The following is a 57671-nucleotide window of genomic DNA, read 5'->3' on the forward strand; positions in this document are numbered from 1 at the left end:
GCATTGAGTATGGCGATATGCAATTAATTGCAGAATCTTACGACTTAATGCGCAACTTCTTGAAAATGAGTGTAGAAGAAATTGCTGCAGTATTTAAAGAGTGGAGCGAAGGTGAACTAGACAGCTACCTAATTGATATTACAGCTGACATCTTGACAAAGTATGATCCAGAAACAGAGAAACCGATGGTCGATGTTATCCTTGACCGTGCTGGTAATAAAGGAACTGGTAAATGGACTTCACAAAGTGCGCTTGACTTGGGTGTTCCACTTCCTTTAATTACAGAATCTGTATTTGCCCGTTTCATTTCCGCATTGAAATCTGAGCGTGTAGCTGCAAGTCAGATTTTGCCTTCAGTAGAAGAGCAACCTGCAGTTGATAAAGCAGAATTTCTGGAGAGCATTCGTCAAGCTTTGTATTTCAGCAAAATCATGAGCTACGCACAAGGTTTTTCACAAATGCGTTTTGCAAGTGAGGAAAATGACTGGAATCTGCAATATGGCGAAATCGCTAAAATTTGGCGTGCAGGTTGTATTATTCGTGCCCGTTTCCTTCAAAATATTACAGATGCATATAATAAAAACCCTGAATTAAACAACTTGTTGCTAGATGAATATTTCACTGACATCACGAAAGAGTACAACAAATCTGTTCGTAAAGTTGTTGCAACGGCAGTTACAGCAGGTATTCCGGTACCGACTCTCTCATCTGCAATTGCTTATTTTGATTCTTATCGTGCAGAAACACTTCCTGCTAATATTATTCAAGCACAACGTGACTATTTCGGTGCCCACACATACGAACGTACTGATAAATCAGGCGCTTATCACTTCGAATGGGATCAAGAAATAGAAGTTCCACAAGACTAATCATTGCCCTCAAAACAGCGGATGGCATCAGCCGTCCGCTGTTTTTTTGAATGTTTATGATTCTGATACGAATTTCATTGGAAATGTGTTAGAATGAAAACAGAATTTAATTACAAACGTATAATATTTATTGAGATGAAAAGGGAGACTTCTATGGAGAAAAAAGAGAACCAACGTATTTTGATCATTGAAGACGAAAAGAATCTGGCCCGTTTTATTGAATTGGAATTAAAGCACGAAGGTTATGAAACCGAAATTTGCTACAATGGCCGTACAGGCTTGGAAGCTGCTTTAGATTCAGATTGGGATTTGATTCTTTTAGATTTAATGTTACCGGAATTAAACGGTATTGAAGTATGCCGCCGTCTACGACCGATTAAAAATGTTCCAATTATTATTATGACTGCGCGCGATTCAGTTATTGACCGTGTATCAGGTCTTGATCATGGGGCAGATGACTATATTGTCAAGCCATTCGCAATCGAAGAGTTATTGGCTCGTATTCGGGCTTTGTTGCGTCGTATCGACATTGAAGAAGAACAACGTAAGGTAAAACAGACAACAGTCTCTTACCGCGATTTAGTTATCGAAAAAGAAAATCGTATTGTTAAGCGCGGTGAAGAGCAGATTGAGCTTACAAAGCGTGAATACGAGCTGTTGTTAATCTTGATGGAAAATATTAATGTCGTTTTATCCCGTCAAGTGCTCCTCAACAAAGTTTGGGGTTACAAGTCTGAAGTTGAAACAAACGTTGTCGATGTCTATATCCGTTATTTACGTAATAAAATAGACGTTGCAGGAAAAGATAGCTACATCCAGACAGTTCGTGGTACAGGTTACGTAATGCGCTCTTCGAACTAGAATAAATAGGTGACTTATATGCCGAACAGAAGAAAAATTAGCCCCAAATCCATTCGCTGGAAATGGGGTTTTCGCTTAACAATTGCTTTTGCTTTAATTTTTTTATTGGTCCCTTCCATTCTTTTGAGTGGATTCAGAAGCCGCTTATATGAACAAGAAAAGCGTGATGCACAAGCTTTTGTTACTGAAATGTCCGATACGTTTGGGCAAATAGAAACACGTTTAACCCGTGATAATGTGGAAAGTTTAATTGAAAAAATCTCTGTCTCTACAAACTCACGTGGTGTAGTGAAGGTGGGGAATGTCCCTTATTTAGAAGAGTTGACAGATAAGGGTATTGTCATCCGGATATTTAATGGCGACGGGGATTTGCTGTATCAATCAAGACAGAATAATTCTGTCTTTAACAGAAATTCTGGTTATTATTTTGAAGAAACCAAATTCAACGGCCGTGAAGGGTTTGTTGGGGGGGACACTATTGTCAGTCCAACAAATTCAGTTTTAAGAGGATATGTGCAGGTTTTTTTCCGTTTGTATGATTTTCATGAATTGATGGCATCGGTTAATAAACTCGTTTTTCTGATTATTTTAATCGGAATTGTAGTGTCCATTATATTAGGATACGGTTTTGCACAATTGTTTTTCCGTCCCATTAAACAAATGGCGGATACAATGTACGAAATCACAGAAGACAATTTATCCGAAACAAGACTGAGTGTAAACAAATCTCGCCAAGAAGACGAATTGACCGATTTATCCATTCAAATAAACACCTTATTGGACAAAATGGGGAAATATGTCACCCAGCAAAAACAGTTCGTGGAAGATGTTTCGCATGAACTGCGGACACCGACTGCGATAGTGGAAGGGCATTTGAAGTTGCTTAATCGATGGGGCAAGGATGATCCGCAAGTATTGGATGAATCGCTGAAAGCTTCATTGAATGAAATTACGCGGATGAAAACTTTGGTACAGGAAATGCTTGATCTATCAAGGGCTGAACAAGTACAAGATCACTACCAAAATGAAACGACACAAGTCCGTGATGTGGTCACCCAAATTTTCCATAATTTTGAAATCCTTTATCCGGATTTTAATTTCTTTCTTGACGATGACCTGAGCGAAGAACGAACTGTAAAAATTTATCGAAATCATTTGGAGCAAATATTGGTAATTCTGTTGGATAATGCTGTTAAGTATTCAACGAATCGAAAAGAAATACATATTTCCATTTCAGAAACCTTAATGAAAATTCAAATCGCTATTCAAGATTTCGGTGAGGGAATGTCGCAAGAAGACCAACAGAAAGTTTTTAATCGGTTTTATCGTATCGATAAGGCGCGTTCGCGTGAAAAAGGCGGGCATGGTTTAGGATTGTCGATTGCGAAAGAACTTTTAGAGGGATATAAAGGGGATATTTCAGTGGAAAGTGCTTTAGGCCACGGTACTGTTTTTCGCATTCAACTTCCTTTTATCGAAACTTCTAAAAGAGAACGCAATACAATTGAACGGGAATATTAAAAAAAGCCATTTCTCTGATGAGAAATGGCTTTTTGTCAATAATTTTCTATTTGCGTTGCTGTTTTCCGGCGTTTCTACCTGTATTCTTTTTGCTATACTGTTGAGAAGCAGACAAAGTTTTAGCAGGTTTTACTGCTGGCTTTGCTACCGGTTTAGCTGTTTTAATTGGACGTTTAATGGGATTTTTTTCCATTTCAGCGGCAACTTCAGCTTTGATACGAGGTTTAATCAATTGATTTTGCAAGTAGGTTTGGGCAACTGCAAAGATACCACCTGCTAACCAGTAGAGAGCAAGACCTGCTGGAGATGACCATGAGAAGAATAAAATCATCAATGGACTCATGAACATCATGGATTTCATTTGTGCTTGTTGCTCTTCCGGCATACCTTGCATGGAAATACGGCTTTGGAAATAATAGGAAACACCGGCAAGAATAGCTAGCATAGGACTTGGATTTCCTAAATTAATACCCAAGAAAGTGCTCTCGGCAATTTGAGGTGTCAAATTAACCGCTTGGTACATCGCAGTAAAAACAGGCATTTGGATTAAGATTGGTAAACAACCTACACCACCGGTCATGCTGATGTTATTTTCCTTGTAGAGCATCATCATTTCTTGAGAGACTTCTGCTTTTTCCTCTTGTGTCGTTGCTTCTTTTTGACGGCGTTGGATGTCTTCCAATTCCGGCTTGATGTACTTCATTTTTTCTTGTTGTATCATGGACTTCTTCATTTGACTGAAGTTAAGTGGCATAATCAAGACACGAACGATGATTGTTATGGCGATAATAGCTAGGCCATAATTTCCACCCAACAATTCTGCAAGCCATACAATCGCATTTCCTGTAGGCACTACTAAGTAATCATAAATGAACCCAGTAGGATTTTTATTTTCATCGTATTGCATACAACCGGTTAACAGTGTAACCAATGCAAGCATTTGCGCTGAAAACAAGATTTTTTTGCTTATTTTCATATCAACATTCCTTTTTTTTAATTTCAATCGCTTTTAACTATAACTTACAGAAGGGTTAATTTCAATGCTCACCAAGAAAATTGAGGAAATCTCAATAGTTACTTAATAAATAACCTTAAATGAGGTGAAATCCGGCAAATCTAATTTTTCGTTAACAATCAGCGAATCTATGCTTGAAAAAGGGGGTTTTTCTTTTTCCAGTAGCTTAATAAAATGATCAATATTTTCTTGCGAGCCGGTTGCTTGAATAAATACTGAACCGTCCATTTCATTTTTTACGGTTCCGTACACATCGAGTCTATCTGCTAGTGCTTTAGTATTATATCGGAATCCTACACCTTGAACACGGCCTCGTACATTAATTGTCACCTTTTTCATGACCATAGCTCCTTTCAAAGCAAAAAATTTCCTTCGTGCTACCAAGTTTGATATATTTTCAGTGTACTCATTATTACTGTTGTCGTCAATTTTGTCTATTCGAAAGAGGGTTGCTTATGTATCAGGTATATATGATGAAAGGTGAATACGAACCATGGTGGTTTTTCCAGGATTGGAAATCTTTGGTCGTTTTTGAAGCGTCCTTTTTATCATTTGAAGAAGCACTAAAATTATATGAAGAAAAAAGTGCTGAATTGTCTGCTCGTTACCCGTTCAAAAAATCAAAACATAATTATCTAACAGCCTTTTGGTCGGAAGAGGATTCCGTTTATTGTGAATCTTGTGAAGACGATATCCAAATATATTATGGGTTATTATTGTTGGAAAATGAGAATGTGATTGAAACAGAAAACAGCAAGGCGACTATTTAGTCGCTTGCTGTTTTCTGTTTCCTTATAAGTAAGTCTAAATATTAGGTTATAATAGTGTTATAATATGAAGCAGCATAAGAGATTTTTATCAGAAAAGAGTGAATCGTGTGGCAAGACCTAAAACAACAAAGTCGAAAACAAATAGACGTAAGAAAAAAACGAATGGACTCTCCCATGAATTAATTGGTTTATTGTTCGTTTTTGCGGCGGTCCTGGGATTAAGTCACCTGGGGTTCATGGGGATATTATTTGCCAATTTCTTCCGCTTCTTTTTTGGGGAAATATATCAAATCCCACTTTCTTTATTTGGTATATATGGGTTGTACCTCTTAATAATGGGGAGAGAACCACGTTTGAAAAAGAATTTTGTTTATTCAGGCATAATATTATTACTGGCCTTTATGATTATCCTTCATGCCAGAACCTTTCAGCATGTCATGGATACGGAAGGTTCCATCTTTCAGGTCACCTTGATGCGGTTTTTGGCTGACATGCGTGCCGGTACAATTTCCGGCATTATGGGTGGTGGAATGGTTGGTGCAACATTCTATTCAGCAAGTCATTTCTTATTCGCGCAATGGGGAACTTATGCAGTGGCGGCCTTATTAATATTCTTGGGGCTGTGTATCTTATTTGGATTTACTATGAAGGATGTAATGGATCGGGTCAGGCTTGTGGCCACGACAGTTGGAGGCTTTTTACAACAAGTCACGCGACCGATCACAGCGATGTTTAAATCTGGCGTAAACACATTGAAAGAAAGTTTGGAAACAAGCGAAGAAGGAAAAGCGGTGATTGTCGAGAGTCATGCGAAACAAAGTTATCCAGAAGATGAGGCTCCTATTGAAACGGTAAAAAATGATTGGTTAAGCAAAGCTAAAAATAGAATTAAGAAACCGATGGAAGAAGAAGGGCAAACACAAACATCTGATATTGGGGATAAAGCGGAAAATGTTCAATTGACAATCGATAGTTATCAAAGTGATGATGATTTGGCTAAATACATGGAGAGTAAGAAAGTGCAGCCTAAACAAGGAAAGGCTGAACCAATCGCCGAAAATCCATCAGAAAATGAAGAAGATGATAATGAAGGAATACTGGACTTTGAAATTGAGGCTGAGGCGGAAAATCGGGATTATCATTTGCCACCGGTAACGTTGTTGAAGGATTTGCCTCCAGTAGACCAATCGAGTGAATATTCAATTATCGAGAAAAATGTCAAAAAGTTAGAGGATACATTTGCTAGTTTCGGGGTGGATGCCAAAGTTCGCAAAGCTAATTTGGGCCCAGCAGTCACAAAGTATGAGATTCAACCAGCCGTAGGGGTTAAAGTGAGTAAAATTGTAAATTTGGCAGATGACTTAGCGCTGGCTTTGGCAGCGAAAGATATCCGTATAGAAGCTCCTATTCCTGGTAAATCCTTTATTGGAATTGAGGTTCCAAACAGTGAGGTCAGTACAGTATCGTTTCGTAGTGTGATTGAACGGAACCATAACAATGATAAACTTTTGGAAGTTCCGCTTGGACGAGATATTTCGGGAGCCGTTCAATATGCTGATTTAACGAAAATGCCTCACTTGTTGATTGCTGGCGCTACAGGTAGTGGGAAGTCTGTCAGTATCAATGGTATTATTGTCAGCATTTTAATGAAAGCAAAACCGAATGAAGTCAAAATGATGATGATCGATCCCAAAAAAGTTGAACTGAACGTTTACAATGGCATCCCTCATTTACTGACACCGGTTGTTACGAATCCTAGAAAAGCGGCCCAAGCGCTGCACAAAGTAGTGGCTGAGATGGAGCGCCGGTATGAATTGTTTGCTGGTACAGGCATGAGAAATATAGATGGCTACAATGAATTGATTCTTGATTACAATGTTGAAAAAGGGGAGAACAATCCGACCTTGCCTTATATTGTGGTTATCGTAGATGAGTTAGCTGACTTGATGATGGTAGCGAGTAATGAGGTCGAGGACGCTATCACACGTTTGGCACAAATGGCAAGGGCAGCCGGCATTCATATGATTTTGGCAACCCAAAGACCGAGTGTGGATGTCATTACCGGTATCATCAAAGCCAACGTTCCGTCGCGGATAGCATTTGCTGTTTCAAGCTCCATTGATTCCCGTACTATATTAGACGGGGCTGGAGCCGAAAAACTGTTGGGCCGTGGTGATATGCTTTACCGTCCGATGGGTGAAAATAAGCCCAAACGCGTCCAAGGTGCTTATTTATCGGATTCGGAAGTAGAAAACATTGTTACTTTTGTGAAAGAGCAACAAGAACCAAACTATTCCGAAGAAATGATGAAATTAGATGCAGCCCCGGTCCAATCTGATGAACCGGAAGATGAGTTTTTCCAACCTGCTTTAGAATTCATTATTGAAGAAGATGCAGCCAGCATTTCTAAGTTACAACGTAAATTCCGAATTGGGTACAACCGGGCTGCACGCATTATCGATGATATGGAAGCGCGTGGTTATGTAGGACCAGCCGACGGTAGCAAACCAAGGAAGGTTAACATTACTTTGGAAATGTTGGGTGAAAGTTCGGAAATTGAAAGTGATTTTTAAAGGTAAGAGTTTACATTCCGAAGGTTACCGCTCCATAAATGAAATTTAGATGAAATTTGTTACTCATATATTTCCTTAATTTCAAAACTATGATATTGTTGACTTAAGCGAGACATGTACTTGCAAAAATCGAGTGAATTCACTCAAAATGGAGGGTTTACATTGAATAAGAAAAAATTGGTAAGCTTATTGACTTTGGGTTTAAGTGCAAGTGTCCTATTGGCTGCATGTGGCAGTGAAGGCGAAGAAGCATCATCAGGAGTAGATGAAGGTGCTAGCTCGGTTGAATCAACAGATGGTGCATCATCAAACGACGATTTTTCAGTTGCGATGGTAACTGACATGGGTGGCGTGGATGACAAATCCTTCAACCAAAGTGCATGGGAAGGTTTAACTGCTTGGGGTGAAGAAAACGGTAAAGAAAAAGGCGTTGACGGATATGAATATATTCAATCTGAAAACGAATCAGACTTTATCACAAACATCACTACTGGCGTTAACAACGGTTTTGACGTTATTTTCGGTGTAGGCTATCTTTTGAAAGATGCCGTGCAAGAATCAGCAAATAATTACCCAGATACATACTTCGCGATTATTGACGATGTAATCGAGGGAGAAAATACAACGTCTGTAACATTTGCAGACAACGAAGCAGCATTCTTGGCGGGTGTCGCAGCTGCTAAATCAACTAAGACAAACCATGTAGGATTTGTCGGCGGTATGGAAGGCGTTGTTATCGACCGTTTCCACGCTGGGTTCCTTGCAGGGGTTGAATACGTAAATCCAGAAATTGAAGTAACTGTTCAATATGTTGGTAGCTTTGCAGATGCTGCTCAAGCTAAATCAATTGCAAACGGTATGTACTCAAATGGCGCAGACATCATTTACCAAGCAGCTGGAAACGCAGGTAACGGGGTTTTTGCTGAAGCACGTGATATCGTAACTGCAGATCCAAGCCGTGAAATTTATGTTATCGGTGTTGACCGCGACCAACAAGAAGAAGGTAAAGTTCAAGTTGATGGTGAAGAACGTGAATTGACTTTGACTTCTACTGTTAAAGGTGTAGGTGTTGCTGCTCATGAAATCGCAACATTGGCTATGAACGGTGAATTCCCAGCGAACCAAACAAAAGTATTGGGTCTAGCTGAAGCAGGTGTTAGCTTGACTGACGGTGTGTTGTCTGAAGAAGCTTTAACAGCAGTCCGTGAAGCAGAACAAAAAGTTATCAACGGAGAAATTGAAGTACCTGAAAAACCTGAATAATTGTTTTCAGGCAAACATACGAACGTTAGAGGGTTTGGGCAAAGTCTCAACCCTCTTTTTCTAATGTTCTGGTAAAAATTATCATTAATTTCTTAGGAGGTTCTGTATGGTTTGCGATAAAGAGTTACAGTATAATAAAGTAACTGTAATTAATTAAGTTACTTAAAAAGGAGGAAGACGCATGGTTGAGGAAAACTACGTGATCGAAATGATCAATGTTACGAAAGCTTTTGGAAATTTCAAAGCCAACGACAACATCAATCTCAAAGTCAAAAAAGGTGAAATCCATGCTCTCTTGGGTGAAAATGGAGCAGGAAAATCCACGTTGATGAATATCCTCTCCGGCTTATTGCAACCGACAAGTGGGATTATCAAAGTGAATGGCAAAGAAGAAAAAATTTCTTCACCATCTGTGGCCGATAAAATCGGAATCGGAATGGTCCATCAACATTTTATGTTAGTCAAAGACTTCACAGTCACAGAGAACATTATTCTTGGCAAGGAAACAACACGATTTGGTATTTTGAATAAAAAAGAAGCTGCACACACGATAAAGGAATTATCTGAAAAATATCATTTATATGTTGATCCAACCGCCAAAGTGGCAGACATTTCTGTGGGAATGGAGCAACGGATAGAAATTTTAAAAACACTCTACCGCGGGGCAGACATTCTTATTTTTGATGAACCAACAGCGGTGTTAACACCACAGGAAATTGAGGAATTAATGTCTATCATGAGAGGTTTAGCTGCCGAAGGTAAATCAATCATCTTAATCACTCACAAGTTAGATGAAATTAAACAAGTTGCTGACCGCGTTACGGTTATCCGTAAAGGTAAGAGTATCGACACTGTAGATGTTGCAAATACGTCCAAACAGGAAATGGCAGATATGATGGTAGGACGCTCTGTTATCTTTAAAACAGACAAAACTGCACCAAATCCACAAGAAACAGTCTTGGAAGTAACCAATCTAACCGTTAAAGAAAGTCGCGGTTTGGAAGCAGTTCGTGGCCTAAACCTAACTGTTAGAGCAGGAGAGGTTGTTGGGATTGCAGGGATTGATGGAAATGGCCAATCAGAATTAATTCAAGCTATTACAGGCCTAAGTAAGGTTGAAAGTGGAACAATTAAATTAAACGGCAAAGAAATTACGAATTTGCAGCCAAGGAAGATTACAGAAACCGGCGTCGGTCACATACCAGAAGACCGCCAACGTCATGGTTTAATCTTGCCGATGACGCTCTCAGAAAACATTGCACTACAAAGTTACTATCATGAACCATTTAGCCATAATTATTTCTTGAATGAGAACGAAATGGATGCTTATGCCATTCGTTTAATCCAGGAGTTTGACGTTCGTACTCAGAGCGAGAAATCTACTGCTGGTTCTTTATCTGGTGGTAACCAACAAAAAGCGATTATTGCTCGCGAAATTGATCGTGATCCGAGTTTGTTGATTGCAGCACAGCCGACCCGTGGATTGGACGTAGGTGCCATTGAATTTATTCATAAGCGTTTGGTTAACCACCGTGATGAAGGCAATGCTGTAATTTTGATGAGTTTTGAATTGGATGAAATATTAAATGTTTCCGACCGTATTGTGGTAATGTACGAAGGGAATATCGTAGCAGAAGTTACTCCATCCGAAACAAGTGAACAAGAGCTAGGTTTGTTAATGACGGGTAGTTCTCTTGAGAAAGCACGGGAAGAATTGGGACATAAACAACCGGAAGGGGGAATCGGACATGAGTAATTTATACACGAATAAAAGATTCCAGACTTTAGCAATTCCATTGCTTTCTGTTGTACTGGGAGTCATCGTGGGAGCTATTTTAATGTTAGCATTTGGGTATGATCCAGTCGCTGGATATGTCGCTATGTTCCGTGGAGCAGTGTCCAACCCGTTCTATATTGGTCAAACACTTCGAATGGCAGCGCCTCTGATTGTAATTGGTTTGGGTTTTGCTGTCGCAAATACGGCTGGATTCTTTAATATTGGGCTTTCAGGGCAGGTACTGATGGGGTGGTTTGCATCTATCTTGGTTGCACAAACATTCCCCGGGTTACCCAAGCTAATTCTATTGCCACTTGCAGTTATTGCCGGAATGATTGCCGGAGCAATTTGGGCTGGTATTGCTGGATTCTTGCGTGCTTACTTTGACACGAGTGAAGTCATTGTAACAATTATGTTGAATCATACTTCTTATCACATTGTGAATCACATCATTCGTACTTACATGGTAGAAGTCGGAGATTCAACTGAAAGAATTGTGGAAAATGCAAGTATGCGTATTCCGTTTTTAACAAGTATTACTAATAATTCGACCCTTCATATGGGTATTTTCATTGCAATCGTTATGGTGTTTATCGTATCGGTATTCATTAATAGAACGACATTCGGATTTGAATTACGTTCGGTCGGTTTGAATGCAGATGCGGCGGAATACTCAGGTATGAATGCAAAGAAAAATATTGTAATGGCGATGTTGATGAGTGGAGCTTTAGCTGGTTTAGGTGGAACAATGGAAGGTCTTGGAAATTTCCAAAACATCTTTGTTCAAGGTGGTATTCCCCAAATTGGTTTCGACGGAATGGGAGTAGCGTTATTGGGTTCGAGTAATCCAATTGGTATTCTTTTCTCTGCTTTACTATTTAGTGTCATGAAGACTGGTGGAACAACAATGCCATTGGCTGCGGGAACACCAAACGAAATCGTTGATATTGTTATTGCCTTGATCATTTTCTTTGTTGGGGCAAATTACATAATCCGCTTATTGCTTTCCAAACTTCAAAAGACTGAAAAGAAAGAGGTGGCGTAGATGGATATCATTGGCATTTTAACACTTGTCGTTTCGAACACATTAGTATATTCTGCACCACTTATTTTTGCCGGTCTAGGTGGAACCTTCTCTGAACGTAGTGGGATCGTTAACGTTGGTATTGAAGGGATTATGGTAATGGGAGCTTTTTCATCCATTGTCTTTAACCTCTCATATGCGGGTACTTTTGGTACTGCTACACCTTGGATAGGCTTATTGGTCGGTGGGATCGTAGGAGTTCTGTTTTCTTTGATCCATGCTTTGGCAACCGTTAATTTACGCGCTGACCACATCATTTCAGGTACGGTTCTTAATCTACTTGCTCCTGCTTTGGCACTTTTCTTGACGAAAGTTCTCTATGATGGTCGTGGCCAAACTGACTTTATCGTACGTAACTTTGGAAAAACAAGTTTCCCAATTTTGAAAGATATTCCAGTCATCGGACGTATCTTCTTTACTAACACGTTGAGTGTTGCATATTTGGGTATATTTGTAGCTTTTATTAGCTACTTCGTTATTTTCCGTACATCGTTTGGTTTGCGTTTACGCTCTGTTGGTGAGCATCCACAAGCTGCAGATACATTGGGAATCAATGTATACATGATGCGTTATGCGGGTGTCATGATTTCTGGTCTGATGGGTGGTATCGGTGGTGCGGTTGTTGCACAATCAATCTCTTTAAACTTCTCACATGCAACGATTGCTGGACAAGGATTTATAGCAATGGCAGCGATGATTTTTGGTAAATGGAATCCAATTGGTGTTATGGGTGCCGCTCTATTCTTTGGGTTCTCTCAAAGTTTGAGTGTTATCGGGAACTACATTCCAGTCATCAAAGACATTCCGAACGTTTTCTTGTTCGTATTGCCTTATGTGTTAACGATTGTTGTGTTAGTTGGCTTTATTGGAAAATCAAAAGGCCCGGCAGCAAACGGGACAACATATATCAAAACAAAATAAGTCTGAATAACGAAAAAATGTCCCGGAAACGGGGCGTTTTTTCGTTATTCAGGATTTTTCAAGTTTGTAAAAGCACTTAAATTAGAGTATAGTTTTCTTATATTGTGTAAATCGAGGAAGTGAAGTGAACATATGGACTTACAATTAGCAAAAGGTGTAGGAGCCTATATCCAATCTACAAACAAATTTAAAACAATATTAATCGAATACAAATTCAGGGCTAACTATAACCCAGCAACAGCAACGGCCCGCACGCTCTTAAAAAATGTACTGGTTACAAATTCAAAGAAATACCCATCACAAAAAGCGCTGGATAATCAGATGTCGTGGTTATATGGGGCTTCATTAAGCTCTTCTTCGCAACGTTATGGCACCCAGCATGTTCTTTCATTCCGACTTAAAATTGTTAATGATCGTTATATTGGTGGAGATGAAACTTTACTGGAAGAAGGCGTTGCTTTTTTACAAGAAATTATTTTCAACCCAAATGTTGAAAACGCTACTTTTCATGAACCGACCTTTAACCGAGAAAAAATTAATTTAGCACATTATTTCAACTCACTGGAAGATGACAAAGGCAAGTTTGCTAATATCAAACTAAATGAAACGTTATTTGAAGGTACTGACCAAGCCTACCTTGGGATGGGTTCAGAAGAATTCTTGGAAATGAATACAAGCGAATCCATTTACCAAACTTACCAAAATATGTTGAAAAATGATTCAGTTGATATTTATGTGTCCGGTGATGTCGATAACGAAAGAATTGTCAAAGCAATTAACAATCAAACGCTAACCGACCGGGATCCCTTGCCGATTGGACCATTCTTCGATTTAGACCTGCGTCCGGAAATTGCTAAAGTAGAACATTATTCTGATGTCACTCAAGGAAAACTGCTTTTTGGTTTCAAGTCGCCCGCTCACTATGGTAATGCTGAATATTACGCAGGCATGGTATTTAACGGCCTTTTCGGTGGTTTCCCACATTCTAAGCTATTCCAAAATGTGAGAGAAAAAGAAAGTTTGGCTTATTCTGCTTCAAGTTATTTGGACTATATTCGAGGTACAATGGTCGTTTCAACAGGTATCGCTTTTGAGAAAAAAGACCAGGTAGAAAAAATTGTATTGGCACAGCTTGAAGATATGCAAGCTGGTGATTTTTCTGATGATTTGATAAACCAGACTAAAAATATGCTTATCAATCAATACAAACAAAACGACGACAGTCAAGCGGCAGCATTAAGCAAAATATACTCCAACCAACTTCTCACTGGAAAAAACATTTCTGATGATGAATGGTTACAAGCGGTAAATGAGGTAACGCATGAAGACATTGTTAATATTGCAAAACAAATGAAATTACAAGCCATATTCTTTTTGAAAGGGGAGGAACAGGAAAATGTATAAAGTTAAATATCCTCTTTTAGATGAAACTGTTTATCAAGAAAAACTAGCGAATGGGTTACAAGTCATCCTTATTCCAAAATCCGGATTTGCCAAAACTTACGGCATCATGACGACGAATTTTGGTTCCATTGATAATCACTTTGTACCCTTGCAATCCGATTCAGAATTGTTAGTGCCAGATGGCGTTGCTCATTTTCTGGAACACAAGCTTTTTGAAGGCGATGATCATGATGCATTTGATGATTTCGCTAAATTAGGTTCATCCGCCAATGCATTCACATCATTCACACGGACAAGTTATTTATTTTCGGCCACAAGCATGGTAAAAGAAAATGTGGAAACTTTATTGGATTTTGTTCAGGATCCCCATTTTACTGTAGAAGGAACAGAAAAAGAAAAGGGGATTATTGCACAAGAAATCCAGATGTACGAAGACAATCCGGACTGGCGTTTGTTTTATGGACTATTAAAAAATATGTATCCCAAACATCCTCTTTCTATTGATATTGCTGGAACAACGGATAGTATCCAGGCCATTACACCTGAGATTTTACAATCTTGTTATGATACTTTCTACCATCCGTCAAATATGAATCTTGTTATTATTGGTAATTTCCCGGTTGAGGAAACGATGGCGGTTATTAAATCCAATCAAGACATGAAAAAGTTTCCGGATGAAGAACATATTATCCGCTTTATGCCCTCTGAGACAGTCGCTGATATTAAGCCGCATGGCGAAATGGAAATGGATGTTAAACGACCAAAAGTGATATTGGGTGTCAAGGGATTGAATAATCAAGTCAGCGGGAATGAAGCAGATAACTATTATTTGAAAGGTTCCTTATTAATGGAATTACTTTTTGGTAGAGGATCTGACAATTTTAATCTTCTTTATGATGAAGGTATTCTGGATGATAGTTTTGGCTATAATTTTAATATTGATCGTAGTTTCAATTTTATGGCTATGGAAGTTGACACAAATGAACCAGAAAAAGTTTTAAAAGCCTGGAAAGACATTTTGTTGAACTGGAAAAAAGATTCTGGTTTTAACGTTGAAAATTTTGAACTATTAAAACGTGCTTTCATAGGCGAACAGTTACAGGCATTTAATTCATTGGAGTATATTTCGAACCAGTATGGCTATTTATATTTCAATGGAATCGAGATGTTCAACCGTATCGAACGTCTTGAAGCTCTAACTTTAGCTGATTTATCCAATTTTGCTGAACATTATATTAAAGACCAAGTTATGAGTACCTTTATCATTAAGCCGAAGAAAGGGAAATAAGCATGAAGATTGCACTAGTTACTGGAGCCTCTGGCGATATTGGCTTCAGTATATGTCAGTCATTGGCAGCAGATGGTTGGTCTTTGTACTTACATTATCACTCCAATAAACAAAAAGTTATCCAGTTATTAAAAGAATTGGAGCAATCTTTTCCAAAGCAAGAGTTTTTTCTTGTTCAAGCAGATTTGAGTGACGCTACTGCTGTGTCAGCATTAAAGAATCAATTGTTTTCCTTGAATGCACTTGTTTTTGCACATGGCACAACAGAATTTGGCTTACTGCGTGACTTGACGCCGGAAAGCATGGATTATTTGTGGAACATGCATGTTAAGGTTCCTATTTTAATTGCGCAAGCGGTCCAAGAAAAAATTCATAGAACTGAAAACGGGCGGATTGTCTTTATAAGTTCCATCTATGGGGAAATGGGTAGCAGCAATGAGGTTTTTTATAGCACAGTGAAAGGCGCCCAAATTGCTTTTGTTAAAGCGTACAGCAAAGAAGTTGCGAGCTGGGGGCTTACAGTAAATGCAGTAAGCCCCGGTGCCATTAATACCCAGATGAATAGTCACTATTCTGGGGATGAGCTTTTAGACTTGAAGAGTGAAATTCCTATGGGGCGGCTTGGAGAAGCATCGGAAATAAGTTTTTGGGTGCAACAGTTACTCAAACCAGAGAGTGCTTATATGACTGGTCAAACCCTTACGGTTAGTGGTGGCTGGCTAAAATAGCAAGATATTTTTCCCTGAAAGTAATTATGATATAATTACTTCAAAGTGAGAATAGGTGGTGTCGGGAATGGATGAACCAACTCATGTCGGAAATCGCTTGAAGCAAGCACGGAAAAAAAAGGGTTATACTTTAGACGATATGCAACAGCTGACTAAGATCCAAAAACGCTATTTAATTGCTATTGAAGAAAACAGATTGGAAGATCTTCCAGGTGAATTCTTTGTCAGCAATTTTATTCGCCAATATGCTGATGTTGTAGGTATAACTTTGAATGACGAAATAGGCAGGGGATATTCCTATCAGGATTTGCAGGAACCAAAAGAAAGGTCCCTTCCTACGCGTTCGGAACTGAAACGCTCTTCACGCGAAAAAAAATTCATTTATAGTAATGATGCCAAAAATAGTTTGCCAACCTTTTTATTAGTACTGATGTTCTTATTTATTTTAGGTTCTATTTGGTTTTATACCTTTTATATGAAAGGGAATGGGGCTGATTCTAATGATGTGCCTTCATCCCAATCTCAGCAAGTGGCTCAATCTTCTGCTGAAAGTTCAGAAAGCGTTGAGAGTAGCGAAGAAGTGGAAGTTCCTCAAGCGGGAACGGTTATTACAGCATCCACCGAAGAAGCAGATTCACCGACCTATATAATAACAGGATTGGACTTACCAAATACGCTCGCAATCGAAGTTAATAACACTGGAAGCTCTTGGGTATCTGTCACTACTGATGGAAATAATTCTATTTTCGAAGGAACAATTCCTGGTGGAACGACTCAAACGGAAGAATTAGCAGAGGGAGTAAATCAAATTATTATCCGAGTAGGTTACTTACCTTCTACTACGATTAAATTCGGAGATACTTCTGTTACCTTGCCGGATGATTACCAAACAAATCAAACACAAACACTCATTTTTAATCTTGAGTAGTTAAGTAGTAAGGAGATTTTTATTTTGAATTTACCAAACAAACTAACCGTCTTACGAATATTTATGATTCCATTATTTATCGTATTGATGGTAGCTCCCCTGGATTGGGGAATGATTTCAATCTGGGGATCAACTTTCACGACTGCAGAATTAATTGGGACCATCGTTTTTGCAGTTGCCAGTTTCACGGACTGGTTGGATGGTTATATTGCACGCAGAGACAACATTGTCACTAACTTTGGTAAATTTGCAGATCCATTAGCAGATAAAATGCTGGTAGCCACTGCATTTATTGTTTTAGTGGAAAAAGGATTGGCACCAGCCTGGGTTGTGGCTATTATCATCTGTAGAGAACTAGCAGTAACAGGATTACGTTTGTTGTTGGTAACCGGAGGAGAAGTTATGGCAGCAGCGTGGCCAGGGAAAATTAAAACCGCGACACAAATGTTGGCGATAATTTTACTTTTTCTGGATAATCTTCCATTTGAAGGGTTAGGTATTCCTTTTGCTTCAATTATGTTATACCTATGCCTCCTGTTCACGATTTACTCTGGTGTCGATTACTTCATCAAAAACAAAGAAATATTTGCCGACTCATTCAATAATTAATCAAGTTATCAAAAGAAAACAATTTATAAAATTGTTTTCTTTTTTTAAATTGAAATTCAATTTTTTTGCTTATATATGTATAGGAGGGGTACTATGATTGCAGAAATCATTTCTGTGGGAACTGAATTACTATTAGGACAGATCGTCAATACCGATGCTGCTTATTTAGCGAAAAATTTAGCGGATTTAGGAATTAATGCTTATTTTCAAACGGTTGTAGGGGATAACGTCAATCGCCTTAAAGAGGCAATCACAATTGCGGAAGGAAGGAGTGAACTCCTTATTTTTACGGGTGGCTTAGGACCGACCCAGGATGATGTGACGAAAGAAACGGTAGCATACCATCTGCAAGAAAATCTCATTTTGGATGACACGGCACTCGCAAATATCAAATCCTATTTCGAACTTTCAGGTCGTAAGATGACAGAAAATAATCGAAAACAGGCGCTTTATTTTGAAAATGGAATTGGTTTCCCTAATCGCAATGGACACGCACTAGGGACGTTCATAGAGAAGGGGGAGCATTTATATCTCCTGGTGCCTGGACCGCCGAAGGAATTAACCTTGATGTTTGACAATGAAATACTCCCTTTTCTTGAAAAGTATTTAGGCGGAAGCAGACAATCGCTTGTATCCAAAACCTTAAGATTTTACGGCATTGGTGAGTCGGAATTGGTGACTAAACTTGATTATCATATAAAAAGTCAAACCAACCCAACGGTAGCTCCCTATGCTGGCGATTATGAGGTAACGTTGCGTTTAACGGCTAGTGGAACAGATGAAAATTCATGTGTGGCTTTATTATCTGAAAAAACAAAAGAAATTTTGGAGATAGTAGGCGATTACTATTATGGTGAGGGTCATAATAACAGTCTGGTCAAAACGGTAGGGAATTTACTGAAAGAGCAACACAAAACGATTAGTGCTGCTGAAAGCTTAACTGGGGGATTATTCCAATCGACTTTAGTGTCGATACCCAATTCGAGTGATTATTTTATGGGTGGCATGGTGACATATCACGAGTCCGTTAAAAGGGAAGTCCTGGGTGTGCCAGCAGCAATCGTTCAAGAACATGGTGTTGTCAGTGAGGCTTGTGCAATGGCGATGGCTGATCGTTGTCGCGAAATATTTCAAACGGATATTGCTATTTCTTTTACCGGAGTGGCCGGTCCGGAAGCTTTAGAAGGAGAACCTGCTGGTACTGTTTGGATCGGGTTAAGCCAAAAAGGTAAAAATACAAAAGCGCTAAAATATCGCTTTATGCATAACCGCACCGGGAACCGCGAACGGAGCGTCATGCAGGGTCTGGATTTAATAAGACGTTCGCTACTCGAATAACAAAAGCGAACGTTTGTTCACTTTTATCTTGCTTTTTTAAGGTAAGTGTTATAAAATTACTATGCTAATGAAGTTAAACGAAATAAACCTTTTGGAGGCTATATAATGGCAAATAACAATGAAAATAGACAAAAAGCTTTAGATGAAGCAATGAAAAAAATAGAACGTACATATGGTAAAGGCTCTATCATGAAAATGGGTGACAAAGTAGAAACAGAAATCTCCACAGTTCCAAGTGGTTCTGTAGCTTTGGATATTGCATTAGGGGTTGGCGGTTACCCTCGCGGACGAATCATTGAAATTTACGGACCAGAGTCTTCAGGTAAAACAACTGTAGCCCTCCATGCCATTGCTGAAGCACAAAAAAAAGGTGGCGTTGCTGCATTTATCGATGCTGAGCACGCATTAGATCCAAAATACGCTCGTGCAATTGGCGTTAACGTGGATGAGTTGCTCTTGTCACAACCTGACACAGGGGAACAAGGTTTGGAAATTGCCGATGCATTAATTTCTTCTGGAGCAATCGATATTGTGGTTATTGACTCGGTTGCTGCGTTAGTTCCACGAGCTGAAATCGAAGGCGAGATGGGAGATTCCCATATGGGGCTACAAGCGCGTTTAATGTCCCAAGCATTACGTAAATTATCGGGTTCAATCAATAAGACAAAAACAATCGCTATTTTTATCAACCAAATCCGTGAAAAAATCGGTATTATGTTTGGAAACCCTGAAACAACACCGGGTGGTCGTGCCCTGAAATTCTACTCCACTATCCGTTTAGAAGTTCGTCGTGCTGAGCAAATTAAATCGGGTACGGATGTCATTGGGAACCGTACCAAAATAAAAGTCGTTAAGAATAAGGTTGCGCCACCATTTAAGGTCGCAGAAGTCGATATTATGTACGGACAAGGTATCTCCAGTGTTGGGGAAGTAGTCGATATTGCTTCTGAGCATGATATCATCAATAAGAGTGGTTCTTGGTACTCTTATAAAGATGAACGAATTGGGCAAGGCCGTGAAAATGCTAAGAATTTCTTGATTGAAAACCCTCAAATGTTAGAGGAAATCGATCGCAAGGTTCGTGCCATCTATGGTATTGGAGATGCCCTTCCTGAAGATGCTGAAACTAAAGAAGTAACAGAACTCCTGGAAGATTAATAAAAATTTCCTTCCTGACATGTATGATATGGGCTCCTACTTTTAATAGTAGGGGTCTTTTTCGTTCATAAACTAGCTGCAGAGGGATAATTTTATTGACAGTAGCGGTTACAAAGTTTAGAATTGAATTATATGTTTCTTTAAATAGGATGCATATATTAAAAAATATTTTTAATTTTTAACGACAAATTGAATAGATACGGAGGTGAAACGATGGAATGGATGTACGTTGCCTTCGCTGCTATCATAGCCTTAATTTTAGGTGTCGTTATCGGGTATACATATCGGAAATCGAGTCATGAAAAGGAAATCGCTGGCGCGAATAACACAGCTACGGCAATCTTGGAGAATGCTGAAAGAGAAGCGGAAAACAAGAAAAAGGAAGCTATGTTAGAAGCGAAGGAAGAGGGCCAAAAATATCGTTCCGCTATCGAAGCAGAATTGCGCGATAGAAGAAACGAGCTAACCAAACAAGAAAATCGGCTTATCCAAAAAGAAGAGAATTTGGATAGAAAAGATAATAATTTCTCCAAGCGTGAAAAAACTATCGAGCAAAAAGAAGAAAATCTTGTTAAACGCACGCAAGCATTGGTGACTGAAGAAGATCGAATCCAGGAAATTATCGAATCACAACAGAGGGAACTGGAACGAGTAGCAACGCTATCAAGAGAAGATGCTAAGGCAATTATCATGAAAGAAACGGAAGACCAATTAACGAACGAACGCGCTATCATGGTGAGAGAATCTGAACAACAAGCCAAGGATGAAGCAGAAAGAAAAGCGAAGAATATTATTCTTCAAGCGATTCAACGTAGCTCTGCTGACATGGTTTCAGAAACAACGGTATCGGTGGTAATTTTACCTAACGATGACATGAAAGGTCGCATTATCGGACGTGAAGGTCGTAATATCAGAACTCTTGAATCGCTAACGGGAATCGATTTAATTATCGATGATACCCCGGAAGCAGTAGTCTTGAGTGGTTTTGATCCAATCCGACGTGAAATTGCAAAAATGGCATTAGAGAAGTTGATTCAAGATGGTCGGATTCATCCGGCACGTATTGAGGAAGCTGTTGATAAAGCTCGCAAAGAAATGGATGAACGAATCCGCGAAATTGGTGAACAAGCTACCTTTGAAGTAGGTATTCACTCAATTCACCCTGATTTAATTAAGATTCTTGGTCGTATGCATTTCAGAACAAGTTATGGTCAAAATGTTTTGAACCACAGTATCGAAGTTGCTAAATTGGCCGGTATTATGGCAGGCGAGTTAGGTGAAGATATCACACTTGCGAAACGCGCAGGATTGCTTCATGATATTGGAAAAGCTCTCGATCATGAGATTGAAGGTTCTCACGTTGAAATCGGTGCAGAAATTGCTCATAGATACAAAGAAAATGGTGTTGTTGTCAATGCAATTGCATCCCACCATGGTGATGTAGAAGCAAACAATGTTATTTCTGTCTTGGTTGCGGCGTCTGATGCTCTATCAGCAGCGCGTCCAGGGGCACGAAGTGAATCTTTGGAAAATTATATTCGGAGATTGGAACGATTGGAAAGTATTGCGAACGAATTTGAAGGCGTTGATTATAGTTTCGCTATTCAAGCGGGTCGTGAAATCAGAATTATGGTGAAACCTGAATCTGTAGATGATGCTCATGCAATTTTGATGGCACGCGACATCAAATCAAAAATCGAAGAAGAATTAGACTATCCGGGACACATTAAAGTTACGGTTATACGCGAAACAAGAGCAATTGAATATGCAAAATAACGAGGCAGGGTGCAAACCCTGTCTTTTCTGTTTGTTCACTCAAATTTTATGGTGTTGGTAGGTACTCCTCTTGGAAATCCCGCAGGATGGAGTGGTTGCTTGTGGCCGTGTCAAGGATGCAATGCGAAAGTAGGGATCGTTGGCGCTTCAGCGTCTACGATCCCTTTGAGTCTTGCAAGCCCGGAGACTCCAGGCTCCGGGCGGGTCCCACGGCAGCACACAAGCAACCACGTAGGCCGAAGGGCATTTCCTTCACCAACACCAAATAACCAAGAACCAATTTTATTCGCTTTTATGTTAAACTAATATAATGAATGAAGAATAGAGAAGAGGCAAATATATAAATGAAAGTGTTATTCGTTGGAGATGTAGTGGGTTCAATAGGAAGAAAAATGTTGATTGAATCCTTACCCTTATTAAAAGCTAAATACCGCCCACAATTTACTATTGTTAATGGAGAAAATGCAGCAGGAGGCCGTGGGATTACCGAAAAAATTTATAAAGAATTTTTACAAACGGGTGTCGACTTAATTACAATGGGAAACCATACTTGGGATAATCGAGATATTTTCGAATTTATCGGAAATGATAAAATAAAAATGATAAGACCGGCTAACTTTCCAGAAGGAACGCCTGGCATAGGGTATAAAATCATCCAGATTAATCAGACTAAAATAGCCGTTATCAATATGCAAGGGCGTGTCTTTTTAAATGATTTGGATGACCCTTTTCGAAAGATGGATAAAATACTGGCGGAGATTGGTGAAGAAACACAGTGTATATTCGTGGATTTCCACGCTGAAGCAACAAGTGAAAAACAAGCCATGGGTTGGTATTTGGATGGTCGCGTATCAGCTGTTGTTGGTACCCATACCCATATCCAAACGAATGATGCGCGTATTCTACCTAAGGGCACTGCCTATTTAACGGATGCTGGAATGACCGGTTCATATGATAGTGTTCTTGGAGTAGAAACGCATATCATCCTTGACAAATTCTTAAAACAACTTCCAGTTCGCCACGAAATTCCTGAAGAAGGAAGAAAACTACTCAGTGGTTGTTATGTCGAAATTGACGATCGTTCGGGAAAGGCCACGAAAATTGAAACGATCATGATTAATGATGATCGACCTTTTGGGAGTGGTTATTAATGAACGTAAACGAGTACCATATTGAATCTGACATAAATAAAGAATTAGACAAATTAATTGCTTTATTGTTACAGAAAGAGGAAATCATTGCATTTCAAAAAGCTGAGAATAAAGTGGAAGAGAGTAAATGGGTTCAAGATACGATTGAACAAATAAAAAATAAACAACGTGACTTAGTCAATTTCGAATATTATGAGAAACCGGAAGCCTATAAAAAAACCCTGGATGAATTGAATGCTTTAAATAAAGCAATAGATGAAAACATTACGGTACAACAATATCGTGCGTCATTGGTAGAAGCAAATGAAGTTGTCCAATTCCTTTTTAAACAAATACAAACCGAAGTAGATTCAATAACTGATTGAGGTGAAAGCATGCCACAAAAAACGAAACAAACGCCAATGATGGAACAATATACGGCAATAAAAAAACAATACCCTGATTCATTTTTATTTTATCGTTTAGGCGATTTTTACGAGTTGTTCAATGAAGATGCTATAAAAGCAGCAAAAATTCTTGAGATAACACTGACAAGTCGTAACAAAAATGCCGATAACCCAATTCCGATGTGCGGGGTACCATACCATGCTGCCAAAGATTACATACGGAAATTAATTGACGGTGGCCATAAAGTTGCCGTCTGCGAACAAATGGAGGATCCAAAGGCAACAAAGGGCATGGTTAGACGCGAAGTTGTTCAAGTACTGACGCCAGGGACGTATATGGACGAAACAAATGGTGATGGTAAAAAAAATAATTACCTTGTCGCGATAGAAAAGCATGAGACTGGTTATGCTTTTGCCTATACGGACATTGGTACCGGAGAGACACGAGTCACCATTTTAGAAAATGAAGATGCAGTAATGAACGAAGTGCAATCGGTACAAGCGAAAGAAATCGTTGTACAGGCGGTTGCTACTTTTCCTTTTATTGAAACGTTGCAGGAACGATTCGGGGTCATTATCTCCCGACATGATGAGAAAGTAGCAGATTCAATTCTTGAATCCGTTTTGGAAGACATCGCTGAACAGCCTTGCCGGGATGTATTGACACTTTTGATTAGTTACTTGTCGCATACCCAAAAACGGAGCTTATCCCATATTCAAAAAGCGATTCGCTATCAATCCGATCAGTACTTAAAGATGGATACGTATGCCCGTCGAAATCTGGAATTGACAACCTCGATCCGAGATCAACAAAAGACAGGGAGTTTATTGTGGCTCATTGACCGCACGAAAACAGCTATGGGCGGGCGGAAGCTGAAACAGTGGCTAGAAAAACCTCTTATTAACGAACAAGATATACGCAACCGCCAATTGAAGGTGCAATCGTTATTAGCCCATTATTTTGAGCGAATGGATATTAGCCAAGCGTTGACCTCTGTTTACGATTTAGAAAGACTCGTGGCAAAAATCTCGTTCGGTAGCGTAAACGGGCGTGATTTGATTCAATTAAAGCGGTCCTTGGAACAGCTACCTGTTTTAAGGCAAATACTGGAAGCGACGCAAGATGCCATTTGGTCTGATACGCTCACTAAAATAGAGGACATGCCCGAAATCGTTGCATTGATTGAAAAAGCGATTGTCGACGACCCCCCAATTTTAATAACGGATGGAAATATCATCAAAGATGGTTTCAATGAAACGTTAGATAAGTATCGGGATGCCATGACAAATGGAAAAAAATGGATTGCCGCTTTGCAACAGTCCGAAAGGGAAAAAACCGGCATTAAAACGCTAAAAATAGGCTTTAATCGCGTTTTTGGTTATTACATCGAGGTTTCCAAGGCGAATGTATCTAATTTGCCAGAAGGGCTTTACGATCGAAAACAAACATTGGCAAATGCAGAACGTTTTATTACACCGGAATTAAAAGAAAAAGAACGAATTATTCTTGAAGCAGAAGAAAAATCAGCGACGCTTGAGTATGAACTATTCCTTGAAATTCGGGAACACGTTAAAAAATACAGCAAAAAATTACAGGTTTTAGCGAAATATATTTCGGAACTGGATGTATATCAAGGGTTTGCAGAAATAGCTGAAGAAAAACATTACACGCAACCGATGATTTCAGCACAATCGAAAACCATTAATATTATTAACGGGCGTCATCCAGTCGTTGAAGAAGTGTTAGGCAAAGAAAAATACATTGCCAACAACTTAATCATGGAAGACAAGAACGAGATTCTACTCATTACGGGACCCAATATGTCTGGTAAGAGTACTTATATGCGTCAACTAGCTTTGATTGTCATCATGGCCCAAATTGGGTGTTATGTGCCGGCAGATGTAGCCGAATTGCCTATATTTGATCAAATTTTTACGCGAATTGGTGCAGCAGATGATTTGTATTCAGGCCAAAGTACTTTTATGGTAGAAATGGTGGAAACAAACCAAGCATTACAATATGCGACTGAACGCAGCTTGATTTTATTCGATGAGATTGGAAGAGGGACCGCTACTTTTGATGGAATGGCTCTGGCCGAAGCGATTATTCGCTATTTGCATGGATCAAATAAAGGTAAGATGCTGTTTTCCACTCATTACCATGAGTTGACGGTATTGGACCAAGAACTATCGGCTTTAAGAAATGTCCATGTTGGTGCCATCGAGCAAAATGGTGAGTTGGTTTTCCTTCATAAAATAATGACTGGGCCAGCGGATAAAAGTTATGGATTACACGTAGCGAAATTGGCGGGAATGCCTGAAGACCTACTGGTAGAAGCAAAACAGATACTTGAACGATTGGAAAATACCGAGAAAGTACCCGTTCCTGTTGATTCAACCCAACAGTTATCATTGTTTACTGAAAATCAATTAGACATGAACGAGAAACAAGTCGTCAACGAGATGAGTGAGTTCTCTTTGGAAAATCATTCACCTCTACAAGCCATGAATCAGTTGAACGAATGGAAGCAATTACTGAAAAAGAAATGATGGTGGTTTACCTTGGCAACAATAAAGACATTATCTGAACAACTATCCAACCAAATTGCTGCTGGAGAAGTGATCGAGAGACCATCCTCGGTTGTGAAAGAGCTGGTGGAAAATGCGATTGATGCTGGTAGTAGCCAGATTGATATTTTAATTGAAGAAGCTGGATTAAAGAAAATCATGGTCAGTGATAATGGTGGCGGTATTCATCCCGATGAGGTCGTTCTAGCGTTTGAACGCCATGCGACCAGTAAAATTTATACAACCCAAGATTTATTTCGTATTCATTCACTGGGTTTTCGTGGCGAAGCTCTACCAAGTATTGCTTCTGTATCAAAGTTAACCCTCGAGAGTGCAACGATTGATTTACCTGGGAAGTATATTCGTATCGAAGGCGGCAACATTGTCGAGGAGAAAATTCATGGTGCAAGAAAAGGGACAACCTTGACAGTTGAGAGTTTATTTTACAATACACCTGCACGTTTGAAATACATCCGTACCTTACAAACGGAATTGGCCAGTATCTCTGATATTGTCAATAGGCTAGCGCTAAGCCACCCCAAAATAGCCTTCCGTCTTGTAAATGAAGGAAATCAAATGTTACGAACAAGTGGTAATGGTGATCTGAAACAAGCGATTGCGGGGGTCTATGGAACGGCCGTTGCTCGTAAGATGCTGCATATTGAAGCTGAAGATCTGGATTTCAAGTTAAGCGGGTATGTGAGCAAACCTGAATTGACGCGAGCAAGCCGAAATTATATGACTTTCATATTAAATGGCCGCTATATCCGTAACTATAATCTCCAAAAAGCTTTAGTTGAAGGTTTCGGATCACGTTTAATGATTGGTCGTTTTCCAGTTGCGGTCATTACAGTCGATACGGATCCGTTGCTACTGGATGTGAATGTTCATCCCTCTAAAAAAGAAATCAGGATCAGTAAAGAAACCGAACTGTCAGCTCTGATTATAAAAGCTGTTCAAGCCGCAATGAAAGAAGTTGTCTCCATACCAAGCGGGTTAGAAAATTTATCATTCAAAAGAAACCCGGTTCAAGTTGAACAACATGAACAAATTCAAGTTGAGTTAGAATCTCCAAAGTTTAACTATGAATCACCTAAAGTGGAAACACAAATCCCCGGGGAACAGATTCAGGAAGCGTTTGGTGAAGTGGTAGTGGATGAAGAAGATTACACACCACCTACTACGCATGACGCGTCTGTATTGGACGCTGTGAAAAACGTGGAAAATGAGGAAGAGACCATCCAAAGTTTTCCGGAGTTATATTATTTTGGTCAGATGCATGGTACTTATTTATTTGCACAAAATGATAAAGGGCTTTATATGATCGATCAACATGCAGCTCAAGAACGTATTAAATACGAATTCTACCGTGACGAAATCGCCAGAGTGGCTAATACATTACAAAGCCTGTTGGTACCGATAACCATCGATTTAACCTCGGATGAATTCTTAAAAATAAACGATAACCATGATAAATTAGAAGAAATCGGGATTTATCTCGAGCCATTTGGGAAACATACCTTTTTGCTATCACAACATCCAACCTGGTTCAAACCGGGGCAAGAAGAAGGGATAGTGAATGACATCATCCAAATGGTATTATCTGATGAAGGCTTATCCGTCAAAAAACTTCGCGAAGCTACCGCAATTATGATGAGTTGTAAACGATCGATCAAAGCCAATCATCATTTGCCTGATTATGAAGCAAGGCAGTTATTGGCGGACTTAGCCAAGACTAAAAATCCCTATAACTGTCCGCATGGACGCCCTGTATTAATCCATTTTTCAAATACCGATATGGAAAAAATGTTCAAACGTATTCAGGATGCACATTAAGCCTGATTGTTTTGAAAAAGAATATTAATGAGTTAAAATAAGTAATAACAAATTGAGAGACAAAGGAATGAAAGATATGACTGATAAAGAACAATTGCGTCAAAAACTTACCCCACTTCAATATGAAGTAACCCAGAATGAAGCGACTGAGCGGCCATTCTCCGGAGAATACGATGATTTCTATGAAAAGGGGATTTTTGTTGACGTTGTTAGCGGAGAACCTTTATTTAGCTCTACAGATAAATATGATGCTGGGTGTGGATGGCCTTCATTTTCCAAGCCAATTGCAAAATTGACAGAAAAAGTAGATACCAAATTGGCTCGGGAAAGAACTGAAGTCCGTAGCAGTCAAGCGGATTCACACCTAGGACACGTTTTTGAAGACGGTCCGGAAGAAATGGGTGGCTTACGTTACTGTATCAATTCAGCTGCGATGCGATTTGTTGCCTACGAAGATTTAGAAAAAGAAGGATATGGCGAATATCGTTCGCTATTCAATTAAATTACCTTCCGGAAAGGACCTCTGAGTGATTTGATGCGGAGGTCCTTTCTTTTTGTTTTTCAAGATATTTTCCCCATCATAACCGTACCTGTGATATGATAGACGTTAGAAAAATTGAAAGGGGAAAGGCTCATGTATGAATATTTACGAGGAATCATAGTAGGCGTTCATCCCACTTATATTGTGCTGGATGTGAATGGAATCGGGTACCAAATTCTCGTAGCGAACCCTTTTCGATATTCTTCTTTACAGAAAGAAGAGACCCAAATATATATCCACCAAGCAGTCCGTGAAGACAGCATTACATTATATGGTTTCAAAGATTTTAGGGAAAAGCAGCTTTATCTTAAACTTATTAGTGTTTCTGGAATAGGACCAAAAAGTGGTTTATCCATTTTGGCGAATGGGGATCATGATGGTTTGATTCATGCAATCGAGGCAGAAAACAGCACCTATTTGACGAAGTTTCCGGGAGTTGGCAAGAAAACAGCTTCACAAATTGTGCTGGATTTGAAAGGGAAGCTAACTGAATTACTGGATGGTGCAGAAATAGATCAGCCAACTGTTGTAGAGGAAGATGGAAATATTCATCTCTCCGAAGCTGAAGAGGCCTTGCAAGGGCTTGGCTATTCCGTTCGGGAAATAAATAAAGTCATACCAAAACTAAAAGAACAATCATTTACAAGCACAGAAGAAGTTCTGCGTATGGCATTCAAGTTGTTATTGAAAGGGTAGGAGGGGTGTATAATGGACGACTTTCGCATACTATCAAGTGATGTTGTTGGAGATAATGAAGAAACGATTGAGCAGTCCTTGCGTCCGCAAACACTAAAAGAGTATATCGGGCAAACCAAGGTAACGAGTGAATTGCAGATTTATATCGAAGCAGCAAAAATGCGTAATGAAGCCTTGGACCATGTTTTATTGTATGGCCCTCCTGGGCTAGGCAAGACAACGCTGGCGCGGGTTATTGCTAATGAGATGAATGTTAATATCCATACGACAAGTGGACCTGCCATTGAAAAACCGGGTGATTTAATGGTTCTTTTGAATGAGCTTGAACCAGGGGATGTATTATTTATTGATGAAATCCACCGTTTGCCTCGCATCGTTGAAGAAGTATTGTACTCGGCGATGGAAGATTATTTTGTCGATATTATTATTGGTCAAGATTCAAATGCGCGCCCAGTTCATTTTTCACTACCTCCCTTCACATTGATAGGGGCGACAACGAAAGCCGGTAGTCTATCTGCTCCTTTACGTGCCCGTTTCGGAATCGTCTTGCGAATGGAATTCTATGATGTTTCGGATTTAACAAAAATAGTTTCCAGGACAGCGGGTGTTTTAAATAGTGAGATTGAAGAAGAAGGGTCTATCGAAATTGCGCGTCGTTCCAGAGGAACCCCACGTATTGCCAACCGACTCTTGCGTCGAGTCAGGGATTATACACAAGTTTATTCGGATGGAATCATATCAAGTCCACTTGCTGATAAGGCCTTGACCTTGCTCCGGGTCGATAAAGAAGGTTTGGATGCGATTGATCGGCAAATTTTGACTACCATGATTGACTATTACCATGGGGGACCAGTTGGTATCGGATCGATTGCAGCGACAATTGGCGAAGATCGCGATACGATTGAAGATATGTATGAACCGTACTTATTGCAAATCGGTTTTCTCAAACGAACCCAACGAGGACGCATCGTGACACCGGTTGCCTATCAACATCTGGGATATGAATTACCCATTAATTGAAGCGAGACATATAAATGAATTGAGGAAGTAATATGAAAACAAGCGATTTTGATTTTGAATTACCAGAAGAGTTGATTGCCCAAGTACCTTTGGCAGATCGTTCGGCGTCGCGTTTATTGATTTTAGATGCTTTGTCCGGAGAAATTGAAGACCGCCATTTTCCATCTATCATGGATGAATTGGAAGAAGGCGATGCACTCGTTTTGAACAATACACGTGTATTGCCAGCGCGGTTACATGGTGAAAAACCAGATACGGGTGCTCACTTAGAAGTTTTATTATTAAATAATACAAACGGTGATGAATGGGAAACATTGGTGAAACCAGCAAAACGGGCTAAAGTGGGAACGGTTATCTCTTTTGGCGACGGTCTGTTGAAAGCTGTAGTTAAAAAAGTGCTGGATCATGGAGGTCGTATCATTGAATTCCAGTATGAGGGTATTTTCCTTGAAATTTTAGAGAGTCTAGGGGAAATGCCATTACCACCTTATATCAAAGAAAGACTGGATGATGCGGAACGTTATCAAACTGTTTATGCCAAAGAAAATGGTTCCGCGGCAGCTCCTACAGCCGGATTGCATTTTACGCAAGAATTATTGAAACAAGCTGAAGAAAAGGGGGTCCACATTGTTTATTTAACCTTGCATGTGGGCCTAGGTACCTTTAGGCCTGTATCGGTGGAAGATCTGGATAGTCATGAAATGCACTCTGAGTTCTATTCGTTATCTGAAGAATCCGCTCAAACGCTACGGGATGTTAAAAAAGCAGGGAAACGCATTATTGCAGTAGGGACCACTTCGATACGGACTTTAGAAACAATCGGAACGAAATTCAATGGTGATATCCAGGCAGATAGTGGCTGGACAAATATCTTCATTTCACCCGGTTATACGTTTAAGGTTGTACAAGGTTTCATTACAAATTTCCACTTGCCTAAATCAACACTTGTTATGTTGGTTAGCGCATTTGCCGGGAGAGAAAATGTACTGCATGCCTATCACCATGCAATTAAAGAACGCTATCGTTTCTTTAGTTTTGGGGATGCAATGTTCGTAAAAAAATAACCAACAATAAAAGAGGAGATGAGGAATTGTTACATTCCTCATCTCCTCTTGCTTTTATTATACTTCTGAATGTTTCTGTTTTGGGAACATTGCTGTAAGGAGGATAATCACAACGCCAGCGAATAGACCAAGAATTGAGGCATTTACAAAATCATAGCCGTTTCCTTCCAAAGCACTTCCGATATAGAAGGCTACATGGCCTAAAATGAAACCCCAGAATAAAGTTACCAAATATTTCATTATTGCACCTTCTCTCCTCGCTAATTTTATCACTTTTAGAAAATAACACAAGAATTTATTGATGAGGGGAGCTACTTTAAATGTTCGCAATCGTTTATAATAGAATACGGATAGGAAGGAGGGATATATGCTATGGCATTCGTTCAACTTCAAGTAATCAGTCATTATTCTCTTTTACAAACAACCACTTCTTTGGAAGATTTGGTCAAATCAGCCAAAGAAAGAGGCTATAATTCTATTGCCCTAACAGATATCAATTACATGTACGGGCAAATAGACTTTTTTAAATTATGCATTAAACACAAGCTGAAGCCACTTATTGGGATTCAATTGGATATACCCGGTATTGTTAACACCGAACAGGAATTTTCGCTCGTTCTTTTAGCCAAAAATCTGAGAGGATACCAAAAGTTGATGACACTATCAACTATTCGTTCAACCGGGAATAAAGCTACCTTGAAAGAACATTTCGAGATGGGTATGGAAGACGTAATTGCCATAACACCGGGAGAAAAAGGTGAAATAGAAGCATTCATCAAAAAAAATGAACTTCAAAAAGCGGAAGAGGTTGCATTGTACTGGAAGCAAGTTTTTGCTGACCAGCATTTTTATTTGGGTATACAAGCACATCAGCAGATGGAATCATTGATTAAACCGTTATCCAATTTAGCGGCGAAAACAGGTATCCCAACTACAGCGATGCATGATGTCCGTTACCTAAACCCCAGTGACTATTTCAGTACAAAAGTTCTTCAGGCAATCGATAAAGGAGAACAACTTGACATTCAAGAAGGAAATCTTGTGGGTGGATACTTTTTGCCGGAAGCCCATGACGCAGCAAAACGTTTTGCAGAATTAGGATTGGAAAATGAAGCCAAACAAACGCAAACGATTGCAAATTCTATTAATATCGACTTACCCTTGAATCAAAACTTATTGCCGCACTATCCGATACCAGAAGGGACGGATACGGCTGAGTATCTACGGAAACTTTGCTATGAAGGATTAGCTCAACGCGTTCCAACGGCTGATAAGCACTATCAAGAAAGATTGGATTACGAATTATCCATCATCCATGAAATGGGCTTTGATGACTACTTTTTAATCGTGTGGGATGTAATGGATTATGCTCGTCATGCCAAAATATTACCGGGAGCAGGAAGAGGATCTGCAGCCGGTTCCTTAGTCGCTTTCGTATTACGAATTACTCATGTTGACCCTATCGCATATAATTTACTGTTTGAAAGATTTCTCAACAAAGAAAGATATACCTTGCCGGATATCGATCTGGACTTTCCAGATGACCGTCGGGATGAAGTGCTCCGTTATGTTCATAATAAGTATGGTCATGAACACGTTGCCCAAATTATTACTTTTGGGACGTTGGCAGCCAAAATGGCTATACGTGATACAGCTCGTGTCTTTGGATTAACAACCCAGGAAGCGAGCGAATGGTCCGCTGCCATACCAACTCAAATTGGCATACGCCTTGAAGATGCCTGGAACCAGTCTCAATCATTGCAAAAATTAACGCAAGCCTCTACAAAGAATGCTTTGCTATTTGAGACTGCAAAAAAAATTGAAGGCTCTCCACGCCATATTTCAACCCATGCTGCTGGAATCGTTATTTGTGAACAGCCTTTAATGGATTTGGTTCCTTTGCAACATCGTGAAGGTGAGCTTTTGTTAACCCAGTATCCAATGGGAAATATTGAAGAAATCGGTCTATTGAAGATGGACTTTCTGGGATTGAAGAATCTAACCATTTTAAATGATGCCGTCCAACTTGCGGAGCGGCAAACGAATACGAGTATAGACATTTTTTCAATTCCGGTTGATGATGAAGAAACAATGCGTTTGTTTAGGAAGGCAGATACAAATGGGATTTTCCAATTTGAATCAAGAGGAATCCGCAATGTTTTACGTCGTTTGGGACCGGAAAATTTGGAAGATTTAGTAGCTGTCAATGCGCTATATCGTCCGGGTCCAATGGAGCAGATTGAAACCTTTATTAATCGAAAAAAAGGCAAGCAGGTTATTGCGTACCCTCATCCTAATTTAGAGCCCATTTTGAAAGTGACTTATGGAGTTATGGTTTATCAGGAACAAGTCATGCAAGTTGCTTCGGAGCTAGCAGGGTTTACCCTCGGAGAAGCAGATATATTAAGACGAGCGATTGGTAAAAAGCAAAAGGATGCACTGGACAGGGAGCGCAACCATTTCGTTGAGGGGGCACTTAAAAATAACTATAGTATTGAAACAGCGAAGCAAGTCTATGACTATATAGAACGATTCGCCAATTACGGCTTTAACCGCTCTCATTCGGTAGCTTATTCTTTTATCGCCTATCAAATGGCCTATATAAAAGTTCATTATCCCGCCGCCTTCTTTGCGGCTTTGCTCAACTCCGTCAACCCTCATTCGGATAAAATGGAGGACTATATCCTAGATATTAAAAAGCAAAACCTGGAAATTACCTACCCGAATATTAATTCAAGTTCTTGGCGTTTTTCTCTACTTGATAACAAAATTCAGTTTGGTCTTGGTGGTATAAAGGGATTGCGACGTGATTTCGTTCAAGCTATCTTGGCTGAACGAAATCAAGCCGGGAAATTCCAACATTTCGTTCAATTCCTACGACGTTTACCTGAAAAATGGTTGAAGACGGAAATGATTATGCCACTGATCGGCAGTGGAACGCTCGATTCATTTGGATACAACCGAGCCACGCTTAGTCAGTCCTTACCAGGGATGATGGCCAGTATTGCCTATAGTGGTAATAATATCGATTTGTTTCAAGTCCTGGAACCTAAATATGTTGAAGTTCAGGAGTTTCCAGCTTCTAAATTAGCAGAAATGGAAGAGGAATATTTAGGGATTTCTCTAGTCGGGCATCCCATTGATGCATATAAATTTCTTTATAAAGAGGATAACGTTAAGTATTTGATGGAGATGGAACCCAATAAAACAAACTTTTCAATGGGATTAGTGAGAGAAATAAAAAAAATCCAAACTAAAAAAGGTGAAAACATGGCTTTTCTGACACTGACTGATGGTTCAGGAATGATGAATGCCACTTTATTTCCCGAAACCTATCGGGCGCATTTGAAACTTTTGCAAGAGGGACAGTTAATCATCTTAAAAGGGAAACTGGATAATAAACGTGGAAAAGACAAGGAATCCATTATCATTCAACAAATGACTACTCCTGAGGAATACCTTTCCAAAAGGTCTCCAAAAGCAGAGACGTGTTACATTCGGATAACTTCTGAAGGTGATGAGCTGTTTGGAAAACTTAAGACTATATTAAAAGAAAATCCAGGAAAAAGTCCTGTTATATTAGTGGACACCATCCATAATCGTAAAATATTAATGGATCAAGGCTATCAATTTGAAGCTTCAGAAAATGTGGTAAAAAAAATAAAAACTTTATTTGGTTCTGACAATGTTGTGGTAAAATGATGCAGGCGCTGTTACCGTTAACAATTGTGCCATTATTTAGATATATACCAGGATTTTAAGCGGAAACAGTGGTAATATAAAGGGTGAAAGTTAGTTGCCGACTAGACAAGGGAACTACTTATTTTAAATTATTTTTTTTAAATCATAATGAGGTGAATATTGTGAAACGCATTGCAGTCTTAACAAGTGGTGGAGATGCACCAGGAATGAACGCAGCTATTCGAGCAATTGTTCGTAAAGGGATTTATGATGGATTGGAAGTATATGGAATTAATTATGGTTATGCCGGAATGGTCGCAGGAGACATTCATCGCCTAACCGTTGATGACGTGGGAGACACGATTTCACGTGGTGGTACAGTGCTTTACTCAGCACGTTATCCTGAGTTCAAGGATATAGAAGGGCAACAAAAAGGAATTGAGCAATTGAAAAAATTTGGAATTGATGGTTTAATCGTTATTGGTGGAGATGGTTCTTACCGTGGCGGTGCCGCATTAACTAAATTAGGTTTTCCTACAATTGGCATTCCAGGTACTATTGACAACGATATTCCAGGGACAGAATATACATTAGGTTTTGATACTGCCATCAATACTGTTCTTGATTCAGTAGATAAAATTCGTGATACAGCAACAAGTCATGTTCGCACATTTGTGATTGAGGTTATGGGTAGGAATGCTGGCGATATCGCACTTTGGTCTGGTATCGGTAGTGGTGCAGAGAGCATTATTATTCCAGAAATGGATTTCTCTATGGATGAGGTTGTCCGGGAAATCGAAGATGGTCGTAAACGTGGTAAAAAACATACAATCATTATGCTTGCTGAAGGTGTAATGAATGGAAATGAATTCGCTGAAAAGTTACAAGAGTACAAAAACTTCCATACACGTGTTACAGTTCTTGGTCACGTTCAAAGAGGAGGCTCTCCTTCGGCACGAGATCGAGTTTTAGGTAGTTTATTTGGTTATAATGCGGTACAATTACTAGAGGAAGGAAAGGGCGGACTATGCATCGGGATTGTTGGTTCTCAAGTTGTCTTTAATGATATAATAGAGACATTAGAGAGAAAACGCGATGTTCCGTATCTTTCTCTTTACCAAATCAATAAAGAAATCTCTTTCTGATTTCTTTAACTATAATTGCAAAGAGGAGTTTTAAGTTATGAAAAAAACCAAGATTGTATGTACAATTGGTCCGGCAAGTGAATCAATCGATACACTTGTACAATTAATCGAAGCAGGTATGAATGTGGCACGTTTAAATTTCTCTCATGGTGACCATGAAGAACATTTAGCACGTATCAAAAACATACGCGAAGCTTCCCGTATTACAGGAAAGATGGTAGGTATCCTACTTGATACAAAAGGACCAGAAATCCGTACACATAACATGGATGATGGTATCGTATCATTAGTTTCTGGCGAAACAGTGCGTATCTCAATGACAGAAGTTCAAGGAACAAAAGAGAAATTCTCAATTTCTTACCCAGGTTTGATTGATGATGTTGTTGTTGGTAACCATATCTTGCTAGATGACGGTCTTGTAGACTTGGAAGTAACTGAAATCGATAAAGCAAACGGTGAAATTGTCACACTTGTTAAAAACTCCGGAATTTTGAAAAATAAAAAAGGTGTTAACGTTCCTGGCGTTTCCACTAATTTACCAGGTATTACAGAAAAAGATGCTTCTGATATTAAATTTGGTATCGAGAATGACGTTGATTTTATCGCAGCAAGTTTTGTTCGTCGCGCAAGTGATGTACTAGCGATTACAGAGATTTTGGAAGAAAACAATGCAACACATATTCAAATCATTCCAAAAATCGAAAACCAAGAAGGTGTGGATAACATCGATGAAATCTTGAAAATTTCTCAAGGTTTGATGGTTGCTCGTGGGGACTTGGGTGTTGAAATCCCAACTGAAGATGTTCCAATCGCACAAAAAATGTTGATCGAAAAATGTAATCGTCTTGGTAAGCCAGTTATCACTGCAACACAAATGTTGGATTCCATGCAACGTAACCCACGTCCTACACGTGCGGAAGCGGGAGACGTGGCGAACGCTATTTTCGATGGTACAGACGCAGTTATGCTTTCGGGTGAAACAGCAGCAGGGGATTACCCAGTTGAAGCTGTTACAATGATGGCTACTATTGCTAAACGTACAGAAGATGCACTTGTTGGCCGTGATGCATTTACATTGAAAGCATACTCCAACACAGATATGGCTGAAGCAATTGGTCAATCAGTTGGTCATACAGCTCGTAACTTGGGTATCCAAACAATCGTGGCTGCTACTGAATCAGGTCATACAGCTCGTATGATTTCTAAATACCGTCCAAAAGCACATATCGTTGCTGTTACATTCTCTGACCGTCAAGCACGTGGTTTAGCGTTATCTTATGGCGTTTACCCATTTGTAACAGAAAAACCAGGTTCAACTGACGAAATGATGGATCTTGCAACAGTTGCTGCTAAAGAGAGTGGTTTTGCAACTGAAGGTGATTTAATCATCATCACTGCTGGTGTTCCAGTTGGTGAACGTGGAACTACAAACTTGATGAAAATTCAACTAATTGGTTCAAAATTAGCTAATGGTCAAGGGATTGGTGAAAAAGCGGTTGTTGGTAAAGCGGTTGTTGCTCTTTCTGCGGAAGAAGCAAACAAAAATGCTACCGAAGATTGTATTTTAGTTGTTAAAACAACTGACAAAGACTACATGCCAGCAATTGAAAAAGCAAATGCAATCGTTGTTGAAACTGGCGGCTTAACAAGCCACGCAGCTGTTATTGCAATTGCACAAGGTATTCCTGTAATTGTTGGAGCTAACGATGTAACTTCACTAGTTCAAGACGGTGAAATCATTACTGTTGACGCTCGTCGCGGAATCATCTATCGTGGCGCAACTACAGCTATCTAATTACCAATAATGAAGTGAACAGAACTGGAGAGAAAACACGGTTTGTGTATTCTTTCCAGTTTTTTTGGGTATATAAGATGCGCTAGCGTGTAACAAATGCCTCCTATTATGATAAAATGAGAACAGACATTGCAAGACATAAATGAAGCGAAATAAAAGCGGATTCGAAGGCAGAATCCAGATGGAGGAAGACATGAATAAAGATTTAGGTACAGTCATCACAGCACTGGTAACAGATGAGAATGACAAAGATTATTTTGTCCAAAAAAATGGGGTCACTTATCGTTTGCCAAAAACAGCTGTTGAAGAAAAATTAAACTTGGGTGATACTGTCAAAGGATTTGCATATGAATCCATGAAAAAAGAATTATCAATGACAACAAATATTCCCAAGAGTCAAGTTGGGCATTTCGGATGGGGTGAAGTTGTTGATGTCCGTAAAGATTTAGGTGTCTTTGTTGATATTGGCTTACCCGATAAAGAAATTGTGTTATCTTTGGATTTTCTTTCGGATATAAAAAGCTTATGGCCTAAAAAAGGTGATCAATTAATGATCGGCTTATCAGTGGATGAAAAAGATCGTATATGGGGAGTCCTTGCAGACGAGGACATTATGCGTTCGATAGCGAGAACACCACAAGGCGATGACTGGAAGAACAAGGATGTAACAGGAATTGTTTATCGCCTCAAAATGGTTGGGACGTTCATTTTAACGGATGACTATTACATTGGTTTCATCCATCCAACTGAACGGGAAATGGAACCGCGTTTAGGGGAAAGAGTTAATGCACGTGTTATTGGCGTTAGTCCACATGGTATGTTGAATCTTTCCTTAAAACCACGTGTACATGAGGCTTTGGAAGGTGACGCGCAGATGATTCTTACTTTGTTACAAAAGAGTCCAACGAATACCTTACCGTATCATGATAAGAGTGACCCAGATGAAATCCGGGACTATTTCGGAATTAGCAAAGCACAATTCAAACGGGCTTTGGGTCGTTTAATGAAAGAACGACTCATCATTCAAGAAGATGGTAAAACGAAGCTAATTGTAAATAAAAAGTAATCGAAAGAGGAGGAATATCATGTTGCAACTATCTTTACCAGATATCAAAAGCCAGTTGCAAAGAGCAGGATTTAAATTGACTCCTCAAAGAGAAGCTTTAGTGCAGGTTTTGATTGACAATAAAACGGCGCATCTCAGCGCAGAAGAAATTTTTATGTTATTAAAGCAAACTCATCCGGATATCGGTCTTGCTACAGTCTACCGAACACTGGAAATATTGACGCAATTAAATGCCGTCAAGAAGGTCGTTTTTGAAGATGGTATTGCACGCTATGATTTAAAAAGAAAAGACAGTGGACACTTTCATCATCATTTACTTTGTTCCAGATGTGGGGTCATTGAGGAAGTTTTCGAAGACTTGTTAAGTCAGATTGAAAAGAACATTGAAGCGGATTACCAGTTTAAAATATTGGATCATCGCTTAACCTTCCATGGGATATGTAAAGTTTGCCAATCGCTGGAGAGGGACAGTGGATTAAATGGATGATATTATTCAGGAGTATTTGCACCATTTAAGAATCGAACAAGGTCTGGCAGTTAATACCGTGCAAAGTTACAAAAGAGACTTAAATAAATATACCTCATTCTTGGCCGCTAAAAAGATTGCCTCTTTCGACGCGGTTGTTAAAGCAGATGTTAAAGAATATTTGACAATGTTGAACGCTGAAAAACTCGCAACGAGTTCAATTAGTCGTATGATATCGGCATTGCGTCAATTCCATAAGTATTTGGTTGAAGAAAAGGTTATCAAAATTAATCCATTAGACGATTTAAAGTTGCCTAAAAAAAAGCAAAACTTGCCGAAATCTTTGAGTGTGAACGAGGTTGACCATTTATTGTCAACTCCTGATACAAAGACTGTGTTGGGACTCAGGGATCGGGCAATTCTGGAAGTTTTATACGCTACTGGATTACGTGTCAGCGAATTGGTTACCTTGACTTTGTCCGAATTACATCTTGATTTAGGTTTCATTCAAACAATAGGTAAAGGTGACAAAGAACGTTTGGTACCTTTGGGTGAGGAAGCAACCTATTGGGTGGAAGCTTACCTCGCGACAAGCCGTCCAAGTCTAGCAAAAGGCAGAGCCGAGACGCCACACTTGTTTCTTAATTTTCACGGGAAAGGTTTTAGCCGCCAGGGGATTTGGAAAAATTTAAAAAAACTGGTGCAAGAAGCAGGAATTCATAAGAATGTCTCGCCACACATGTTGCGGCATTCATTCGCAACACATATTCTGGAAAATGGAGCCGATTTAAGAGTCGTTCAAGAGCTTCTTGGTCATTCTGATATTTCAACAACGCAAATTTATACCCATATTAGCAAGGAACGGATGGTGGAATCCTATCGACAACACCATCCAAGAGCATGAAGGGAGAAAATCGCATGAAAAAGTATAAACGTATTCACATTGTGGTAATGGATTCAGTAGGAATTGGAGAAGCACCAGATGCAGCAGCATTCGGAGATGTAGGCGCTGATACACTGGGAAACATTGCAAAAACAGTAGGATTAGAAATTCCCGAACTCGAAAAGTTGGGACTGGGACATGTTGCCGATATTAAAGGAATCAAACCGGTTGAAGATTATATTGGTTACAATACGAAATTAGAAGAAATTTCTGTTGGTAAAGATACGATGACCGGGCATTGGGAAATCATGGGATTGAATATTGAGACACCTTTCCGCGTCTTCCCTGATGGCTTTCCTGATGAATTGATTGAAAAAATCGAAACTTTTTCAAAAAGAAAAATTATCGGAAATAAACCAGCCAGCGGCACGGAAATTCTTGACGAATTTGGAGAGCACCAAATGAAAACCGGGGATTTGATTGTTTATACTTCTGCAGACTCCGTTTTACAGATAGCGGCTCATGAAGAAATTATACCTCTGGAAGAACTTTATGCTATTTGTGAATATGCACGAAAGATTACTTTGGACGATCCATACATGATCGGTAGAATCATTGCTAGACCTTACTTAGGAGAGCCAGGTAACTTTACGCGTACAAGTAATCGCCATGATTATGCACTAAGTCCTTTTAATGACACAGCTTTGGATCATTTAAAAGATGGTGGATATGATGTTATCGCAATTGGTAAAATCAGCGACATCTTTAATGGAAAAGGTATTACCGATTCTGTGCGAACAAAGAGCAACATGGATGGCGTTGACCAACTATTGAACGTCATGAAAAGAGAGTTTACTGGTATCAGTTTCTTGAATTTGGTTGATTTTGATGCCGTTTATGGACACCGTCGTAACGTTGCGGGTTATGGACAAGCCATTGAGGACTTTGATAATCGTATTCCGGAAATTTTAGATGCTCTCCAAGAAGATGATTTATTAATCATCACAGCAGATCATGGTAATGACCCGACTGCACCTGGAACCGATCACACACGTGAATATGTCCCAATGCTGGCGTATAGCAAATCTATGGTTGCTTCCGGTAAATTGGAGCAGGGATATTTCTCAGACATCGCACAAACAATTGTGGACAATTTTGAAGTTAAAGAAACGGAAAACGGAAAGAGTTTCTTGGACGAATTAAAATAATTTCAAAGGTAGGAGATTAAATAATGAATATAACAACTGAGCAATTACATGAAACGACTGAATTTCTAAAAGAAAAAGGATTGTTGAATCCTGAAGTTGGTTTGATTTTAGGATCCGGACTTGGCGATTTAGCAGATGAAATTATGGATGCAATTGCAGTCCCTTACGAAGATATTCCTAATTTTCCAACTTCCACGGTTTCAGGTCATAAAGGTCAATTGGTTTACGGTACTCTTGCTGGTAAAAAAGTTATCGCTATGCAAGGACGTTTCCATTTCTACGAAGGCTATCATATTCAAGAAGTTACTATGCCGGTTCGTGTTATGAAGTTGTTAGGTGTACATTCCATTGGGGTGACAAATGCTGCGGGTGGGGCCAATTTTGATTTCACACCTGGAGATTTGATGCTTATTACCGATCACATTAACTTCACAGGACAAAACCCATTAATTGGTAAAAATGATGATGAAATGGGACCGCGCTTCCCAGATATGAGTGAAACATACGACAAAGAGTATCAAGAAAAAATTAAAGAGGTAGCAACCGAGATGGGTGTCTCTCTTAAGGAAGGCGTATATATGGGCTTTAGTGGACCCACTTACGAAACGCCTGCAGAAATAGTTATGGCTCGTACACTTGGTGCTGATGCTGTTGGGATGTCAACTGTTCCGGAAGCAATCGTAGCTCGTCATTCTGGTTTACGTATCTTTGGTATTTCATGTATCACAAACTTGGCTGCAGGTATGCAATCGAACCTTAACCACGATGAAGTAGTAGAAGTTACAACAAGAGTAAATCAAACATTCAAAGAACTTCTAAAAAATACTTTACGTGCTATTTAGAGAGTAATTAATTGATTATTTGAGATTCCCATTGCTGTGTGTTAAAGTTACGTTTGTGTTTTCAGAGTGGGAATCTTGTATAATCATTTTTTAAAGATGTGAGGAGAAAAGTGTGTTAATTTCTTATAACCAGAATTATGAAAAAATAGCGATGGGACTACTTTCATATATTGCTGATTTTAAATCGGTTGATCGACTTCAAGATGAAATGGAGAGTTATATCCAATCGGAAGACAAGCAATTGTTTTTATGGAAAGATACCGATACGGATAATATTGTTGGTATTATCGGAGTGGAATACAATGATGTTGTGGCCTTGGTCCGGCATGTTGCTATCAATCCCTCTTTTCGTAATGAAGGAATAGTCTATAAATTATTAAATAAATTACAATCTCTCTTTCCAAATCATGCGATAAATGGAACGTTGGAAACGGCACCTATAATTGCAAAATGGGCTCAAAAATTAAACGAAACAGATGATTTGGTGGACGAAAAATGATGAATGAACAAGAATCATTAACTATTAAGCTCGAAAGTTTTGAGGGTCCGCTTGATCTATTGTTGCATTTGATTAAGGAGCTGAAAGTAGATATCCTTGATATTCCAATGGCTGAAATAACAGAGCAATACTTACAATATCTTCATGCAATGCAAGAACTACGTCTTGATATTGCTGGAGATTATTTGTTAATGGCTGCTACGCTAGTTGAAATAAAAAGCAGAATGCTTTTACCTAAGAAAGTCATTGAGATTGAAGATGACTTCTACGAAGAAGGTGAAGATCCGCGTGAAGAATTAATTCAACAGTTATTGGAGTATAAAAGGATCCAGGAGGCGGCTAAAGTCCTCAAGGAAATGGAAGTAGAGCGTGGTGAATATTTCACGAAGCTCCCAGCAGATTTGGACAATTACCGTCAATCGATACCTTTAGAAGCGGGAGAAGTTTCTCGTGAAGATTTGTTGCAGGCCCTTCAAAAAATGTACCAACGTCTGCAAAAAAAGAAACCATTACAAGCAAAAATGAATCAAGAAGCGATATCTGTTGAACAAACAATGATTCATATCTTAAGTCGATTCGAACAATTTTCAACAAACAAAAAAATGAAAATTCCTTTTTCGTCTTTTTACGAAATACCAACTAAGACAGCTATCGTCAATACTTTTCTTGCCATGCTGGAATTGGTAAAAGAGCGAAAAATAATTTTTAGGCAAGAGCTAACTTATGGAGAAATTTTGTTGGAACGGATAGAAGGAGGTCAGCATTAATGGAGGAAAAAATTGGTTCTTTGGAGAGTTTATTGTTTGTTGCGGGTGATGAAGGACTTACGCTTGAGGAAATGACTGCTTTGTTAGAAATTACTCCATTAGAGGCGCACAACTTGGTATCCTTGCTAAAACAAGCCTATGAGCAAAATCAGGGCTCCGGACTAACAATAATTGAAACAAGAAATCGGTATCAGTTGGCCACCAAAAGGCAATATTCAGAATTGATCAAGCAATATGCAGTTTCTCCATTTACCTCTCACTTATCACAAGCAGCTCTTGAAACGTTAGCAATCATAGCCTATAAACAACCGATTACGAGAATTGAAATCGATGAAATTCGTGGCGTCCAATCCTCAAGTATGTTACAAAGGCTAATATTGAGAGGGTTGGTTAAAGACCTCGGAAGGTCAGAAACGCCGGGAAGACCAATAAATTACGGAACATCAGAATATTTCATGAACTATTTTGGCTTAAAAGATTTGGATGATTTACCTAATGCTGAAGGTTTATTTGAAATGGCTGAAGATGAATTTTTTGATTTATTTGATCAGGAAGATTTCCCCATAACAGAGGAAGAGGGTTAAAAGATATAATGGAAAGACTACAAAAGGTAATCGCTCATGCAGGAATCGCATCGCGCAGAAAAGCAGAAGAATTAATTACAGAAGGGCGCGTCACTGTAAATGGAAAACGCGTGACAGAATTAGGAATCAAAGTTTCAAATCGGGATCAAGTAGAAGTGAATGGCTTGCCTATCTATCGTGAAGAGCCTGTCTATTATTTGTTTTATAAACCTAAAAATACACTCTCAGCTGTCTCAGACGATAAAGATCGGACCGTTGTAAATGATTATTTCAAAGGAATCAAAGAACGCATTTATCCGATTGGCAGATTGGATTATGATACAACAGGTCTCTTATTAATGACGAATGATGGAGAATTCGCTAATATATTAATGCATCCGAAATACCACGTAGAGAAAACGTATGTAGCTAAAGTAAATGGCATCCCTACCAAAGAACAGTTATTGAAATTAGAGCGTGGTGTAGTGATAGATGGTAAAAAAACGTCTAAAGCAAAAGCGCGACTGATTTCACAAAACCTAAAAAATAAGACTGCAGTCGTTGAGCTTACCATTCACGAAGGCTGGAATCATCAAGTCAAGAAAATGTTTGCGGCAATTGACTGTCCCGTTACGAAATTAAAAAGAGAGCGGTTCGGCTTTTTATCGCTGGATAATCTCCAACCAGGCATGTATCGACCTTTGAAAGCTTTCGAAGTCGAAAAAATGAAGAATCTGGCTAAACAACAGTCCCAGAAGTAATGTGTTGCTGTCAAGGAAGGTGATTGATTTGGTGAACACAAAAACAAAGATACTAGTAGTTGATGATGAAGAACGTATCAGAAAGTTGTTAAACTTATATTTGAACAAAGAGGGCTATGAAACGCAAGAAGTTTCCGATGGTATTAGCGCTTTGGATTTAATGAAGATACATGATTACGATTTGGTCTTGTTGGATATTATGTTACCAGGTATCGATGGCATTCAAATCATCAAGGAAATAAGAAAAATAAAAGAAACGCCCATTATCATGATTTCAGCCCGGGGAGAAGAAAATCATCGCGTGGAAGGGTTTCAGGCAGGGGCTGACGATTATATTGTTAAACCGTTTAGTCCAAGGGAAGTTATGTTACGCGTAGGTGCCCTATTAAAACGAACCAAAGTCAACAATCATGAGCCGGAAATAATCTCATATTCTGAGTTAGAAATATATCCAGAATCACGTTTAGTATTGGCTGCAGGTGAACCAATAACCCTGACACCGAAAGAATTTGAATTAATCCTTTATTTTGTGCGTAATCCTGAACGTGTTTTCACTCGGGAAATGCTGCTAAAGGAAGTTTGGCGTTATGATTATTTTGGTGATTTACGAACGGTGGATACGCATGTTAAACGTCTAAGAGAGAAACTTCAAAAAAAATCATCCCAAGTGGCAAAAATGATTGTAACCGTCTGGGGGACGGGATACAAATTTTCGCCTATACAAGGGGAGTAAGAAACTTTGGTTCTTGTCTGATTGAATGAGGAGAAAAATGAAAAGAAAAAACCTTATCTTGAGAAGTGCTTTTATTCTAATGGTCGTTACCCTGGTGATTGTCAATGTTTTTAATCAGTTAGAGCGTCAGAATTATCAAAGCACAATAAAATTAGATTACATGGATTCTGTGCGGTACTCATTAACCCAGGTTGAAAAAAACTTGAACGTTGCTCCTGATGTCAGTGTTATTTTAGTTGAAGCAGACCAATCCCAAGAATTGAATCAAGAGTTAACTTCTACGGATTTATCGAAGTTAATACAAACAGATTTCTTACGTTCCTCTGATGGCTTGGAATTTATGAGAAATCCTCAAGTAGAGCCGCTTTATTTTTCTTATCAAAACGAAAAAAATGTCCCTTATTCATTTTTCGCGATAGCAAAGAAAACCGATGCAGGAACGCTACTTGTGTCCAAGGACGCCAGTATATTTGAAGTGTATGTACACAATAAGGAAATGCTGGATTTTGGTCTAGTATTTTCTTTGTTTACAATTGTTTTTGTCCTCTTGTTTTTCCTTGATAAAAGGATTTTTACACGTATTTTGGAAATGACAGAACTCGCTTATGAGTATTCAGAGAATAAGTTCAGTAACAGCATAGAAATAAAGTCCAATGATCAAATTGACAATTTAGCTATTGCCATCAATAAAATAGGTAAAACATTGGAAGCAAGTAACTTGATTAATACGCAGGAAAGAAAGCTCTTGGAACATGTCTATGATTTTATGGAAACAGGAGTCATTTATGTAGAAGAAGATTTCACAATCCATGAATTAAATACACTTGGACAACGTTTTTTTACTTCTTTTATCAAAAATGATGAAAGAAGGCATGGAATTGAACAATTTTATGAAGATTTGATTATGGAAACGTGTCATTCCAAAGAAATGAAACAAGTGGAGATTCAACAAAATCAAATGATTTTTGATATACGCTTTATTCTGGTTGAGCTGAATGAATCAGCTGATACGCATGGTATTTTGCTCTTGGTAAAAGATATTACGACTGATAAGCAACTGATGTCAATCAGGGAAGATTTGATCACGAATGTTTCCCATGATTTGCGGACACCGTTGGCTACAATTCAGGGTTATAGTGAAGCCATAAAAGATGACATTGCTGAAACTTTGGAAGAAAAAAATGAAATGGCCAAAATTATTCATGAAGAAGCGACACAAATGAGCAATATGATTTCAAGTCTACTAGCCTTATCCCGGATTAAAGCGGGTTATTCAAAACTGTCCAAAGAACTCGTCTATCTACCTGAATTTTTTCAAAAGGTGTTAAATCGTTTTTATGAAAGCCTCCAGCGCGAGGAAATCACCTGTGATTTAGTAATTGAAGAAGGCATTGGTTATTACCAAATGGATGAAGATAAGATGCACCATGCTATTTACAATCTAATCGACAACGCCATCCGCTATTCAGCCGAAAAGGGCACACGTCGAAAACGGTATATTCATATCGAAGTACGCTTGGATGAATTAGTTGATGATTTGCTGTTCATCATTTCAGATAATGGCATTGGAATTAGCCAGGAAAGTATTCCATTCATTTTTGAACGATTCTATAAAGATGACAAAGCGAGAACTTCACCAAAAAATAATGGATCCGGGATTGGACTTTCGCTCGTTCAGACTGTCGTGAAAGAACACGGTGGAAAAATTGAAGTGGAAAGTAAATTAAATCAAGGAACATCATTTATGATACGTTTGCCCTTATTGGAAGATGTTTGAAAATAAATATCTAGAATTCGAATTAAATGGTTGACTATCATATAATGATAAGCTATAGTAGTAATTGTAAATAAATAATATATCGAAACGTCTTCAGGGCAGGGTGAAATTCCCGACCGGTGGTAAAGTCCACGACCTCATTTTTACTAAAATTAAAATGAGCTGAACTGGTGAAATTCCAGTACCGACAGTAAAGTCTGGATGGAAGAAGATTAGGTTTCTTTGGTATGTATATAATCCAATGAACCCATTTCTCCCAGTTTCTTTTTTGAGGACACAGGAGAAATGGGTTCTTTTTCATATCATTGAAATACTTCTCTGAGATGGTTTCAACAGGAGGATTTCATATGTTAAAAGGAAAGACACATCGTTTGGTAGGTATTTCGTTATTCGGGGCATTGGCATTTGTATTAATGTTCTTTGCATTTCCCGTATTGCCAGCATTTTCATATTTGAAAATAGATTTTAGCGATTTATCGATTTTGGTTTCATTTATTTTGTATGGTCCAGTTGGAGGAAGTGTTTCGGCTCTTATTCGGTCCGTTCTGCATTATATTCAAACTGGTGGAGATATGGGCTATCCAATAGGAGATTTTGCAAGTTTTCTGGCTACACTTTCTTATTGTTTTCCTATTTATTATTTTGGGAGAAGAGCAAAGTCCAGGAATGGCTTCATATTAGCTTTGATGGCAGGGACACTCTCTTTGACAGTGATTATGACGCTGGCTAATTGGGTAATTATTACGCCTCTGTACTTAAACATATTAAACTTTAGCGTTGGAAACTTACGTGATTACATCGTGGCAGGTGTGGCACCATTCAATATCATCAAGGGAGTTATCGTTAGTGTCGCTTTCATGATAGTAATGCCGAAGCTAAGACCTTGGTTAGAAAAACAACATAAATTAATGGTTATTAAATAACAAAAAAGAAGCTGGATAATCAGCTTCTTTTTTGTTATTTATTGGTATTTCGTATGTGATGGATGAAATAAATTATTTAAATTGAAATCGACATTTTTTGCATATATATATGTATAGAGCTTATTCGAAGGGACTGTTTGAACGGAGAATAGCTCCTGTGGGGCAATTCGTATAAGCTTTTTTAAATACTTCAAAATCTCCTTCTGATATCGGCGTTGTACCAGCATTATTATCTTTTACCGTATAAGCAATGCCATTCTCATCGTACTCATAAAGATTTGGGGCAATTAGTTGGCATAATCCACACGCTATACAAGATTCACGATCTATTTTGGTATAATGCATAAAGAACACATCTTTCTATTATTATTTAACTGAGGTGTTGGAATTGGAACTGACATATTTAGATTATCTTTTTTTGGATTTATTTTCAACTGAAGAAGCGCGCAAGGTGAATTCTCTTTTTCACATTTTAACAGGCAAGAGAACAGTTTCAGTCCTGATGCAGGCGATGCGAATGGACTTAGAAGCCTATTTTTCTTTATTCCCCAAGCTACAACCAACAATTTTTGAAGAAAAAATCAATCAATTTATTCGTTCGGACTTACTAACATTTGAACTGTTCTTGACAGAAGAGGGAAAGGCTGCAAAAGATAATTATTTCGATTCACATACTCGTCCAACAAAGAATCGTATTAAATATCATGCTGTTTTAGCGCCTTTTAAAGCGCGTAGTTTATTTTTAACCCAAGTTTTATCTGAACGGATACATAACAATAAAAATTATTTACCACTTCAACCACGGCTATCCGAACAATGGTGGCTAAAAAAATATCTGAAGGAACATAATTTGAATACCAATGAGAATTGTCAAAAACTAGGTCAAGAATGGATGGATTTAATTGTTAACGCAAAGATATCAAAACCAGAAATGTTCGTGGAACAGTTTGAAGGTTATCATAAAACAAAGCTAACCAATAATCAAATAGGTAGTAAATATAACCTTGATGAAACGGGAGTATACGTACAATTACAACAAGATTGGATTCAGTTGATTGAGACAATTGAAATGAGTAATTCAGGCTATCCCTTACTGGCCTCGCTGCTGAAGGAATTAACACGAGATGGCGGCCTATGCTCTGAAAGCGCTAAGGAAACCTATCAATTATGGAAAGCAGGATTTGCGATTGAGCAAATCGCAGAAAAAAGATTTTTGAAACGAAGTACTATCAACGATCACCTGACTGAAATGGCAATTCTCTACGAGGCGTTTCCCTTTGAAAGGTTCCTCGACGCCTCGCAAATTGATTATGTCAATAACCAAGTGACCGCAGGAAAAGCAATTGATTATAATGATGTGCAAGAAAAATTTCCGGGGATACCTTTTTTTCAAAGTCGTCTCATGCAAGTGAAAGGAGAAACGTCTCATGAAAGAAAATGAGTATCTTTTGAATCAATTAAAAAAATGGTTTGCTTATGATGCATTCCGACCTGGTCAAATGGAATCAATTCAAAGTATTTTGAATGGCCAACACACTTTATCGGTTTTACCAACCGGAACAGGGAAATCACTTATTTATCAGTACTGTGGTTATTCCATAGAAGGTTTGGTTATTATTGTTTCACCACTGCTCTCGTTAATGGACAATCAAGTCATGCAATTGAATCAAGCCGGTGAAAAAAGAGCGGCTGCTTTAAACAGCATGCTTTCACAGACCGAAAGGCGCCTAGTAGAAAGTAGAATCGATACCTACAAATTTCTTTTTGTTTCACCTGAAATGCTACAATCAAAATGGTTGTTGCAAAAATTCATGAATATGAAAATTGCTTTATTTGTAGTGGATGAAGCCCATTGTATTTCACAGTGGGGGTTAGATTTTAGGCCCGATTACCTCTTTCTGGGTGAAGTACGAAATAAGCTTGGTAACCCATTGACTCTCGCCTTGACAGCGACTGCTCCAGAAATGGTAAGGAATGAAATACTCAAAGCGCTACATCTAGAAAGTGAAAATACGGACATCCACCTTTCAAGTCCAAATAGAGATAATATCTATTACCAAATATTGGAAGTCAACAGACAAGAAAAAGATGATAAATTACTCGAAATGATGTCCGAGTACGTACCTTCTGGTGTGATTTATTTCAGCAGTAAACCACGTGCTGAAGAAGTGTGTCAATTGTTAAAACAAAGAACGCATTTACGAATTGATACTTATCATGCAGATCGTACTACAGAGGATCGCCAGATTGTTCAGAGACAATTTTTAAATGGCGAATTAGATGTTATCTGTGCCACATCAGCATTTGGCATGGGGATTAATAAAGAAAATATCCGCTTTGTTATTCACTACCACATGCCCAATTCAGTAGAAGAGTACTTACAGGAAATAGGTCGAGCAGGAAGAGACGGAAAGCAGAGTATTGCCACTTTACTTTACTCGAAATCAGACGCTATTTTTAAATATAAAATTATTCGAGAAACCAAACTAACGGAACAATTTCTAAAAGCTAAATCCAACAATGAAGAAATCCTGAAAATGGGGTTATCGGATTCAGATTTAGCAATGGTAAAAATCATCGCTTTTCATAAGCTAAGGTCCAATGAGGCAATGCAGCTCGTTGAAAACAGAATTCAAGATAGGGTAGCAAAGTTTACAGCAATGGGTCATTTAATAACCACTCCAGAGTGTAAACGTGATACAATTTCAAATTATTTTAAACAAACTGAAAATGAGAAGCCGGAATGGTGTTGTTCAGTCTGCCAAAAAGACGCGGCTGTCTTGCTAAATGAAATGGAAGCATCAAAAGTAATACAGGGACCGGAACGAGAAAATATGAATAATTGGAAAGAAATTATAAAAGGGCTTTTTCTTTTTTGAAAAGTCCTTTTTTCGCAAAGAAAATATGCTACAATAAATGCGATGAATCTTTAGGAGGAAAAGTTAGATGAGTACGAAAAACAATCACGAAGAGCCATGGTCACGCCGATTTGGCGAAGACGAAAACTTCAACAACAGAAAATATTCCCGCTCAGCTCGGAAATCTAAAAATCAAGAAGTAGCGCCATTATATAAAGTGCTCTTGTTTCTTTTTCTAGCCTTGCTCATTATTCCATTTGCAACATATTATTGGAGTGAAAGAACGCGGACTACCCCAGATCCCCAAACGCCTGAACAGGTAATGGTAAATAAACAAAAAAGTGATTCTGAGTCTGAAGAAACCAGTAGCGAAATCGAAAGTTCCGAAGTGGAAAGTAGTGAAGAAAAATCAGCTGAGAGTTCAAGCAGCGAATCAACGCAGTCTGAAGAAGATGAATCTAGCAGCTCTTCTGAGGAATCAGTAGAATCAAAACCGGATGAAAGTATAGAAGAACCGGAGTCCGTACCGCAACCAGATGAAGAATATACAAATACATACGTTGTCCAGACTGGTGATAATTTATACCGTATTGCTTTAAATCATGGCATGGATTTGGATGTTTTGAAATCCATTAATGGTATTTATGCTGATAGCATTGAGGTTGGCTCGGTCTTAAAAGTTAAGTAGATAGTATAGAAACGGAGCTTCAAGGTCTGCGTTAATCGCAGACCTTGCTCTATTTATTCGGGAGGATATTACTTGGAACACTATAATATAGCCATAGATGGACCAGCTTCAGCTGGGAAAAGTACAATTGCGAAAAAAATTGCAGCACGGTTAGGTCTCATTTACCTTGATACGGGTGCCATGTATCGCGTTTTGACGCTTGCTGGAATAAGGGGTAAGCTTAACCTTGAAAATGAGTCTTCTCTTTTGGATCTTCTGAATGAAACCCAAATCAGTTTTGATCAAAGTAAAGGGGAGCAAAAGGTATTTCTGAACGGAGAGGACGTGACTGAGGCAATACGTTCTTTGGATGTCACGCAAAATGTCAGCCTTGTTTCCTCACATGAAAAAGTTCGTGCTGAAATGGTTGCAAGACAACAAAAAATCGCTCAGGACGGCGGTATTGTGATGGACGGCCGTGACATCGGGACAGTTGTTTTACCAAATGCTGACTTAAAAATTTACCTAGTGGCCTCAGCGGAAGAACGCGCTTTGAGACGTTATCGCGAATCCATCGAAAAAGGCATGGATGTCTCACTGGAAAAGTTAACGGAAGATATGAAAGCCCGTGATCATTATGATATGAACCGTGAAGCATCGCCTTTAAGAAAAGCAGAAGATGCAGTGGAGCTGGATTCTACGAAATTGTCAATTGATGAAGTTGTTGAAACCGTCCTGGAAATGGTTGAAAAAGATAAAAATTAGACAGCTAAACTTTTGAAAAATCAAGATTACTGGACGTTATATGAAGTAAATGTTAAAATGGTAGTATATGGTTATACGTTTACAAGTGGGAGTTCAAGATGATTTAGTAAGTAATCATCTACTACTACCAGTAATTTAGATACCGGGGAGGAAAAGTCAGATGTCAGAATACAATGAAAATCCAGAATTGAACGAAGAGGTTGAATCATCACAAGAAAATGGTGAAATGACAATGGATGATATGTTAAATGCATATCCACCACTAGAAGTGGGCGATACAGTTCAAGCCGAAGTTCTAGCGATTGAAGACAACCAAGCCATCGTTGGTATTAAGGGACGCGGAGTTGAAGGAGTTATTCCTTACAAAGAGTTATCTGCTAAACCTTTCGATGAAGTAACGGAAATCTTGAACGTCGGAGACGTTGTTGAGGTAGTCGTTATTAAACAAATTAAAGATAAAGAAAATGGAAGTTTCCTACTTTCAAAACGTCGTATTGATGCTAAGAAAGTCTGGAAAGATATCCAACAAAAATTTGAAAATAATGAATACATTGAAGCGCCAGTTAAAGATGTTGTTAAAGGCGGTCTTGTAGTAGACGTAGGTGTACGCGGATTCGTACCAGCATCCATGGTAGAAGAGTACTTTGTTGAAGATTTCTCTGACTACAAAGGAAAAACTTTGAAATTTAAGATCGTGGAACTTGAGCCAAGTGAAAATCGTTTGATTCTGTCTCATAAAGCTGTTGCAATGGCTGAAAAAGAGGCTATGAGTGAAGAACGTATGGAAACATTGGTTGAAGGAGATACAGTTGAAGGAACGGTTGCTCGTTTGACGAATTTTGGTGCATTCGTCGATTTAGGTGGCGTGGACGGTTTGGTTCATATTTCCCAAATTGCTCATGAACATGTAAGTACACCAGGAGACGTTTTAGAAATTGGTCAAAAAGTTAATGTAAAAATCCTTTCAGTAGACAAAGAAAAAGGAAGAGTTTCCTTGAGTATCAAAGATACGCTTCCTGGACCATGGGAAACAGTTGCGGAAAAAGCTCCAATCGATTCTGTTCATACAGGTACAGTAAAACGTTTGACTAGTTTTGGTGCTTTCGTGGAAGTTTTCCCAGGCGTTGAAGGACTTGTACACATTTCTCAAATTTCTCACCAACATATTGCAACTCCACATGAAGTATTGCAAGAAGGTCAAGAAATTGAAGTGAAAGTCTTGGATGTAAAACCGGAAGAACATCGTTTATCCCTAAGTATTAAAGCTTTACAAGACAAAGGGACAGATGTTCCTGAAGAAGAATACACTGAAACATACCAAACAGATAGCGAAGACGATTCAGGTTTCACGCTTGGGGATGTACTAGGTGATCAATTAAAAGATTTGCAAGATAACGAATAACCATATGATATTACAAAAGGGGCGGGGACTTTTGTCTCTGTCCTTTTTGATGAATATAATTAAATTTTTAGGGAGTGATGAAAATGCCAAATCCTGTTTTAGCAATCGTAGGGAAACCTAATGTCGGAAAATCAACCATTTTTAATCGATTGGCGGGAGAGCGGATTTCCATCGTCGAAGATATTCCCGGAGTTACGCGTGACCGCATTTATGCCCAAGGTGAGTGGATGGGAAGAAAGTTTGACATTATTGATACAGGCGGTATCGATATAAAAGATGAACCTTTTATGTCCCAAATTAAACTGCAAGCACAAGTAGCCATGGAAGAAGCGGACGTTATCCTGTTTATTACAAGTGTAAGAGAAGGGATTACAGATGCTGATGAAAACGTGGCTCGGATTTTGTATCGATCCGGAAAACCTGTTATTTTAGCAGTTAACAAAGCGGATAATCCGGAAATGCGGGCAGAAGTTTTTGAATTTTATAGTTTAGGACTTGGAGAACCATATCCTATTTCAGGTAGTCATGGTCTTGGCTTAGGGGATATGTTGGATGCGGTCATTGCCGAATTTCCTTCTGATGAAGAATTAGCAGCAGAAGAAGATGTTATTAACTTTTGCTTGATTGGTCGTCCTAATGTTGGTAAATCCTCATTGGTCAATGCCATTTTAGGAGAAGAGCGTGTTATTGTATCTGATATTGCCGGAACAACCCGTGATGCCATAGATACTTCTTTTGTGGATGATGAAGGGACACGCTTCCGGATGATTGATACTGCTGGAATTCGTAAAAAAGGTAAAATCAGCGAGAGCACAGAAAAATTCAGCGTGATGCGTTCATTGCGAGCGATTGATCGTTCGGATGTCGTTTTGATGGTTTTGAATGCGGAAGAAGGTATCCAGGAGCAAGACAAGAAAGTTGCTGGCTACGCGCATGAAGCAGGCAAAGGAATCATAATTATTGTTAACAAGTGGGATAAAATCGAAAAAGATAACCACACAATGAAAGAATTCGAAACAGAAATCAGGGACGAATTCCAATATCTATCTTATGCTCCGATATTATATGTTTCAGCTATAACGAAACAACGTCTTGTGCAAATTCCTGAGAAAATCAAGGCAATCAATGAGTCACAAACACGTCGTATTTCTTCGTCATTATTGAATGATGTTCTAATGGATTCTATCGCACGCAATCCTACACCTACCGACAAAGGTAGAAGATTAAAGATTTACTATGCGACTCAAGTAGCAGTGAAACCACCTACTTTTGTTCTGTTTGTGAACGAACCTGAATTGTTGCATTTTTCTTACGAACGTTATATCGAGAACCAAATTCGGAAAAACTTTGAATTTGAAGGAACACCATTCCGAGTGATTGCCCGCCAGAAAAAATAAAGCAGTCAAAATCGAGGAAAAAGGCCGATAATCGTTGCAGTGATAGGTTTTCTATGATATTCTTTATAAGAAATCACCTAACAAACATGGTATTTCACTTCACTATTTTTGGACCACTCAAAAGTAGTTAACATGTTGTTATGAAGTAAGAACATGGAATCTTCTTTTTTTGGCAGGAGGTGAAAAGACAATATGGCAAATAAAGCAGAATTGATCGAAAAAGTTGCTGGAAAAACAAACCTTACAAAAAAGGAAGTTACAGCTACTGTAGATGCATTGTTTGAAGTGATTCAAGAAACTTTAGCAAGCGGTGAAAAAGTTCAAGTTATCGGATTTGGTAACTTTGAAGTTCGTGAGCGCGCTGCTCGTAAAGGACGTAACCCTCAAACTGGGGAAGAAATCCAAATCGAAGCAAGTAAAGTTCCAGCCTTCAAACCAGGTAAAGCATTGAAAGATGCAGTTAAGAACTAATAATAAAAGAACCGTAGACTCCTGTCTGCGGTTTTTTTGTTTAAAATTGCAACTTAAAAGAATATAAAGAGCCAGGATTATAAGATTATGTTAAAATGAAGACAGATATAATAAGTAGGTGGTAGCAAGTGAATAGTAAAGCAGAAAAAATGTTTGAAGCAATTAGGGAAAATGAGGTTGAAATAGCTCAGGTTTATTTCAACGAGTCTCTTGAGCAATCGATTCAAGAAAGTGATATAGATGGTCTTGCTGACTTTGCAGAAGAGTTACACCATGCTGGGTTTGTGGATGAAGCAACCAGGACGTATCGATTATTAAAGCAATTGGCGCCGCAATTTGAAGAGTGGGATTTATATTTGGCTGAGTTAGCAATTGATAACGATCAAGTATCCGATGGAATTGATATCTTATTACAATTTGATGAATCCAGCGAACTCTATCCAAACGTTTTACTGGTTTTGGCGGATGCTTATCAAAGTCTAGGCCTTTACGAGGTTAGCGAACAAAAAATATTGGAAGCAATAAAAATATTACCGGATGAACCGGTCTTGAAGTATGCCTTAGCTAAATTATTTTATTCTATCGGTAGTTTTAAAAAAGCAATTCCATTATATGAAGAACTATTGGAATTAAATGATGAAATGCCTTGGGAAGATAATATATTAATGCAATTGGCGGAGTGCCATCATGCTATTGGGCAATTTGAAGAAGGCATCCAGTATTTGGAACAACTTCACTCTGAGGAACATTCTTCAGATAGCCTGTTTCAATTAGGATTCGGCTATCTTCAAATGAAGGCTTATGGACGCTCGATACAAATTTTTGAGGAATTGCTAGAAAAAGATCCTGATTATTTGAGTGTGTACCTCTATCTTGCCCAAGCATTGGAAGCTGATCAACGTTTACCAGAAGCTTTAGAAGCCATGTTGAAAGGCATTGAGGAGAATCCTTTCCAAGCGGAATTTTATTTAGCCGCAGCGAATCTGCAGCGCAAACAAAAAAGAACGGAAGAAGCAGAAAAATTGCTGGATAAAGCTATTGAACTAGAACCAGAGTTCATTGAGGCTATCCTGCTAAAAGTAGATCTCGCTTTGGATGATGAACGCTATGAAGATGTGGTGACGTATCTGGAGTCTAATCCAGACAACGCAAATCAACCACATTTCCAATGGAAGTTGGCACTTGCTCATGATAAGTTGGAGGATTACGATGTTGCGAGTGCTTATTTCGAAAAAGCACATCGCTATTTCGATGATAACTTAGATTTCTTGGAAGACTACAGTACTTACCTACAAGAAGAAGGTAATTTGGAGAAATTAGCAACAGTAGTAAGACATGCATTAACCATTGAACCAAATCATCCATACTTTTTGGATATGATGTTAAATCACTTATCATAGTTGAAATTGTTTAGGGGGTGGGAACATGATTCGGCCTTCACTAGAAGACAAGAAAAAATTTTTAACTTGGTTCATTCAAAATTACCAATTGAAAAGAAGAGAATCTTTATGGATTTTGAATTACTTGCTCAACCATGAGCTCCTGCTAAAAAATGTGCATTTTGTTGAAAATATTGCACTGACTAACCGTGGAATGGGTCTTTCAACCATTGAAAGTGAAGAGGAACCGTTTGTTTATTTTAAAGAAGGCAAACGTTTCGAGGATCCAGAGCAAGCATTTCATGATTTACGGTTGAATTGGAAAGAAGACTTTTATTTGGAATTATTTTTTGAAGGAGCTTATCAAACTTTAAGTGCCTATGGCATCCTGGAAAATAATCCTAATGAAACGGATGAAGTTAGCATAACAAAAGAAACACAACAAGCAGTAGAAGTTTCATTGGTTCGTTTAGCGTGG

General features: G+C 38.8%; 53 protein-coding genes and 1 riboswitch (2 of these 54 cut by a window edge). Of the genes, 49 read left to right on the forward strand and 4 right to left on the reverse strand.

Translation table 11 applies throughout. The features are described from left to right. The 3 genes from gndA to ACTVAI_RS07690 form a co-directional block, all read left to right on the forward strand. Window positions 1-869, forward strand: partial view of an NADP-dependent phosphogluconate dehydrogenase gene (gene gndA / locus ACTVAI_RS07680; protein WP_443486322.1) — the 3' portion only. Its footprint begins 562 nt before the window's first position; 869 of the gene's 1431 nt are visible here — the last part of the coding sequence; the start codon falls outside the window, past its left edge; the stop codon is at window positions 867-869. Window positions 870-1022: 153 nt separating this feature from the next. After that, window positions 1023-1730 carry a response regulator transcription factor gene (locus ACTVAI_RS07685; RefSeq protein WP_443472959.1) on the forward strand — a complete coding sequence of 236 codons (708 nt, stop codon included), beginning with the start codon at window positions 1023-1025 and terminating at the stop codon, window positions 1728-1730. 18 nt (window positions 1731-1748) lie between these two features. Then, complete coding sequence (locus ACTVAI_RS07690; RefSeq protein WP_443472960.1) at window positions 1749-3251, forward strand: HAMP domain-containing sensor histidine kinase; 1503 nt, start codon at window positions 1749-1751, stop codon at window positions 3249-3251. A gap of 46 nt (window positions 3252-3297) precedes the next feature. Here ACTVAI_RS07690 and yidC read toward each other — a convergent pair whose 3' ends face one another. Together yidC and ACTVAI_RS07700 are read right to left on the reverse strand one after the other, a co-directional pair. Continuing rightward, window positions 3298-4227 carry a membrane protein insertase YidC gene (yidC, locus tag ACTVAI_RS07695; protein ID WP_443472961.1) on the reverse strand — a complete coding sequence of 310 codons (930 nt, stop codon included), beginning with the start codon at window positions 4225-4227 and terminating at the stop codon, window positions 3298-3300. Between the two features lie 102 nt (window positions 4228-4329). Further along, entirely contained in the window at window positions 4330-4605 is a 276-nt protein-coding gene (locus tag ACTVAI_RS07700) for an acylphosphatase (RefSeq protein ID WP_443472962.1), read from the reverse strand. A gap of 116 nt (window positions 4606-4721) precedes the next feature. On the opposite strand from ACTVAI_RS07700, the gene ACTVAI_RS07705 reads away from it, so the two are divergent. The 22 genes from ACTVAI_RS07705 to queA all read left to right on the forward strand — a co-directional run bounded on the left by ACTVAI_RS07705 (window position 4722) and on the right by queA (window position 31145). After that, on the forward strand, window positions 4722-5036 hold the full coding sequence (locus tag ACTVAI_RS07705) for a DUF1033 family protein (protein WP_443472963.1): 315 nt from the start codon (window positions 4722-4724) through the stop codon (window positions 5034-5036). Between the two features lie 107 nt (window positions 5037-5143). Beyond that, window positions 5144-7609: a DNA translocase FtsK gene (locus ACTVAI_RS07710; protein ID WP_443472964.1), complete on the forward strand. Its 2466-nt coding sequence runs from the start codon at window positions 5144-5146 to the stop codon at window positions 7607-7609. A gap of 162 nt (window positions 7610-7771) precedes the next feature. Then, window positions 7772-8872 carry a BMP family lipoprotein gene (locus ACTVAI_RS07715; protein WP_443472965.1) on the forward strand — a complete coding sequence of 367 codons (1101 nt, stop codon included), beginning with the start codon at window positions 7772-7774 and terminating at the stop codon, window positions 8870-8872. Window positions 8873-9053: 181 nt separating this feature from the next. Further along, the gene (locus tag ACTVAI_RS07720) at window positions 9054-10628 is read left to right on the forward strand and encodes an ABC transporter ATP-binding protein (protein ID WP_443472966.1); all 1575 of its coding nucleotides are present in this window, start codon (window positions 9054-9056) and stop codon (window positions 10626-10628) included. After that, window positions 10621-11694 (forward strand): ABC transporter permease, encoded by a 1074-nt coding sequence (locus ACTVAI_RS07725; RefSeq protein WP_443472967.1) that lies wholly within the window; start codon window positions 10621-10623, stop codon window positions 11692-11694. The genes ACTVAI_RS07720 and ACTVAI_RS07725 overlap by 8 nt, the downstream gene beginning before the upstream one ends. After that, window positions 11695-12654, forward strand: a complete 960-nt coding sequence (locus ACTVAI_RS07730) for an ABC transporter permease (RefSeq protein WP_443472968.1) — start codon at window positions 11695-11697, stop codon at window positions 12652-12654. It abuts the gene before it with no gap. Window positions 12655-12786: 132 nt separating this feature from the next. Further along, on the forward strand, window positions 12787-14058 hold the full coding sequence (yfmF, locus tag ACTVAI_RS07735) for an EF-P 5-aminopentanol modification-associated protein YfmF (protein ID WP_443472969.1): 1272 nt from the start codon (window positions 12787-12789) through the stop codon (window positions 14056-14058). Further along, a complete protein-coding gene (yfmH, locus tag ACTVAI_RS07740) occupies window positions 14051-15346 on the forward strand; it encodes an EF-P 5-aminopentanol modification-associated protein YfmH (protein WP_443472970.1) in 1296 nt (431 codons plus the stop codon). Before yfmF ends, yfmH begins: the two co-directional genes overlap by 8 nt. Window positions 15347-15348: 2 nt before the next feature. Then, window positions 15349-16074 (forward strand): elongation factor P 5-aminopentanone reductase, encoded by a 726-nt coding sequence (ymfI, locus tag ACTVAI_RS07745; protein WP_443486323.1) that lies wholly within the window; start codon window positions 15349-15351, stop codon window positions 16072-16074. 67 nt (window positions 16075-16141) lie between these two features. After that, window positions 16142-17002 (forward strand): RodZ domain-containing protein, encoded by an 861-nt coding sequence (locus ACTVAI_RS07750; RefSeq protein WP_443472972.1) that lies wholly within the window; start codon window positions 16142-16144, stop codon window positions 17000-17002. 24 nt (window positions 17003-17026) lie between these two features. Beyond that, the gene (gene pgsA / locus ACTVAI_RS07755; protein WP_443486324.1) at window positions 17027-17611 is read left to right on the forward strand and encodes a CDP-diacylglycerol--glycerol-3-phosphate 3-phosphatidyltransferase; all 585 of its coding nucleotides are present in this window, start codon (window positions 17027-17029) and stop codon (window positions 17609-17611) included. A gap of 93 nt (window positions 17612-17704) precedes the next feature. After that, window positions 17705-18949: a competence/damage-inducible protein A gene (locus ACTVAI_RS07760; protein WP_443486325.1), complete on the forward strand. Its 1245-nt coding sequence runs from the start codon at window positions 17705-17707 to the stop codon at window positions 18947-18949. Between the two features lie 105 nt (window positions 18950-19054). Beyond that, window positions 19055-20107 carry a recombinase RecA gene (gene recA, locus ACTVAI_RS07765; protein ID WP_443472975.1) on the forward strand — a complete coding sequence of 351 codons (1053 nt, stop codon included), beginning with the start codon at window positions 19055-19057 and terminating at the stop codon, window positions 20105-20107. 213 nt (window positions 20108-20320) lie between these two features. Then, window positions 20321-21883, forward strand: coding sequence for a ribonuclease Y (gene rny / locus ACTVAI_RS07770; protein WP_443472976.1), 1563 nt, complete (start codon window positions 20321-20323; stop codon window positions 21881-21883). A 344-nt stretch (window positions 21884-22227) separates the two neighbouring features. Continuing rightward, the gene (locus tag ACTVAI_RS07775; RefSeq protein ID WP_443486326.1) at window positions 22228-23034 is read left to right on the forward strand and encodes a TIGR00282 family metallophosphoesterase; all 807 of its coding nucleotides are present in this window, start codon (window positions 22228-22230) and stop codon (window positions 23032-23034) included. Then, entirely contained in the window at window positions 23034-23399 is a 366-nt protein-coding gene (locus ACTVAI_RS07780; RefSeq protein ID WP_443486327.1) for a YlbF family regulator, read from the forward strand. Before ACTVAI_RS07775 ends, ACTVAI_RS07780 begins: the two co-directional genes overlap by 1 nt. A gap of 9 nt (window positions 23400-23408) precedes the next feature. After that, entirely contained in the window at window positions 23409-25970 is a 2562-nt protein-coding gene (gene mutS, locus ACTVAI_RS07785) for a DNA mismatch repair protein MutS (protein WP_443486328.1), read from the forward strand. 12 nt (window positions 25971-25982) lie between these two features. Continuing rightward, window positions 25983-27824, forward strand: coding sequence for a DNA mismatch repair endonuclease MutL (gene mutL / locus ACTVAI_RS07790; protein WP_443472980.1), 1842 nt, complete (start codon window positions 25983-25985; stop codon window positions 27822-27824). A gap of 76 nt (window positions 27825-27900) precedes the next feature. After that, window positions 27901-28326: a peptide-methionine (R)-S-oxide reductase MsrB gene (gene msrB / locus ACTVAI_RS07795; RefSeq protein ID WP_443486329.1), complete on the forward strand. Its 426-nt coding sequence runs from the start codon at window positions 27901-27903 to the stop codon at window positions 28324-28326. A gap of 132 nt (window positions 28327-28458) precedes the next feature. Next, the gene (gene ruvA / locus ACTVAI_RS07800) at window positions 28459-29061 is read left to right on the forward strand and encodes a Holliday junction branch migration protein RuvA (protein ID WP_443472982.1); all 603 of its coding nucleotides are present in this window, start codon (window positions 28459-28461) and stop codon (window positions 29059-29061) included. Between the two features lie 12 nt (window positions 29062-29073). Further along, window positions 29074-30081, forward strand: coding sequence for a Holliday junction branch migration DNA helicase RuvB (ruvB, locus tag ACTVAI_RS07805; protein WP_443472983.1), 1008 nt, complete (start codon window positions 29074-29076; stop codon window positions 30079-30081). Window positions 30082-30113: 32 nt separating this feature from the next. Then, window positions 30114-31145, forward strand: coding sequence for a tRNA preQ1(34) S-adenosylmethionine ribosyltransferase-isomerase QueA (queA, locus tag ACTVAI_RS07810; protein ID WP_443472984.1), 1032 nt, complete (start codon window positions 30114-30116; stop codon window positions 31143-31145). Between the two features lie 57 nt (window positions 31146-31202). Here queA and ACTVAI_RS07815 read toward each other — a convergent pair whose 3' ends face one another. After that, window positions 31203-31385 (reverse strand): YjzD family protein, encoded by a 183-nt coding sequence (locus ACTVAI_RS07815; RefSeq protein WP_443472985.1) that lies wholly within the window; start codon window positions 31383-31385, stop codon window positions 31203-31205. 132 nt (window positions 31386-31517) lie between these two features. Between ACTVAI_RS07815 and dnaE the strand changes: the two genes are divergently transcribed. From dnaE to ACTVAI_RS07890, 15 genes are all read left to right on the forward strand, one after another. After that, window positions 31518-34847 (forward strand): DNA polymerase III subunit alpha, encoded by a 3330-nt coding sequence (gene dnaE, locus ACTVAI_RS07820; RefSeq protein WP_443486330.1) that lies wholly within the window; start codon window positions 31518-31520, stop codon window positions 34845-34847. A gap of 161 nt (window positions 34848-35008) precedes the next feature. Next, window positions 35009-35971: a 6-phosphofructokinase gene (gene pfkA, locus ACTVAI_RS07825; protein WP_443472987.1), complete on the forward strand. Its 963-nt coding sequence runs from the start codon at window positions 35009-35011 to the stop codon at window positions 35969-35971. 37 nt (window positions 35972-36008) lie between these two features. Beyond that, complete coding sequence (gene pyk / locus ACTVAI_RS07830) at window positions 36009-37766, forward strand: pyruvate kinase (protein WP_443486331.1); 1758 nt, start codon at window positions 36009-36011, stop codon at window positions 37764-37766. 193 nt (window positions 37767-37959) lie between these two features. Further along, a complete protein-coding gene (locus ACTVAI_RS07835) occupies window positions 37960-38832 on the forward strand; it encodes a CvfB family protein (RefSeq protein WP_443472989.1) in 873 nt (290 codons plus the stop codon). Window positions 38833-38851: 19 nt separating this feature from the next. Next, on the forward strand, window positions 38852-39319 hold the full coding sequence (fur, locus tag ACTVAI_RS07840) for a ferric iron uptake transcriptional regulator (RefSeq protein ID WP_443486332.1): 468 nt from the start codon (window positions 38852-38854) through the stop codon (window positions 39317-39319). Further along, window positions 39312-40202 (forward strand): site-specific tyrosine recombinase XerD, encoded by an 891-nt coding sequence (gene xerD / locus ACTVAI_RS07845; protein ID WP_443486333.1) that lies wholly within the window; start codon window positions 39312-39314, stop codon window positions 40200-40202. Before fur ends, xerD begins: the two co-directional genes overlap by 8 nt. Before the next feature lie 14 nt (window positions 40203-40216). Beyond that, window positions 40217-41389 carry a phosphopentomutase gene (gene deoB, locus ACTVAI_RS07850; protein ID WP_443486334.1) on the forward strand — a complete coding sequence of 391 codons (1173 nt, stop codon included), beginning with the start codon at window positions 40217-40219 and terminating at the stop codon, window positions 41387-41389. Window positions 41390-41412: 23 nt separating this feature from the next. Then, window positions 41413-42231, forward strand: coding sequence for a purine-nucleoside phosphorylase (locus ACTVAI_RS07855; RefSeq protein ID WP_443486335.1), 819 nt, complete (start codon window positions 41413-41415; stop codon window positions 42229-42231). A 112-nt stretch (window positions 42232-42343) separates the two neighbouring features. Next, window positions 42344-42730, forward strand: coding sequence for a GNAT family N-acetyltransferase (locus ACTVAI_RS07860; RefSeq protein WP_443486336.1), 387 nt, complete (start codon window positions 42344-42346; stop codon window positions 42728-42730). After that, entirely contained in the window at window positions 42727-43497 is a 771-nt protein-coding gene (locus ACTVAI_RS07865) for a segregation and condensation protein A (RefSeq protein WP_443472995.1), read from the forward strand. The genes ACTVAI_RS07860 and ACTVAI_RS07865 overlap by 4 nt, the downstream gene beginning before the upstream one ends. After that, a complete protein-coding gene (scpB, locus tag ACTVAI_RS07870; protein WP_443472996.1) occupies window positions 43497-44081 on the forward strand; it encodes an SMC-Scp complex subunit ScpB in 585 nt (194 codons plus the stop codon). Before ACTVAI_RS07865 ends, scpB begins: the two co-directional genes overlap by 1 nt. 8 nt (window positions 44082-44089) lie before the next feature. Further along, window positions 44090-44821, forward strand: coding sequence for a pseudouridine synthase (locus tag ACTVAI_RS07875; protein ID WP_443472997.1), 732 nt, complete (start codon window positions 44090-44092; stop codon window positions 44819-44821). Between the two features lie 31 nt (window positions 44822-44852). After that, on the forward strand, window positions 44853-45554 hold the full coding sequence (locus ACTVAI_RS07880; protein WP_443486351.1) for a response regulator transcription factor: 702 nt from the start codon (window positions 44853-44855) through the stop codon (window positions 45552-45554). 37 nt (window positions 45555-45591) lie between these two features. After that, entirely contained in the window at window positions 45592-47331 is a 1740-nt protein-coding gene (locus ACTVAI_RS07885; RefSeq protein ID WP_443486337.1) for an ATP-binding protein, read from the forward strand. An 85-nt stretch (window positions 47332-47416) separates the two neighbouring features. Next, window positions 47417-47548, forward strand: a riboswitch (FMN riboswitch). Between the two features lie 130 nt (window positions 47549-47678). Beyond that, a complete protein-coding gene (locus ACTVAI_RS07890; protein WP_443486338.1) occupies window positions 47679-48254 on the forward strand; it encodes an ECF transporter S component in 576 nt (191 codons plus the stop codon). Window positions 48255-48374: 120 nt separating this feature from the next. Here ACTVAI_RS07890 and ACTVAI_RS07895 read toward each other — a convergent pair whose 3' ends face one another. Further along, on the reverse strand, window positions 48375-48599 hold the full coding sequence (locus tag ACTVAI_RS07895; protein ID WP_443486339.1) for a ferredoxin: 225 nt from the start codon (window positions 48597-48599) through the stop codon (window positions 48375-48377). A 43-nt stretch (window positions 48600-48642) separates the two neighbouring features. Between ACTVAI_RS07895 and ACTVAI_RS07900 the strand changes: the two genes are divergently transcribed. The 9 genes from ACTVAI_RS07900 to ACTVAI_RS07940 form a co-directional block, all read left to right on the forward strand. Beyond that, window positions 48643-49695, forward strand: a complete 1053-nt coding sequence (locus ACTVAI_RS07900) for a helix-turn-helix domain-containing protein (RefSeq protein ID WP_443486340.1) — start codon at window positions 48643-48645, stop codon at window positions 49693-49695. After that, window positions 49682-51133, forward strand: coding sequence for a RecQ family ATP-dependent DNA helicase (locus ACTVAI_RS07905; protein WP_443486341.1), 1452 nt, complete (start codon window positions 49682-49684; stop codon window positions 51131-51133). The genes ACTVAI_RS07900 and ACTVAI_RS07905 overlap by 14 nt, the downstream gene beginning before the upstream one ends. 67 nt (window positions 51134-51200) lie before the next feature. Beyond that, window positions 51201-51800: a LysM peptidoglycan-binding domain-containing protein gene (locus ACTVAI_RS07910; RefSeq protein WP_443473004.1), complete on the forward strand. Its 600-nt coding sequence runs from the start codon at window positions 51201-51203 to the stop codon at window positions 51798-51800. 72 nt (window positions 51801-51872) lie between these two features. Continuing rightward, entirely contained in the window at window positions 51873-52544 is a 672-nt protein-coding gene (cmk, locus tag ACTVAI_RS07915) for a (d)CMP kinase (protein WP_443486342.1), read from the forward strand. Between the two features lie 160 nt (window positions 52545-52704). Further along, window positions 52705-53946 carry a 30S ribosomal protein S1 gene (gene rpsA, locus ACTVAI_RS07920; RefSeq protein ID WP_443473006.1) on the forward strand — a complete coding sequence of 414 codons (1242 nt, stop codon included), beginning with the start codon at window positions 52705-52707 and terminating at the stop codon, window positions 53944-53946. 83 nt (window positions 53947-54029) lie between these two features. After that, a complete protein-coding gene (gene der / locus ACTVAI_RS07925) occupies window positions 54030-55343 on the forward strand; it encodes a ribosome biogenesis GTPase Der (RefSeq protein WP_443486343.1) in 1314 nt (437 codons plus the stop codon). Window positions 55344-55535: 192 nt separating this feature from the next. Next, window positions 55536-55814 carry an HU family DNA-binding protein gene (locus tag ACTVAI_RS07930; protein WP_166063586.1) on the forward strand — a complete coding sequence of 93 codons (279 nt, stop codon included), beginning with the start codon at window positions 55536-55538 and terminating at the stop codon, window positions 55812-55814. Window positions 55815-55942: 128 nt separating this feature from the next. Further along, window positions 55943-57214, forward strand: a complete 1272-nt coding sequence (locus tag ACTVAI_RS07935; RefSeq protein ID WP_443473008.1) for a tetratricopeptide repeat protein — start codon at window positions 55943-55945, stop codon at window positions 57212-57214. A gap of 25 nt (window positions 57215-57239) precedes the next feature. Continuing rightward, window positions 57240-57671: the 5' portion of a YpiB family protein gene (locus ACTVAI_RS07940; protein ID WP_443473009.1), read on the forward strand. Its footprint extends 120 nt past the window's final position; only the first 432 of its 552 coding nucleotides appear in the window; it begins with the start codon at window positions 57240-57242; the stop codon falls past the right edge of the window.

Source organism: Jeotgalibaca sp. A127 (assembly GCF_052266745.1).
Taxonomy (GTDB): domain Bacteria; phylum Bacillota; class Bacilli; order Lactobacillales; family Aerococcaceae; genus Jeotgalibaca.

What these genes read in the sequence shown, in the direction of transcription:
- fur (WP_443486332.1), top strand. Translation starts at nt 38,852, where the DNA reads ATGTTGCAACTATCTTTACCAGATATCAAAAGCCAGTTGCAAAGAGCA.
- ACTVAI_RS07760 (WP_443486325.1), top strand. Translation starts at nt 17,705, where the DNA reads ATGATTGCAGAAATCATTTCTGTGGGAACTGAATTACTATTAGGACAG.
- ACTVAI_RS07815 (WP_443472985.1), bottom strand. Translation starts at nt 31,385, where the DNA reads ATGAAATATTTGGTAACTTTATTCTGGGGTTTCATTTTAGGCCATGTA.
- ruvB (WP_443472983.1), top strand. Translation starts at nt 29,074, where the DNA reads ATGGACGACTTTCGCATACTATCAAGTGATGTTGTTGGAGATAATGAA.
- queA (WP_443472984.1), top strand. Translation starts at nt 30,114, where the DNA reads ATGAAAACAAGCGATTTTGATTTTGAATTACCAGAAGAGTTGATTGCC.
- ACTVAI_RS07905 (WP_443486341.1), top strand. Translation starts at nt 49,682, where the DNA reads ATGAAAGAAAATGAGTATCTTTTGAATCAATTAAAAAAATGGTTTGCT.
- yidC (WP_443472961.1), bottom strand. Translation starts at nt 4,227, where the DNA reads ATGAAAATAAGCAAAAAAATCTTGTTTTCAGCGCAAATGCTTGCATTG.
- ACTVAI_RS07930 (WP_166063586.1), top strand. Translation starts at nt 55,536, where the DNA reads ATGGCAAATAAAGCAGAATTGATCGAAAAAGTTGCTGGAAAAACAAAC.
- ACTVAI_RS07720 (WP_443472966.1), top strand. Translation starts at nt 9,054, where the DNA reads ATGGTTGAGGAAAACTACGTGATCGAAATGATCAATGTTACGAAAGCT.
- ACTVAI_RS07865 (WP_443472995.1), top strand. Translation starts at nt 42,727, where the DNA reads ATGATGAATGAACAAGAATCATTAACTATTAAGCTCGAAAGTTTTGAG.
- deoB (WP_443486334.1), top strand. Translation starts at nt 40,217, where the DNA reads ATGAAAAAGTATAAACGTATTCACATTGTGGTAATGGATTCAGTAGGA.
- ACTVAI_RS07895 (WP_443486339.1), bottom strand. Translation starts at nt 48,599, where the DNA reads ATGCATTATACCAAAATAGATCGTGAATCTTGTATAGCGTGTGGATTA.
- ACTVAI_RS07855 (WP_443486335.1), top strand. Translation starts at nt 41,413, where the DNA reads ATGAATATAACAACTGAGCAATTACATGAAACGACTGAATTTCTAAAA.
- der (WP_443486343.1), top strand. Translation starts at nt 54,030, where the DNA reads ATGCCAAATCCTGTTTTAGCAATCGTAGGGAAACCTAATGTCGGAAAA.
- ACTVAI_RS07690 (WP_443472960.1), top strand. Translation starts at nt 1,749, where the DNA reads ATGCCGAACAGAAGAAAAATTAGCCCCAAATCCATTCGCTGGAAATGG.
- ruvA (WP_443472982.1), top strand. Translation starts at nt 28,459, where the DNA reads ATGTATGAATATTTACGAGGAATCATAGTAGGCGTTCATCCCACTTAT.
- ACTVAI_RS07910 (WP_443473004.1), top strand. Translation starts at nt 51,201, where the DNA reads ATGAGTACGAAAAACAATCACGAAGAGCCATGGTCACGCCGATTTGGC.
- ACTVAI_RS07700 (WP_443472962.1), bottom strand. Translation starts at nt 4,605, where the DNA reads ATGAAAAAGGTGACAATTAATGTACGAGGCCGTGTTCAAGGTGTAGGA.
- ACTVAI_RS07835 (WP_443472989.1), top strand. Translation starts at nt 37,960, where the DNA reads ATGAATAAAGATTTAGGTACAGTCATCACAGCACTGGTAACAGATGAG.
- ACTVAI_RS07685 (WP_443472959.1), top strand. Translation starts at nt 1,023, where the DNA reads ATGGAGAAAAAAGAGAACCAACGTATTTTGATCATTGAAGACGAAAAG.
- dnaE (WP_443486330.1), top strand. Translation starts at nt 31,518, where the DNA reads ATGGCATTCGTTCAACTTCAAGTAATCAGTCATTATTCTCTTTTACAA.
- xerD (WP_443486333.1), top strand. Translation starts at nt 39,312, where the DNA reads ATGGATGATATTATTCAGGAGTATTTGCACCATTTAAGAATCGAACAA.
- msrB (WP_443486329.1), top strand. Translation starts at nt 27,901, where the DNA reads ATGACTGATAAAGAACAATTGCGTCAAAAACTTACCCCACTTCAATAT.
- yfmF (WP_443472969.1), top strand. Translation starts at nt 12,787, where the DNA reads ATGGACTTACAATTAGCAAAAGGTGTAGGAGCCTATATCCAATCTACA.
- ACTVAI_RS07730 (WP_443472968.1), top strand. Translation starts at nt 11,695, where the DNA reads ATGGATATCATTGGCATTTTAACACTTGTCGTTTCGAACACATTAGTA.
- ACTVAI_RS07725 (WP_443472967.1), top strand. Translation starts at nt 10,621, where the DNA reads ATGAGTAATTTATACACGAATAAAAGATTCCAGACTTTAGCAATTCCA.
- ACTVAI_RS07875 (WP_443472997.1), top strand. Translation starts at nt 44,090, where the DNA reads ATGGAAAGACTACAAAAGGTAATCGCTCATGCAGGAATCGCATCGCGC.
- ACTVAI_RS07890 (WP_443486338.1), top strand. Translation starts at nt 47,679, where the DNA reads ATGTTAAAAGGAAAGACACATCGTTTGGTAGGTATTTCGTTATTCGGG.
- ACTVAI_RS07775 (WP_443486326.1), top strand. Translation starts at nt 22,228, where the DNA reads ATGAAAGTGTTATTCGTTGGAGATGTAGTGGGTTCAATAGGAAGAAAA.
- scpB (WP_443472996.1), top strand. Translation starts at nt 43,497, where the DNA reads ATGGAGGAAAAAATTGGTTCTTTGGAGAGTTTATTGTTTGTTGCGGGT.
- rpsA (WP_443473006.1), top strand. Translation starts at nt 52,705, where the DNA reads ATGTCAGAATACAATGAAAATCCAGAATTGAACGAAGAGGTTGAATCA.
- rny (WP_443472976.1), top strand. Translation starts at nt 20,321, where the DNA reads ATGGAATGGATGTACGTTGCCTTCGCTGCTATCATAGCCTTAATTTTA.
- ACTVAI_RS07750 (WP_443472972.1), top strand. Translation starts at nt 16,142, where the DNA reads ATGGATGAACCAACTCATGTCGGAAATCGCTTGAAGCAAGCACGGAAA.
- ACTVAI_RS07885 (WP_443486337.1), top strand. Translation starts at nt 45,592, where the DNA reads ATGAAAAGAAAAAACCTTATCTTGAGAAGTGCTTTTATTCTAATGGTC.
- ACTVAI_RS07705 (WP_443472963.1), top strand. Translation starts at nt 4,722, where the DNA reads ATGTATCAGGTATATATGATGAAAGGTGAATACGAACCATGGTGGTTT.
- ymfI (WP_443486323.1), top strand. Translation starts at nt 15,349, where the DNA reads ATGAAGATTGCACTAGTTACTGGAGCCTCTGGCGATATTGGCTTCAGT.
- ACTVAI_RS07780 (WP_443486327.1), top strand. Translation starts at nt 23,034, where the DNA reads ATGAACGTAAACGAGTACCATATTGAATCTGACATAAATAAAGAATTA.
- pyk (WP_443486331.1), top strand. Translation starts at nt 36,009, where the DNA reads ATGAAAAAAACCAAGATTGTATGTACAATTGGTCCGGCAAGTGAATCA.
- yfmH (WP_443472970.1), top strand. Translation starts at nt 14,051, where the DNA reads ATGTATAAAGTTAAATATCCTCTTTTAGATGAAACTGTTTATCAAGAA.
- recA (WP_443472975.1), top strand. Translation starts at nt 19,055, where the DNA reads ATGGCAAATAACAATGAAAATAGACAAAAAGCTTTAGATGAAGCAATG.
- mutS (WP_443486328.1), top strand. Translation starts at nt 23,409, where the DNA reads ATGCCACAAAAAACGAAACAAACGCCAATGATGGAACAATATACGGCA.